The organism is Burkholderia sp. MSMB1826, from assembly GCF_001526325.1.
Lineage (GTDB): Bacteria > Pseudomonadota > Gammaproteobacteria > Burkholderiales > Burkholderiaceae > Burkholderia.
Genome location: NZ_LOYN01000022.1, coordinates 800,862 through 847,453 on the forward strand (window position 1 = coordinate 800,862; position 46,592 = coordinate 847,453).

The window sequence follows — 46,592 nt, forward strand, 5'->3', positions numbered from 1 at the left end:
GAGCCAGATGGTCGGCTCGGTGCCTTCGTTGTCGGTCGCGAGCACGATCGACTTGATCGTGCGCTCGAGCGGGATGCCCAGCAGTTCGGCGACGGCCTCGCACTTCGCCTTGCCGGGCGTCGCGACCTTTTCCATCGCTTCGGCCGGCGCCGCGCGCTCGGCAATCAGCGGCAGCGCTTCGGCCGCCTCGACGTTCGCCGCGAATTCGGACGTCGGGCAGTACGCGATCGCGTCCTCGCCGGTATCGGCGATCACGTGGAATTCGTGCGAGAAGTTGCCGCCGATCGAGCCGCTGTCGGCCGCGACCGCCCGGAACTCGAGGCCGAGACGCGTGAAGATGCGCACGTACGCGTCGTACATCTTGCGGTACGACTCGTTCAGGCCCGCCGCGTCCTTGTCGAACGAATACGCGTCCTTCATGATGAATTCGCGGCCGCGCATCACGCCGAAGCGCGGACGGATCTCGTCGCGGAACTTCGTCTGGATCTGGTAGAAGTTCACCGGCATCTGCCGGTAGCTCTTGATCTGGTTGCGCGCGATGTCGGTGACGACTTCCTCGTGCGTCGGCCCGATCACGAAATCGTTGTCCTTGCGGTCCTTGAAGCGCAGCAGCTCGGGGCCGTACTGCTCCCAGCGGCCCGACTCCTGCCACAGCTCGGCCGGCTGCACGGCCGGCATCAGCAGCTCGATGGCGCCCGCCCGGTTCATTTCCTCGCGCACGATCGCCTCGACCTTGCGAATCGAACGCAGGCCGACCGGCAGGTAGTTGTAGATGCCGCCGGCGACGCGACGGATCATGCCGGCGCGGACCATCAGCTTGTGGCTGACGATCTCTGCGTCGGCCGGTGCCTCTTTCAGGGTGCCGATAAAGAAACGGGAAGCTTTCATGCGGACGGTTCCAAAAACGGCGCCCCCAGGCGGGGCGCCCGAAAAAGTTTCAAGGTGAAAAAGCTGCGCGCCGTGAACAGCGATGGCGCAGATGACGTAGCAGACTAATCAGGGACAATTCAGCCGGTGTGCCCCGCGCGGATTCGCTCCGTCACGGTGCGCAGCGCCCGTTATCTGTTTATAATCAAAGCAATTTTAAAGGATTCGAAGGTGGTTGTATGCTGGATCGTGAAGGCTTTCGCCCGAACGTCGGCATCATCCTCTTGAACGCGCGCAACGAGGTGTTTTGGGGCAAGCGGCTCCGCGAGCATTCCTGGCAGTTTCCTCAAGGTGGGATCAAGTACGGCGAGACCCCCATGCAGGCGATGTACCGGGAACTGCACGAGGAAACGGGCCTGCATCCGGAACACGTCAAGATAATCGGCCGCACCCGCGACTGGTTGCGTTACGAGGTGCCTGACAAGTTCATCAAACGCGAAGTACGCGGTCATTACCGCGGCCAGAAGCAGATCTGGTTCCTGCTGCGGATGGTCGGACGCGATTGCGACATTTGCTTGCGCGCGACCGACCACCCGGAGTTCGATGCGTGGCGCTGGAACGAGTACTGGGTGCCGCTCGATGCGGTGATCGAGTTCAAGCGGGATGTCTATCAGTTGGCGCTGACGGAACTGTCGCGCTTCCTGCGCCGCCCGGCGCAGCGAGCCGAGAAGCCGCGCGGGCCGCGTGTGTCGCGCTATCCGCGCGTCATTGGCGCACCGGCCCAGCCGCTGACGATTGTCGACACATCGGTGGTCTGTTCGGAGATCGAAGTGGAGGCGAGCTCGCTCGACGAGATGCCGCCCCGCGTGATCGTCGGCAAATGACGAGTCGGACTGCATGACCGGGCGCGACCTTGGTGTCGCGCCCTTTTTTTACGAGGAATGCATATTGAAAGCGATTGCTCTCGCGCTCGCATCGATCGCCGCGGTGGCCGCCCTGGCCGGCTGCGCGAACTCGAAAGCGCCGTCCAACAAGGATGACAGCGAGTTCGTGTACCTGCTCGACCGTCAGGGGACCTGGAAGGAAAACGCCGTCGACACGCTGCCGCCGCTGCCGCAAACGGGCGACCTGCTGCCGTTCAACGTGTCGCAGAACACGCCGCTGAAGTTCTTCGTCGATGCGAAATCGCTCGACGTCGGTACCGACGGCGTCGTGCGCTACGCAGTCGTCATCACGAGTCCGGCCGGTGCGCGCAACGTGAACTACGAAGGCATCCGCTGCGACACCTACGAATGGCGCCAGTACGCCGGCCTGAACTCGGACCACGACGGCTGGGATCGCACGGTCGAGAACGACTGGCGGCGCATCGAGAACGGCGAGCTGAACGCCTACCACTCCGCGCTCTACCAGGACTACTTCTGTTCGAACAAGATGCCGCAGGGCTCGACCCGGCAGATTCTCGAAAACATCCGGTTCCACCGCACCGCGATGACGCAATTGCGCTGACGGCACGCGATGCGGGCTACCCGCATCGTCCCGCGCATGAAAAAGCCCGCATCGCGCGGGCTTTTTCATTTGAACGACGGAACCGGCCGGCGATTACACCAGCACGAGGTTGTCGCGATGAATCAGTTCGGGTTCCAGCATATAGCCGAGCACGGTCTCGATCTCGCCGCTCGGCTTGCGGTGAATCAGCTTCGTTTCCGCGCTGCTGTAGTTCGTGAGCCCGCGCGCCACCTCGCGCCCGTCCGGGCCGACACAGGCGATCACCTCGCCGCGCGCGAACGCGCCCTGCACGTCGGTCACGCCGATCGGCAGCAGGCTCTTGCCGCCGGCCGTCAGCTTCTCGACCGCACCCGCGTCGATCACGACATGACCGCGCACCTGCAGATGGTCGGCCATCCATTGCTTGCGCGCCGCCATCCGCGCGGTCCGTGCGATCAGTTGCGTGCCGATCGCCTCGCCGGCCGCCAGACGCACGAGCACGTCGGCCTCCCGGCCGCTCGCGATCACGGTATTCGCGCCGCTGTGCGCCGCACGCTTCGCCGCGAGGATCTTTGTCAGCATCCCGCCGCGACCGAGACTCGAGCCGGCCCCGCCTGCCATCGCCTCGAGCTCCGGCGCGCCCGCATTGGCCTCGCCGACGAGCGTCGCATTCGGGTCCTTGCGCGGATCGGCCGTGAACAGCCCCGACTGATCGGTGAGGATGATCAGCGCATCGCCTTCGATCAGGTTCGCGACGAGCGCGCCGAGCGTGTCGTTGTCGCCGAATTTGATTTCGTCGGTGACGACCGTGTCGTTTTCGTTGATGATCGGCACGACGCCGAGCCGCAGCAGCGTGAGCAACGTCGATCGCGCATTCAGGTAGCGCTCGCGATCCGCCAGATCGGCGTGCGTGAGCAGGATCTGCGCGGTACGGATGCCGTGCTCGGTGAAGCGGCTTTCGTAGACTTGCGCGAGCCCCATCTGGCCGACCGCGGCGGCGGCCTGCAGCTCGTCGATTTCCCGCGGCCGCTTGCTCCAGCCGAGCCGTTGCATGCCTTCGGCAATCGCGCCCGAACTGACGAGCACGACCTCCTTGCCCTGCGCACGCAGCGCAGCGATCTGAGCCGCCCAGCGGCCGATCGCAGCATGATCGAGCCCCTTGCCGTCGTTGGTCACGAGGCTGGAGCCCACCTTCACCACCAATCGCTTCGAATCCGCGATGATCGAACGCATCCTGCACTGTCTCCTGTATCTGATGCCTGCCCGGCCGGGCGCGATTGAACGCCAACGCCGGGCGGCACGCCCGGCGCGTCAGCGAACGTTCAGGCGTCGTCGCCCGGCGTCGCACCGCCCTTCGCCGGCGGCGCATCGCGGAAACGCACGTCGGCCGCGAGATCCTCCGCCTCCGCCGCACGATGCGCGTCCGAGTGTTCGGACAGATAGTCGTAGATCGCGTAACACAGCGCTTCGCAGCCCTGGCCCGTCAGCGCCGAGATCTCGAACACGGGGCCGTCCCAGCCGAAGCGGTCGAGGAAATCCGCGACGCGCGCCTCGCGCTCGTCTTCCGGCACCATGTCCAGCTTGTTGAGCACGAGCCAGCGCGGCTTCTCGTAGAGGGCCTCGTCGTACTTGCGCAGCTCGCCGACGATGGCCTTCGCTTCCGCGACCGGATCGACGCTTTCGTCGAACGGCGCGAGATCGACCAGATGCAGCAGCACGCCGGTACGCTGCAGGTGACGCAGGAATTGATGCCCGAGGCCCGCGCCTTCGGCCGCCCCCTCGATCAGCCCCGGGATATCGGCGATCACGAAGCTCTTGCTCGGGCCGACACGCACCACGCCGAGATTCGGCGCGAGCGTCGTGAACGGGTAATCGGCGATCTTCGGCTTCGCGTTCGACACCGACGAGATGAAGGTCGACTTGCCCGCGTTCGGCATGCCGAGCAGGCCGACGTCGGCGAGCACTTTCAGCTCGAGCCTCAGCATGCGCCGCTCGCCCGGCTTGCCGTCCGTCTTCTGGCGCGGCGCGCGGTTCGTACTCGACTTGAAATGCAGGTTGCCGAGGCCGCCGGCGCCGCCCTGCGCGAGCATTACCTGCTGGCCGTGCTCGGTCAGATCGGCGATCAGTTCGCCCGTATCCATGTCGCTGATGAACGTGCCGACCGGCATGCGCAGCGTGACATCGTCGCCGCCCTTGCCGTAGCAATCCGAGCCGCGACCGTTCTCGCCGTTGCGCGCGAGGTGCTTCTTCGCGTAACGGTAGTCGATCAGCGTGTTGATGTTGCGGTCGGCGATCGCGTAAACGCTGCCGCCCCGGCCACCGTCGCCACCGTCCGGCCCGCCGAACGGGACGAATTTCTCACGGCGCATCGACGCGCTGCCATCGCCTCCGTCGCCGGCGATGACTTCGATTCGTGCTTCGTCAATGAACTTCATTCGTCACTCCGCCCAGTATTTCCGCTATTGTGCCGCGCGCCGGCGCGCTTGAACAATCTGCCGTTCGGCCGATCGCACGCCGGTTGCGCGAGGGTCGCCGGCACGCACATGCGCCCGGCGACCCAATAAAAAAGGCCCCGCGAAGACTGCGGGGCCTTTCGGCTACGAAGCCCGTGGGTGCCTGACTTAGGCAGCCGCCGGGACGACGATGACCAGATGCTTCTTGTCCGCGCCCTTCGTCGCGAACTTGACGTGACCGTCGACCAGCGCGAACAGGGTGTGATCCTTGCCCATGCCGACGTTATCGCCAGCGTGCATGCGCGTACCGCGCTGACGCACGATGATGCCGCCGGCATTGATCGCCTGGCCGCCGTACACTTTCACGCCGAGACGTTTCGACTCGGAGTCGCGGCCGTTCCGGGAAGAGCCGCCTGCCTTTTTGTGTGCCATCTGATTGCTCCTTTACCGAGGCGCTTACGCGTTGATCGCGTCGATGCGCAGCTCGGTGTAGTTCTGGCGGTGGCCGCCGTGCTTTTGGTAGTGCTTCCGGCGACGCATCTTGAAGATGGTGACCTTGGCATGACGACCGTGCGACACAACGGTGGCCTTGACGGAAGCCCCACTGACCAGCGGCGCACCGAACTTAATCGATTCGCCTTCGCCCACTGCGAGAACCTGGTCGAGCGTGATTTCAGCGTCAATGTCAGCCGGTATCTGTTCTACTTTGAGTTTTTCGCCAACGGCAACCTTGTACTGCTTGCCGCCGGTTTTTATGACCGCGTACATTGAGAACCTCACTCTGGATCCAATTTTTCCGCACACCACGCGCGGAAAACACGTGATTATACATGGGGTTAGCACCCAAGTCAAAGCCGATCGACGATTGCCGCGCGCGGGCCTCGGCCGGACGGCCAAAATCGCGCTGCCGGTACGTCTGACAGACCGGCATATCGCGGATTCGACTTATAATCCGCGGCATCACCCAATTCCATCATCATGTCGTCGTCCACCGCCTCCCCCACCCTCAGCGCCGCCCACCTGCTCGCCCCGCTCACCAGCGACATGGAGCAGGTGAATCGCGTTATCCGGCAAAGCCTCGCGTCCGACGTGCTGCTGATCAACCAGATCGCCGAGTACATCATCGGCGCGGGCGGCAAGCGGCTGCGTCCGGCGCTGCTGCTGCTCGTCGCCGGCGCGCTCGGCGAAACGTCGCACCAGCGGCACGTGCTGGCCGCCGTCGTCGAGTTCATCCACACGGCCACGCTGCTGCACGACGACGTCGTCGACGAATCCGAACTGCGCCGCGGCCGCCAGACCGCCAATGCGCTGTTCGGCAACGCGGCGAGCGTGCTGGTGGGCGATTACCTCTACTCGCGCTCGTTCGAGATGATGGTCGGCGTCGGCAAGATGCGCGTGATGGAGATCCTGTCCGAAGCGACGACGATCATTTCGGAAGGCGAGGTGCTGCAACTCCTCAACATGCACGACGCGGACGTCGACGAAGCGCGCTACATGCAGGTGATCCGCTACAAGACGGCGAAGCTGTTCGAGGCGTCGGCCCGTCTGGGCGCCGTGCTCGCGGGCGCCGATGCGCCGACCGAGGCCGCCGCGGCCGAATACGGCCGCCGGATCGGCACCGCGTTCCAGATCATGGACGACTGGCTCGACTATGCAGGCACCGCCGAGGCGATGGGCAAGAATGCCGGCGACGATCTCCGCGAAGGCAAGCCGACGCTGCCGCTCATCTATCTGATCGAGCGCGGCACGCCCGAACAGTCGGCGCTCGCACGCGAGGCGATCGAACAGGGCGGCACCGATCGCTTCGACACGATTTTCGAAGCGATCACGCGCTCGGGCGCGCTCGATCACACGCTCGAATGCGCGCGTCAGGAAGCGCAGGCGGCAGCAGCGGCGATTGCCGCGTTCCCCGATTCGATCTACAAGGAAAGCCTGCTCGGGTTGTGCTCATACTCGACGTCGCGGCAATCGTAAGCACGCCGCGAACGGGGAGCGAGGCCTTGTCCCGAAAAATTTCTTCATCCAAGTATTCCCTTTTAGAAAAAACATCGTTATAGTTACGTTCTTGCTTGAGACGACGCAGCGATCTTCATGAAGACGGCGAAGTCCGAAGAGCAAAAATCGGGGTGTAGCTTAGCCTGGTAGAGCGCTACGTTCGGGACGTAGAGGCCGGAGGTTCGAATCCTCTCACCCCGACCAGATTTAAAAAAACCGTGCACCGTGTGCACGGTTTTTTTTCGTCCGGCGGCCGCGCCCCCCCCCCCCGTGTCGCGCGCGACACATCGCGGTCGCCGGCCTCTGCTATATTTCCCCCATCCCTGTCCTTCACTGCCCTTTCCAACGCGTGGACCAAATTCCCTTATGGGCGCAAATCGGCGCCGTCTTCCTGCTTCTCCTCTGTTCCAGCTTTTTTTCCATTTCCGAGACCGCGATGATGGCGCTCAATCGCCATCGGCTGAAGCATCTCGCCGGCCAGGGCGTACTCGGCGCGAAAACCACGCAGGGGCTGCTCACGCGCACTGACTTGCTGCTCAGCGTGATCCTGATCGGCAACAACCTGTTCAACACGATCATCCCGGTCCTCACGACCTCGCTCGCGCTCCATACGTTCGGCCGCAACAACCTCGCGCTATCGATCGCGACCGGCGTCGTCGCATTCCTGATCATCGTGTTCGCGGAAATCGCGCCGAAGATCGTCGGCGCGACGTTCCCCGAACGCATCGCGCTGCCCGCGAGCCTCGTGATCGCCCCGCTGATGCGCGTGTTCAAGCCGGTCGTCTGGTTCGTCAATGCGCTCGCGAACGGCGTGCTGTGGGCGCTGCGCATCAACACGAAGAAGGGCCGCGACCAGCGGATGTCGGCCGACGAGCTGCGGGCCATCGTGCTCGAATCGAGCAGTTTCATGCCGACCAAGCACCGCAGCATCCTGCTCAACCTGTTCGACCTCGAGAACATCACGGTCGACGACGTGATGGTGCCGCGCCGCCAGATCGAGTCGCTCAACTTCTACGCGCCGCTCGACGACATCCTGCATCAACTCGAAACCTGCTATCACAACCGCCTGGTCGTCTACGAAGGCGACATCGACAAGGTGCTCGGGGTGCTGCACGTGCGCAAGACGCTCACCGCGCTGCACAACCAGGATTTCGACCGCGAGACGCTGCGCGCGCTGCTCACCGAACCGTACTACGTGCCGTCGGGCACGCCGGTGGTCCAGCAGCTCCAGTTCTTCCAGGAAACCCGGCAGCGCACCGCGCTCGTCGTCAACGAGTACGGCGAACTCGAAGGGCTCGTCACGCCCGAGGACATCATCGAGGAACTGATCGGCGAATTCACGACGTCGATGCCGCGCAGCGAACGCGCGGGCGGCTGGGACGAGAACGGCGAATGCATCGTCTCGGCCAGCATGCCGCTGCGCGAACTGAACCGCTGGCTGCACCTGAAACTGCCGACCGACGGGCCGAAGACGCTGAACGGACTGGTACTCGAGATCCTCGAGGAAATTCCGGAAGACGACGTGTGCGTGAAAATCGGCGACGTGATGCTCGAAGTGATGCGCAGCGACGATCAGGCCGTACGCACCGTCAAGCTGTTCAAGCCGCGCGGCACACGCACCGGACGCGCCGCCGCGCGCTAGCCGAACGGCCGACTGCCGGCGCCGCCCGCGACGCGCGATCATCTGCGCATCACGGTCAACAGGCGGCCAGCGTGCCGGCTCACATGCATTTCCCTTCCTCCGGGGCGCCGCTGCACACGCAGTCGTCGCCCGCGCATTCCGGCGCACCGCCGGCCGCCGCGCCCCCTGCACTCGATGCGGCCCAGCTCGACGATGCCCCCGCCGTACGCCTGCTGACGGACACACTGCATGCGGCGCGCGTGCGCGACGCATCGGACATCCACGTCGAGCCGTTCGAAGCCGGCTGGCGCATTCGCCTGCGCGTCGACGGCGTGCTGCATGAACTGGCGCGACCGCCGCTGCACCTGCGCGATGCGCTCGTCACGCGGATCAAGGTGCTCTCGCGCATGGACATCGCCGAGCGGCGGCTTCCTCAGGACGGCCGGCTGCGCATTGCGGTCGACGGCGGCACGCGCGGCGACTACCGCGTCAGCTCGCTGCCCACGCTGTTCGGCGAAAAGCTCGTGCTGCGGCGGCTCGAAACGCTGCCGCCCGATCTCACGCTTGCCAACCTCGGCTTCGACGCGCGGCAGGCGGCCGCGATGGAGGCCGCGATCCGCGCGCCGCATGGCCTCGTGCTCGTCACGGGCCCGACCGGCAGCGGCAAGACGCTGTCGCTCTACTGCGCGCTGCAGATGCTCGATCGCGACGCGCACAACGTCTGCACGGTCGAGGATCCCGCCGAGATCCAGCTCGACGGAATCAATCAGGTCGGGGTCGCCGACAAGGCGGGGCTCACGTTCGCGACGGCGCTGCGCGCGCTGTTGCGGCAGGATCCGGACGTCATCATGGTCGGCGAGATTCGCGATGCGGAGACGGCCGATGTCGCGATCAAGGCCGCGCAGACCGGTCATCTCGTGCTGTCGACGCTGCACACGAACGACGCGCCGGCCGCCGTCGCGCGGCTGCTCGACATCGGCGTCGCGCCGTACAACCTCGCCGCCGCGCTGCACCTCGTCACCGCGCAGCGTCTCGTCCGGCGCCTGTGCGTCGCCTGCCGCGTGCGTTCGGACGCGTCGGCGCGCGCGCTGCGGGAATCCGGGTGCGACCCGGCGGCGCTGGCAGCCGGATGGCGGCCGTTCGTCGCGCGCGGCTGTTCCGCCTGTCACGGGATCGGCTATCGCGGCCGCATCGGCCTGCACCAGACGATGCCGATATCGCCCCGGCTGGCCGAGCGCATCGTCGCGCGGGCGAGCGTCGGCGAACTCGCGCAATGCGTGGCGACCGAGGGCGTGCGCACGCTGCGCGACGCGGCACTCGCGCGCGTCATGGACGGCACGACGAGCATCGCGGAAGCCGTCGCCGCCACACCCGCGGCGTGAACATGCGCACGCCGCCGCGCGAAACCCGCTTTGCATGGCGCGGCCGCCATCGCGACGGCTCGCCGCGCCGCGGGATCGTCATCGCCTTTGACGCCGCGGCCGCGCGCGCCACGCTCGCGCGCGACGGCGTCGCGGTACTGTCGCTCGACGTCCGCGGGCCGGCCCGTCCGCCTGCGGCGGCCGCGCGCGACATCACGCGCTTCACGCGCCAGCTCGCGAGCCTGCTGCAAGCCGGCCTGCCGCTTGCGCCGTCGCTCGAGATGCTCGCGCGCACCCGCACGCGCGACGGCGTGCCGCGCATCGCCGCGGGGCTCGCGCGCGAAATCGTCGGCGGCCGGCGCTTCGCCGATGCGCTCGCACGCTATCCATCGCAGTTCGGCACGCTGTATCGCCAGTTGATCGAAGTCGGTGAAGCGTCCGGTTCGCTCGGCATCGTGCTGACGCGGCTCGCGGAACACCGCGAGCGCGCCGATGCGCAATGGCGCAAGCTGCGCGCGGCGCTCGCGTATCCGGCCGCCGTCATCCTGTTCGCGCTCGCGATCTCGGCAGCATTGATGGTGTGGGTCGTGCCGACCTTCCGTCAGATCTTCGACGGTTTCGGCGCCGCCCTGCCCGCACCGACCCGCGCACTGCTCGCGCTGTCCTCCGCGCTGTCGGCCTGGGGCGGTGTGCTTCTGGCCGGCGCGGCCGCCACGGGGCTCGCCGCGCAGCACGCGCTTCGACGCTCGGCCGCGCTGCGTCATGCGCTCGCGCGACACCTGCTGCGCGCCCCGCTCGCGGGCAGCGCACTGGAGCGGTTCGCGGCCGCACGCTGGTGCCGCTCGCTGGCGACCCTGCTCGGCGCCGGCGTGCCGCTCGCCGATGCATTCGCCACGCTCGAGCGCACGGCCGGCCATCCGGTGTTCGCGCACGCCACCGCGCACATCGCCGCACGCGTGTTGCGCGGCGTGCGTCTGGCCGACGCGATGCATTCGGCCGGCTGCTTTCCGGACGACGTCGTGCAACCGATCGCCGTCGCCGAGGAATCCGGTGCGCTCGATACGATGCTGGCCGACATCGCCGCGTCGTGCGAACGCCAACTCGACGCGCGCCTCGATGCGCTCGCGGCGCTCGGCGAACCGTTGATCGTGATCGTCCTGGGCGCCCTCGTCGGCGGCCTCGTGATCGCGATGTACCTGCCGATCCTTCAACTCGGCAACGTGGTGTAGCATCGCAACCGATTCTGTCGCCTTTTTGTCCGAACCTCGAGCCTCATGACGCCAGCGCCCCTGTCCGCCGTTTCCGATTCGCCCGAGCGCGCGCTGCTCGCGCTGGCGTTGCTGCCGCCCGCGCTGCAGTATGCGTTCGCGGTCGTCATCGGCCTTTGCATCGGCAGCTTCCTGAACGTGGTCGTGCACCGGTTGCCCGTGATGATGCAGCGCGCGTGGCAGGCGGAGATCGCCGAAGCGACGGGCGCCGCGAGCGCCCCGCCCGACGACGGTTATCCGCCGCGCTACGATCTGTGGCGCCCGCGCAGCGCCTGCCCGCACTGCGGCCACGTATTGCGCGCGTGGGAAAACATCCCGCTCGTCAGCTACCTGATGCTGCGCGGGCGCTGCCGCCGCTGCGGCCATGCGATCGGCGTCCGCTATGTGCTCGTCGAACTCGCGTGCGCGCTGCTCGCCGCCGCCTCGCTCGCGGCGTTCGGCCCGACCGTCGCCGCGCTTGCCGCGTTCGCGCTGTGCGCGGCGCTGCTCGCGATGAGCGCGATCGATATCCGGACCGGCTACCTGCCCGACTCGATGACGCTGCCGCTGCTGTGGGCCGGGCTCGTCATGAACCTCGGCGGCACCTTCACGTCGCTGCGCTCGGCCGTGATCGGCGCGATGGCCGGCTACCTGTTCCTGTGGTCGATCTACTGGCTGTTCAAATGGCTGCGCGGCATCGAGGGCATCGGTTTCGGCGACCTGAAGCTGCTTGCCGCGCTCGGCGCGTGGATGGGCTGGGCCGCACTGCCGCAGGTCGTGCTGTTCGCAGCGGTGACCGGTGCGATCGTCGGGCTCGTCGCGACCTGGCACGGCCGCATGCGCTTCGAGGAGCCGATTCCGTTCGGCCCGTTCCTCGCGGCCGGCGGCGTCGCCACGTTGTTTTTCGGCACCCCTTTCTATGCGGCGCTCGGAGGCTGACATGTTTTCCGTAGGACTCACGGGCGGTATCGGCAGCGGCAAGACGACCGTCGCCGACCTGTTCGGCGCCCGTGGCGCATCGCTCGTCGATACCGACCTGATTGCCCATCGCATCACCGCACCGGGCGGCCTCGCGATGCCGGCGATCGAGCAAGCTTTCGGTCGCGACTTCGTGGCCGCCGACGGCTCGCTCGATCGCGCGAAGATGCGCACGCTGATCTTCAGCGACGATGACGCGCGCCGGCGCCTCGAAGCGATCACGCATCCGCTGATCCGCGCGGAAACCGATCGCGAGGCGCACGAAGCACAGGGCCCGTACGTGATGTTCGTCGTGCCGCTGCTGGTCGAATCGGGCACCTGGAAGGCGCGCAGCGATCGCGTGCTCGTCGTCGACTGCCCGGTCGAAACGCAAATTGCGCGCGTGATGCGGCGCAACGGTTTCACGCGCGAACAAGTCGAAGCGATCATCGCGCGGCAGGCGACGCGCGAAGCCCGCCTCGCGGCGGCCGACGACGTGATCGTCAACGACGCGGTCACGCCCGCCGCGCTCGCCGCGCAGGTCGATGCACTGCATCAACGTTATGTCGGATTCGCGGCCGCCGCGCACTGAGCGTCGCGCGCGATCGTGATGGTGTACGAAATTGGTGCGTTGCTAGGGTAGAGAGGGGGCATTAGAATGTCCTTCATTGTTTCAATCCCTACCGACGAGGCGAGCGCGCTTGATTCTTTACGAGTATCCGTTCAACGAGCGAATTCGCACGCTGTTGCGTCTCGAAGATCTGTTCGAGCGCTTCGCGTTCTTTTTGGCTCAGGAGGACCCGCGTGAACACCACGTCGCGTTGACGACGCTGTTCGAAATCGCCGAGGTAACGGGCCGCGCGGACCTGAAATCGGATCTGATGAAGGAGCTCGAACGTCAACGCCAGACGCTCGCCCCCTTTCGCGGCAATCCGGGCATCGAGCAGAACGCGCTCGAGGCCGTGCTCGGCGAAATCGAGCAGACGCTCGCGAATCTCGCGCAGATGCAGGGCAAGACCGGCCAGCACCTCGTCGACAACGAGTGGCTCGCCAGCATCCGCAGCCGCGCGGTGATTCCGGGCGGGACGTGCAAGTTCGACCTGCCGTCGTACTACGCGTGGCAGCAATGGCCCGCCGAGCAGCGGCGCCAGGATATCGCGAAGTGGATCCTGCCGATGCTGCCGTTGCGCGATGCCGCGGCGATCGTGCTGCGGCTCGCGCGCGAATCGGGTCAGGCGTCGAAGGTCATGGCGATGCAGGGCAGCTACCAGCAGATGCTGTCCGGCCGCACCTACCAGTTGATGCAGGTCCGGGTGCCGCCGGAGCTGCGCGTGATTCCCGAAGCGAGCGCCAACAAATACATGTTGTGGGTGCGGTTCACCATGCAGGACGGCGATGTGCGGCCGCGCGCGGTGGACATCGACGTGCCGTTCCATCTGACACTGTGCAATCTGTAACGGCCGCGTGCCGGATCGATGCTTTCGTATGACTACCGTCGTGAAATGTCCGTCGTGCGGCGCCGAAGTGCGCTGGACGCCTGAAAATCAGTTCCGCCCGTTCTGTTCGGCCCGCTGCAAGCAGCTCGACCTCGGCGCATGGGCCGCGGAAAAGTACCGGATCGGGGGCGCCGCCGACGAGGGCCCGTCGTCGGAAGAGGACGGCGCCGACGGCCGTCGCGACAGCTGACCGGCACGACGCCGGCCGCCGGCGATATGGCCCGCCTTTCCGGCAGGCCGCGTCGGCGTCAACGCGACGCCGCTTCCTTCTCGAGCAGTTCCAGCACCGGCAGCGCCGCCGGCAGCAGCGGCGCGACTTCGACCGGCAGTTGCTGCCACACGAACGCCTGCCCTTCCTTGCTGTGCGGCTCGCCCGTCCAGCCCGTCACCTTGCAGAAATAGAGCCGCACGTACGCGTGCGGATAATCGTGCTCGAGCGTGTGCCAGCGGTGGCTGGCCGTGACTTCGATGCCGAGTTCCTCATGCAGCTCGCGCGCAAGCGCGTCCTCGACGCTTTCGCCGGCCTCCAGCTTGCCGCCCGGAAACTCCCAGTAACCTTCATACGGCTTGCCCTGCAGGCGTTGCGCGAGCAGATAACGGCAGCGGCCGACCGGGCCGTCCGGCTGCACCATCACGCCGACCGCGACTTCCGTCACCTTGCGGCCGTCCGGCGCCCGCACGGCGCCCTGTGCCAGGTCCTCGCTCATGCCTGCTCCTTGCGGCCCGACCAGTCGCGCGCGAACTGCCATGCGACGCGGCCCGAGCGCGAACCGCGCTCGAGCGCCCATACCAGCGCGTCGCCGCGCGCCGTCTCGATCTCCGCATCCGGGCAGCCGAAGTGACGCAGCCAGTGCGCGACGATGTCGAGGTAGTCGTCCTGCTTGAACGGATAGAAGCTGACCCACAGACCGAAGCGCTCCGACAGCGAGATCTTCTCCTCGACGACTTCGCCGGGGTGAATCTCGCCGTCCGGCAGATGCTTGTACGACTCGTTGTCGCTCATGTACTCGGGCAGCAGATGGCGGCGGTTCGACGTCGCGTAGATCAGCACGTTGTCCGACTGCGCGGCGATCGACCCGTCGAGCGCGACCTTCAGCGCCTTGTAGCCCGATTCGCCGTCCTCGAACGACAGGTCGTCGCAAAACACGATGAACCGCTCCGGACGCTGCGAAATCAGGTCGACGATGTCGCCGAGATCGTGCAGGTCGTCCTTGTCGACTTCGATCAGGCGCAGCCCGTCGTTCGCGTACGCGTTCAGGCATGCCTTGATCAGCGACGACTTGCCGGTACCGCGTGCGCCGGTCAGCAGCACGTTGTTGGCCGGCTTGCGCTGCACGAACTGCCGCGTGTTCTGGTCGATCAGCGCTTTCTGGCGATCGATGTTGTGCAGATCGTCGAGCGTGATCGACGACACGGCCGGCACCGGCTGCAGGTAACCGCGCCCCTGGCGCTTGCGCCAGCGGAACGCGTGGGCCGCGTTCCAGTCGATGGCCGCCGGTGCGGGCGGCAGCATCCCTTCGAGACGGCCGAGCAGCGCTTCCGCGCGCGTCAGAAACTGTTCAAGCTTGTCCATGTCGTTGAGCGCTCCCGATCAGGAGCGGTAATCCGCGTTGATGCTCACGTAATCGTGCGACAGGTCGCACGTCCAGACGGTGGCCTGTGCGTCGCCACGGCCGAGCAGCACGCGGATCGTGATCTCGCTCTGCTTCATCACGCGCTGGCCGTCCTCTTCCTGGTAGGCCGGGTTGCGGCCGCCCGCCTTCGCGACGAGCACGTCGTCGAGGTAGAGATCGATCTTGCCGACGTCGAGATCCGCGACGCCCGCATAGCCGATCGCCGCGAGAATCCGGCCGAGGTTGGGGTCGGATGCATAGAAGGCCGTCTTCACGAGCGGCGAATGGCCGATCGCGTACGCGATCTGGCGGCATTCGGCGACGCTCTTGCCGCCTTCGACCTGCACCGTCATGAATTTCGTCGCGCCTTCGCCGTCGCGCACGATCAGTTGCGACAGCACCTGTGCAACTTCCGTCACCGCGTCGCGCAGCGCCGCATAGGCGGGCGAATCGGTCGACGTGATCGCGGGCAGCGTGCTCTTGCCCGACGCGATCAGGATGAACGAGTCGTTCGTCGACGTGTCGCCGTCGATCGTGATGCAGTTGAACGAGCGGTCGGCCACTTCCTTCACGAGCGTGTCGAGCACCGGCTGCGCGACGTTCGCATCGAACGCGAGGAAGCCGAGCATCGTCGCCATGTTCGGCTTGATCATGCCCGCGCCCTTGCTGATGCCCGTCAGCGTGACCGTGTGGCCGTCGATCGCCACCTGGCGCGACGTCGCCTTCGGCAGCGTGTCGGTCGTCATGATCGCCTGCGCGGCGTCGAACCAGTTCGCGGCCTTGCGGTTCGCGAGCGCGGCCGGCAGGCCGGCCTTCAGCCGGTCGATCGGCAGCGGCTCGAGGATCACGCCGGTCGAGAACGGCAGCACCTGCGCCGGCTCGATGCCCGCGAGACGCGCGAGTTCCGTGCAGGTCTCGCGTGCGTTCACGAGGCCCGGCTCGCCGGTGCCCGCGTTCGCATTGCCCGTATTCACGACCAGCGCGCGGATGCCCGCGCCGCCGGCCCGTACTTTCGCCAGATGCTCGCGGCAGACGGTGACCGGCGCCGCGCAGAAACGGTTTTCGGTGAACACGCCCGCGACCGTCGCGCCTTCGTCGACGGAGATGACCAGCACGTCCTTGCGATTCGGCTTGCGGATGTTCGCTTCCGCCCAGCCGAGCGTGACGCCGGCGACGGGATGCAGTTGGGCGGGATCGATCGACGGAAAATTGACAGCCATGGGGCACACCTGCCGGATGGAAAATGCCGGCACATGCCGGCATCGATTGGAAGAACCGGCGGCCGCACGCGCGGGCCGCCGCAACTCACATCACTGACTCGAAGCGACGAACGACGCGGCACGCGTGACGCGTGCCGCCGCCGATCATGACAGCTTCCCGTGACATTGCTTGTACTTCTTGCCGCTGCCGCACGGGCACGGGTCGTTGCGGCCGACCTTCGGCATTTCGCCGCCGGGGCCGCTGTGCGTCATCGCGCTGCCGACCATGTCGGCCGTCGCCGTGGCGGCCGCCGCAGCCGTGACGTTCGCCACCGGCGCGCCGGCGTCCGCGTAGTCGGCGTGCTGGTATTCGACGTTCTCGAGATGACCGCCGCGCTCCTCGATCTGCTCGGCGGCCTCCTCGAGCTGCTCCGGCGACTGGATCTGCACGTTCATCACGATGCGCGTGACTTCCTGCTTGATCGCGTCGAGCATCGCGGCGAACAGCTCGAACGCCTCGCGCTTGTATTCCTGCTTCGGATTCTTCTGCGCATAGCCGCGCAGATGGATGCCCTGGCGCAGGTGGTCGAGCGCCGCGAGGTGTTCGCGCCACAGGCGGTCGACCGTCTGCAGCATCACCGAACGCTCGAATGCGCTGAACGATTCGCGGCCGACCATCGCGACCTTCGCCTCGTACTGCTCGTCGGCGGCCGTCATCACCGCGTCGAGAATCTCCTCGGCCGTGATCGACGACGACTCGTTCACCATTTCCTGGATCGCGAGGTCGAGCTGCCAGTCGTTGCGCAACGCTTCCTCGAGCTCGGGCACGTCCCACTGCTCTTCGATGCTGCCTTCCGGCACGAACTGGCGGACGACTTCGGTAATCACGCCGTGACGCATCGCGGTGATCGTCTCGGTGATGTCGTGCGCCTCGAGCAATTCGTTGCGCTGCTGGTAGATCACCTTGCGCTGGTCGTTCGACACGTCGTCGTATTCGAGCAGCTGCTTGCGGATGTCGAAGTTGCGCGCTTCGACCTTGCGCTGCGCCGATTCGATCGACCGCGTGACGATGCCCGCTTCGATCGCCTCGCCTTCCGGCATCTTCAGGCGATCCATGATCGAGCGCACGCGGTCGCCCGCGAAGATGCGCAGCAGCGGATCGTCGAGCGACAGGTAGAAGCGCGACGAGCCCGGATCGCCCTGGCGGCCCGCACGGCCGCGCAACTGGTTGTCGATCCGGCGCGATTCGTGGCGCTCGGTGCCGATGATGTGCAGGCCGCCCGCGGCCTTCACCTGCTCGTGCAGCGTTTCCCACTCGTCGTGCAGCTTCTGGATGCGGCGCGCCTTTTCGTCGGCCGGGATCGTGTCGTCGGCCTCGATGAACGCGGCCTGCTTCTCGACGTTGCCGCCGAGCACGATGTCGGTGCCGCGGCCGGCCATGTTGGTCGCGATCGTCACGCGGTTCGGACGACCGGCTTCCGCGACGATCGCCGCTTCGCGCTCGTGCTGCTTCGCGTTCAGCACTTCGTGCGGCAGCCCGGCCTGCTTCAGCAGGTGCGACAGCAGTTCGGAGTTCTCGATCGACGTCGTGCCGACCAGCACCGGCTGGCCGCGCTCGTAGCAGTCGCGGATGTCGCGGATCACCGCGTCGTAGCGCTCCTTGGCCGTCTTGTAGATCTGGTCCTGCTTGTCGATCCGCTTCGGCGGGCGGTTGGTCGGGATCACGACCGTCTCGAGGCCGTAGATCTCGTTGAATTCGTATGCCTCGGTATCCGCGGTACCGGTCATGCCGGCCAGCTTCGCGTACATCCGGAAGTAGTTCTGGAACGTGATCGATGCGAGCGTCTGGTTCTCGCTCTGGATCTTCACGTGCTCCTTCGCCTCGACGGCCTGATGCAGGCCGTCGGACCAGCGGCGGCCCGCCATCAGGCGGCCCGTGAATTCGTCGACGATGACCACTTCGCCGTTCTGCACGACGTAATGCTGATCCTTGTGGAACAGCGTGTGGGCGCGCAGCGCCGCGTACACGTGGTGCATCAGCGTGATGTTCTGCGGCGCGTACAGGCTTTCGCCCTCGCCGATCAGGCCCCATTCGGCGAGCAGGCGTTCGGCCTTCTCGTGGCCCGATTCCGTCAGGAACACCTGGCGCGCCTTCTCGTCGAGCGTGTAGTCGCCCGGCTTCTCGACGCCCGTGCCGTCGGCCTTCTCTTCGCCGATCTGGCGCTCGAGCAGCGGCGGCAGTGCGTTCATCCGCACGTACAGCTCGGTGTGATCCTCGGCCTGACCCGAAATGATCAGCGGCGTCCGCGCTTCGTCGATCAGGATCGAGTCCACTTCGTCGACGACCGCGAAGTTCAGCGCCCGCTGCACGCGCGCGTCGGTCTCGTAGACCATGTTGTCGCGCAGGTAGTCGAAGCCGAATTCGTTGTTCGTGCCGTACGTGATGTCCGCCGCGTAGGCCTGCTGCTTCTGGTCGTGCTCCATGCCGGACAGGTTGATGCCGACCGACAGACCGAGGAAATTGTAGAGGCGCGCCATCCATTCGGCGTCGCGCTGCGCGAGGTAATCGTTGACGGTCACGACGTGCACGCCGCGGCCCGCCAGCGCATTCAGGTACACGGGCAGCGTCGCGACGAGCGTCTTGCCTTCGCCCGTGCGCATTTCCGCGATCTTGCCGTAGTGAAGCACCATGCCACCGATCATCTGCACGTCGAAGTGCCGCATCTTCAGCACGCGGCGGCTCGCCTCGCGACAGACCGCGAAGGCCTCGGGCAACAGCTTGTCGAGCGACTCGCCGGCCGCGACCCGCTGGCGGAATTCATCCGTCTTGCCGCGCAACTGGTCGTCCGTCAGCTTCTCGATCTGCGTTTCGAGCGCATTGATCGTCGCGACGGTCTTTTGGTATTGCTTGACGAGCCGCTGGTTGCGGCTGCCAAAAATTTTCTGAAGAAAACCGGTTGTCATCGGATCGGATCCTGCGTCGCAGCACCGGCGCCCGGCGCGTGTTGCGCGCCCCGGCGCCCGAGCCTCGGCGGCTTAGCGAATTAGTGGACTCAAACGTCGAATTTTAGCACGCGGGGACGCATGCGCCTGCGTCCCGGCCGGACGGGCATTGCGCGCCCAAGCCGGGCGGACACGGGCGAAAGCTGCCCGTGCGCGGGCCGGCGCGGGTACAATCGGCTGCAACGTCCGCGCGCGTACGCGCTCGAAGAATGCCTCGATGAACCGATTTTCCAAGCGTTTCGGCCCGCTCGCCGCCTATCGCCCGCAACCCGTGTCGGAAGTGCTCGGTCGGACCGACGCATTCGCGGCGCTGCGCGCCGGCGTCGAGCAGATCGCCTCGCTGCAGCGCGACTTGGGTGCGTGCCTGCCCGACTATCTCGCGAATCACGTCGAACCGGGCTTCATCAAGGACGGCACCCTGACCCTCTTTGCCGCGCACAATGCGCTGGCCGCACGGCTGCGGCAGGTCGAAATGCGGCTGCTCGGCGATCTCCAGAGGCGCGGCTGGCCGGTGACGACGCTGCGCGTGCGCGTGCGGCCGAAGGACGCGCCGCCGCCGCCGCCCGTGAAGCAGGCGCGGATGACGTCGACCGGCGCCGCCGCGCTGCGCGATCTCGCCGACCACCTCGAACCGTCGCCGCTGCAGGCCGCGCTCGCGCGGATGGCGGCACGGCACGGCGCGAAGCCGCGTTGACCGCACCGGCCGCAGGCAGCCGCCAGCCAAAAAAAAGCGACCCGATGGGTCGCTTTTTTATCGCTTGCACCGAACGCCGGTCACGCGAAAGCCGTCTGCGCGTCGAATGCAAACCCCTTCGGCGCGGCCTGCGGATCGTCGAACGTCACGATCTCGTACGCGTCTTCGTGTGCGAGCAACTCGCGCAGCAGCGCGTTGTTCAGGCCGTGGCCCGACTTGTACGCGGTGTACGAAGCCAGCAGCGGGTGGCCGATCACGTACAGGTCGCCGATCGCGTCGAGCATCTTGTGCTTCACGAACTCGTCGTCGTAGCGCAGCCCGTCGTTGTTCAGGATCCGGTACTCGTCGAGCACGATCGCGTTGTCCATGCTGCCGCCGCGCGCCAGGCCGATCTCGCGCAGCATCTCGGCCTCGTGCGCGAAACCGAACGTGCGCGCACGCGCGATCTCGCGCACGTACGACGTGGTCGCGAAATCGACTTCGAGCTCCTGACCCGTCTTGTCGACGGCCGGGTGGCGGAAGTCGATCGAGAACTTCAGCTTGAAGCCGAAATACGGATCGAGACGCGCGAATTTGTCGCCATCGCGGATTTCGACGGGCTTCTTCACCTTGATGAAGCGCTTCGGCGCGTTCTGCTCCTCGATGCCGGCGGACTGGATCAGGAACACGAACGTGGCCGCGCTACCGTCCATGATCGGGATTTCCTCGGCCGTCACGTCGACATACAGGTTGTCGATGCCGAGACCCGCACACGCGGACATCAGGTGCTCGACCGTCGACACGCGCACGCCATCCTTCTGCAACACCGACGCGAGCCGCGTGTCGCCGATCGACATCGCCGATGCGGGAATGTCGACCGGCGTCGGCAGGTCGACGCGTGAAAAGACGATGCCCGTGCCGGGCGCGGCGGGACGGAGCGTCAACTCGATCTTGCGGCCCGAGTGGACACCGATACCCACGGTCTTCACGATGGATTTGATGGTGCGCTGCTTCAACATGGTCTTCTTCGTCTTGATTGAAGATATCAATCAGGAGTTATATTCGATAGGCGGGATTATAGCGTAATTCCCTATTCGACGCTGTCCGAAACTGCGTATCAATCTGTTTCGACAGTTTACCCGCGCCGATACGGGACGGGCCGATGCCCGGAACGGAGGCGTTTCCGGTCATCAGCCCGTGTTACAACTGCCCTGAGGCCGGCGAGCAGCGTTGCCGGAAGGCAACGGCGCACCGCACGATCAGGACGTCAACGTCGCGAGAACACTCGCCGCATCGCTCACTTCGAATTTGCCCGGCGCCTCGACGGCCAGCGTCTTGACCACACCGCCGTCAACCACCATCGCGTAGCGCAGGGAACGAATTCCCATGCCACGCGCGGACAAATCCTGCGTCAGCCCCAGCGCATGAGTGAAAGCCGCGCTGCCGTCCGCCATCATGCGCACCTTGCCCGCGGTGTGCAGATCACGTCCCCATGCGCCCATCACGAATGCGTCGTTGACGGACACGCACCAGATCTCGTCGATCCCCGCCGCGCGCAATTGCTCGGCGTGCTCGACGTAGCCCGGCACATGCTGCGCCGAACAGGTCGGCGTGAACGCGCCCGGCAATCCAAAGATCACCACCCGCTTTCCCGCAACCTGGTCGCGCACGCTGTAGGCGTTCGGCCCCAGCGTGCACCCTTCGCGCGCGTCGTCGACGAAACCGAACAATTGCGCGTCGGGCAGCGCGTCGCCCACTTGAATCATGGCTGGTCCCTCATAGCGATACGGTTTTTCAGCGTGTTGCGGACAGCACGGCCCGTCCCGCCTCGCTCGAGCGAAGAGGGCACCTTTCCCGGCCCGGCGTCGCATCCGACGCGGCCTGTCGTGGTCCGTAGCATCCGTCACGCTGGCGATACCGCGGCGGTGTCGCCGCGGCTTCGCCTGTGTTTGCGTCAGTCAGCCTGCTTGCGCAGGAAAGCCGGAATGTCGTACGTGTCGACACCCTTCTCCTGCAGCGCCTGCACGTGCGATGCCGCGGTTTCGCGCGAATTGCGCCACACCGCCGGCGTGTCGAGCGCGCCGTAGTCGGCCGTGCTGACGTGATGCGGCTGCGCATAGCCGTGCGACACCGCGCTGACCGGCTGGTTGTCCGTACCCGTGCGCAGCAGCGTCATCGGAGCCGACTGCTGCTTCTTCGCCGCACGGCCCAGACCCGTTGCCACGACCGTCACGCGCAGTGCATCGCCCATCGCGTCGTCGTACACCGCACCGAAGATCACCGTCGCATCTTCCGCCGCGTAGCTCTTGATCGTGTTCATCACTTCGCGCGTTTCCGACAGGCGCAGCGAACGGCTCGACGTGATGTTGACCAGCACGCCGCGCGCGCCCGACAGATCGACGCCTTCGAGCAGCGGGCTCGCCACGGCCTGTTCCGCCGCGAGGCGTGCGCGATCGACGCCGGCGACCGTCGCCGTGCCCATCATCGCCTTGCCCTGCTCGCCCATCACCGTCTTCACGTCTTCGAAGTCGACGTTCACGAGGCCGTCGACGTTGATGATTTCCGCGATACCCGCCACCGCGTTGTTCAACACGTCGTCCGCGCACTGGAAGCACTTGTCCATCTCGGCGTCGTCGCCCATCACGTCGAACAGCTTGTCGTTCAGGACGACGATCAGCGAGTCGACGTGATCCTCCAGTTGCTGCGAGCCTGCTTCGGCGACGCGCATGCGCTTGCCGCCCTCGAACTCGAACGGCTTGCTGACGACACCGACCGTCAGAATGCCCATCTCCTTCGCGATCTGCGCGACCACCGGTGCCGCGCCCGTGCCCGTGCCGCCGCCCATGCCGGCCGTGATGAACACCATGTGCGCGCCGCGCAGTGCGTCGGCGATGCGCTCACGCGCCTCTTCGGCTGCCGCACGGCCCATTTCCGGCTTCGCGCCGGCGCCAAGACCCGTGTTGCCAAGCTGGATCACCGACGATGCGCGCGAACGCGACAGCGCCTGGGCGTCCGTGTTCATCACGATGAAGTCGACGCCCTGCACGCCGCGGTTGATCATGTGCTGGACGGCATTGCCGCCAGCGCCGCCAACGCCGACCACCTTGATGATGGTGCCGTTGGTTTCGGTTTCCAGCATTTCGAATTCCATTGTTGCCTCCGTCAAGAGAATGACTGCTACTCGGCCGTTATTCGGCAGGAGATCGGGCAACCCCCTGTCGCGCGCCAGCCGCCGGCACCAGCGCGAATTTCGATTCGGTGTGTCAGAAGTTGCTCAGGAACCATTCCTTCATCCGCGAGAACACTTGCCCCGCGTTGCCGGACTGCACGGCGACCTTGCGGCCGCGCATGCGCTGCGCACTGCCTTCGACGAGCAGCCCCATCGCCGTCGAGTAGCGCGGATTGCGCACGACGTCGGAAAGGCCGCCTGCATATTCCGGCGCGCCGATGCGCACCGGTTTCAGGAAAATGTCCTCGCCGAGCTCGACCATGCCCGGCATCATCGACGCGCCGCCGGTAATGACCACGCCGGAACTCAGGAGTTCTTCGTAACCCGATTCGCGCACGACCTGCTGCACGAGCGAGAACAGTTCCTCGACGCGCGGCTCGATCACGGCCGCGAGCGCCTGACGCGACAGCGTGCGCGGGCCGCGTTCGCCGAGGCCCGGCACTTCCACCATTTCGTCCGGATCGGCGAGCGCCTGCTTCGCGATCCCGTAGCCGACCTTGATGTCTTCCGCATCCGGCGTCGGCGTGCGCAGCGCCATCGCGATGTCGCTCGTGATCTGGTCGCCCGCGATCGGGATCACCGCCGTGTGGCGGATCGCGCCTTCGGCGAAGATCGCGATGTCCGTCGTGCCGCCGCCGATGTCGACCAGCACCACGCCGAGATCCTTCTCGTCTTCGGTCAGCACCGCGAGCGACGACGCGAGCGGCTGCAGGATCAGGTCGTTCACTTCCAGCCCGCAGCGGCGCACGCACTTGACGATGTTCTGCGCGGCGCTCACCGCGCCCGTCACGATGTGCACCTTCACTTCCAGCCGGATGCCGCTCATCCCGATCGGCTCGCGCACGTCTTCCTGGCCGTCGATGATGAATTCCTGCGTGAGGATGTGCAGCACCTGCTGGTCGGTCGGGATGTTGATCGCCTTCGCGGTCTCGATCACGCGCGCGACGTCCGTCTGCGTGACTTCCTTGTCCTTGATCGCGACCATCCCGCTCGAGTTGAAGCTGCGGATGTGGCTGCCCGCGATCCCCGTGAACACGTTGGTGATCTTGCAGTCGGCCATCAGCTCGGCTTCCTCGAGCGCGCGCTGGATCGACTGCACGGTGGCCTCGATGTTCACCACCACGCCTTTCTTCAGACCCTTCGACTCGCTCTGGCCGAGACCGATCACCTCGTAGTGGCCCTCGCCCTTCAGCTCGGCGACGATGGCCACCACCTTCGACGTGCCGATGTCGAGGGAAACCAGCAGATCCTTGTAGTCTTTGCTCATAAAGTGCTCTTGCGTGTGATCTCTCGTTACTTCTTGCGCTTGTCGGTATCGGTCAGGAACCGCATGCCCGCCGCGCGAATCGCGAATCCGTTCGGATAACGCAGATCCGCGTACTCGATGTCGTTGCCCCAACGCTCCGTAACGGCCGGCCACGCGGCCACCAGGCGCTGGCTCCGGTCATGCAGCGTGTCGCTGTTGCGCTCCTTGCCCAGCTCGACCTGCATGCCGTTCGACAGCTTCACCGTCCACGCGTACCGCGCCGACAGCGTCACTTCTTCCGGCGCCGCCTTCAGCGGCGCAAACCATTTCCCGAAGTCGCGATACCGCGCGACGACTTCCTTCGCGCTGCCTTCCGGCCCGTCGAACGCCGGCAGCGCCTGCTCCAGCTCGCCCTGGTTCGCGGTGAACAGCTCGCCGTCCACGCTCACGAGCTGATCGCTGCCCCAGGTCCCGAGCGGTTTGTACTCCTCGAGCGTGACAGCCAGCGCATTCGGCCACACCCGACGCACGCTCGCGTGACGCACCCACGGCATCTGCTCGAACGCGGCGCGCGCCGTATCGAGATCGACCGTGAAGAAATTGCCCTTCAGCCGGCCGACCACGCCCGCGCGCACCGTCGGCGAATTGATGTGCTCGGTGTCGCCGTCGATCCGGATTTCCCGCAGCGCGAACGTCGGGCGCTGGATCAGCCAGTAGCAGCCGGCCGCCGCCAACACGAGCAGCAGCAGCGCGTACAGCGCGCTGGCGGCAAGGTTGAGTTGGCGAACGTTGTTCCACATACGTCGTTCCGTTCCTGCGTCAGTCGTTGAGCGTGAGCGACAGCACCTTCACGACCAGCTCCGAATAGCCGATGCCGACCGCGCGCGCGGCCTTCGGCGGCAGCGAGTGGTCGGTCATCCCGGGGGCCGTGTTCACTTCCAGGAAATACGCATTGCCGGCCGCGTCGAGCATGAAATCCGCGCGGCCCCAGTCGGTGCAGCCGAGCACGTCGAACGCGCGCCGCGCGATGCGCTTCAGTTCCGCTTCCTGCTGCGCCGGCAGGCCGCACGGGATCAGGTACTGCGTATCGTCGGCGACGTACTTCGCGTGGTAGTCGTAGAACTCGCCGGCCGGCACGATCTTGATCAGCGGCAGGTCGAGATCGCCGGCGATGCACGCGGTGTATTCGCCGCCGCCTTCGATGCTCTTCTCGACGATCACGATCTTGTCGTGCGTCGCGGCTTCCGCGAGCGCGGCCGGCAGCGCGTCCGCCGTCTTCACCTTCAGCACCGCGACGCTCGAGCCTTCGCTCGCCGGCTTCACGAACAGCGGCAGGCCGAGCTTCGCGACGATGTCGGTCGCGCGCGCGGCAAGGTCGTCGCCGCGCATCACCGTCTCGAACGGCGGCGTCGGCACGCCCGTCTGCTGCCACACGAGCTTCGTGCGGAACTTGTCGAGGCCGAGCGCCGAGCCGAGCACGCCGCTGCCCGTGTAGCGGATACCGTAGAAATCGAGCGCGCCCTGAATCTGGCCGTTCTCGCCGTAGCCGCCGTGCAGCGCATTGAACGCGCGCACGAAGCCTTCGTCCTTCAGGGCCGACAGCGGCCGCTCGGCCGGGTCGAACGGATGCGCGTCGACGCCCGCGTCGCGCAGGCCCTGCAGCACGAGGCGGCCCGAGGTGAGCGACACCTCGCGCTCGGCGGATTCGCCGCCGAACAACACCGCCACCTTGCCGAAACGTTTCGGATCGATCCCGCTCATGTCAGCCTCCGCCGGGCCGCCCCAAGGAGGCTGACCGCCCCCGCGGGGGGCAGCGAACGAAGTGAGCGTGGAGGTAGTTTCATGTCATGCCTTCTGTTGAGTGTGTCGCGCGAGCTTCGCCGGCACGCCGCCGATCGAGCCCGCACCCATCGTGATCACCACGTCGCCGTTCTGCGCGACCTTCGTCAATGCGTCCGGCACGTCGTCGATTGACGCGACGAATACCGGTTCAACCTTCCCCGCCGCGCGCAGCGCACGCGACAACGCATCGCCGCTGGCCGTCGGGATCGCGGCCTCGCCGGCCGCATAGACTTCCGTCAGCACCAGCGCATCGACCGTCGACAGCACGTTGACGAAGTCGTCGAAACAGTCGCGCGTGCGCGTGTAGCGGTGCGGCTGAAACGCCAGCACGAGGCGACGGCCCGGAAACGCGCCGCGCGCGGCCGCGATCGTCGCCGCCATCTCGACCGGGTGGTGACCGTAATCGTCGATCAGCGTGTACTGGCCGCCGTCCGCGCGCGGCACTTCGCCGTAACGCTGGAAGCGTCGGCCGACGCCGTTGAATTCCGCCAGCGCCCGCTGGATCGCGTCGTCCGCCACGCCGAGGTCGGTCGCGATCGCGATCGCCGCGAGCGCGTTCTGCACGTTGTGCAGGCCCGGCATGTTCAGCACGACCGCGAGCGGCGCGCGACCTTCGCGGATCACCGTGAAATGCATCCGGCCATCGCGCGCGTCGATGTCTTCCGCGCGCACCTGCGCGTCCGGCGACAGGCCGTAGCGCACCACCGGCTTCGAGATGAACGGGATGATCTGCCGCACGTTCGGATCGTCGACGCACACGACCGCGCTGCCGTAGAACGGCAGGCGCTGCGTGAATTCGATGAACGCCTGCTTGAGCCGCGCGAAATCGTGGCCGTAGGTGTCCATGTGGTCGGCGTCGATGTTCGTGATGACCTCGATCACCGGATACAGGTTCAGGAACGACGCGTCCGACTCGTCGGCCTCGGCGACGATGAAGTCGCCCGTGCCGAGCCGCGCGTTCGCGCCGGCGCTGATCAGCCGGCCGCCGATCACGAAGGTCGGGTCCAGCCCGCCCGCCGCGAGCACGCTCGCGACGAGGCTCGTCGTCGTGGTCTTGCCGTGCGTGCCGGCGATCGCGATGCCCTGCTTCAGGCGCATCAGCTCCGCGAGCATCACCGCGCGCTGCACGATCGGCACGCGCTTCGCGCGCGCGGCCAGCACTTCCGGGTTGTCCGATCGCACGGCCGTCGACACGACGACCGCGTTCGCACCCTCGATGTTCGCCGCATCGTGGCCGATCGCGATCCGCGCGCCCAGCGCCTCGAGACGATCGGTCACCGCATTGCGCGACAGGTCCGAGCCGCTGACCGCATAGCCGAGGTTGACGAGCACTTCGGCGATGCCGCTCATGCCCGCGCCGCCGATCCCGACGAAATGAATGTGTTTGACGATGTGTTTCATTGCAGTTGTTCCAGATTCGCGCCGGCCGCCTTCGCGCAGACGCGCGCGACTTCGTCGGTAGCCTCGGGCTTCGCGAGCGCGCGCGAACGTTCCGCCATCGCCGCGAGCGATGCCCGCGACTGGCCGCGCAGCCAGTCGGCGAGCAGTTCCGCTGACAGGTCGCGTTGTTGCACCAGCACGGCCGCGCCCGCATCGGCGAGGAACGCGGCGTTGGTCGTCTGGTGATCGTCGACCGCGTACGGGAACGGCACGAACAGCGCCGCCACGCCCACCGCCGCGATCTCCGACACCGTCATCGCGCCCGACCGGCAGATCACCAGATCCGCTGCCGCATACGCGGCTGCCATGTCGTCGATGAACGGCACGAGCCGCACGTCTTCGCCGGCCGCGAAACCGGCCGCTTCGTAATTCGCCTTCAATGCGTCGATATGCTTCACGCCGGCCTGGTGCACGACGCGCGGGCGCTCGCCCGGCGTCAGCAGCGCCAGCGCGCGCGGCACGACTTCGTTCAGCGCGGCTGCCCCGAGGCTGCCGCCGACGACCAGCACGTTCAGCGCTCCGCTGCGCGACGCATAGCGTGCCTGGGGCGGCTCGGTGTGCGCAAGTTCCGCGCGAATCGGGTTACCGGTCCATTCCGCGTGCGGCAGCGCGCCGGGGAACGCGACGAGCACGCGCTTCGCGAGTTTCGCGAGCACCTTGTTGGTCAGGCCCGCGATCGAATTCTGTTCATGCAGCACGAGCGGACGCCCCGACAACGCGGTCATCACGCCCGCCGGGAACGTGATGTAGCCGCCCATTCCGAGCACGACGTCCGGTCGCACGCGGCGCAGCGCGCCGAGGCTCTGCCAGCATGCGCGCAGCAGGTTGACCGGCAGCGTCAGCTTGGTCTTCAGACCCTTGCCGCGCAGCCCGCCGAACCGCACGTACTCCATCGGAATGCCGTGCTTCGGCACGAGCGTCGCTTCCATCCCGGCCGGATTGCCGAGCCATACGACGCGCCAGCCCGCCGCTTCCATCCGGTGCGCGACCGCGAGCCCGGGGAACACGTGGCCCCCGGTCCCGCCTGCCATCACCATCAGCGTGCGTTGCGACGCGGTCATACCTTCCCTCCGCGCATCAGCACCCGGTTTTCGTAATCGACCCGCAGCAGCACCGCGAGCGCGACGCAGTTCAGCAGGATGCCCGAACCGCCGTAGCTCACGAGCGGCAGCGTCAAGCCCTTGGTGGGCAGCAGCCCGAGGTTCACGCCCATGTTGATGAACGTCTGCGCGCCGAACCAGATGCCGATGCCCTTCGCCATCAGGCCCGCGAACGTGCGATCGAGCGCGAGCGCCTGGCGGCCGATCTCGAACGCGCGGCGCACGATCCAGTAGAACAGCAGGATCACGACCAGCACGCCGACGAAGCCGAGCTCCTCGCCGATCACCGCGAGGATGAAGTCGGTATGGGCTTCCGGCAGGTAATTCAGCTTCTCGACGCTGCCGCCGAGGCCGACGCCGAACCACTCGCCGCGGCCGAACGCGATCAGCGAGTGCGTGAGCTGGTAAGCCTTGCCCTGCGCGTAGCGCTCGTCCCACGGATCGAGATACGCGAAGATCCGCTCGCGACGCCACGGCGACAGCCACACGAGCATCGTGAACGTGCCGACCGCCGTCGCGACCAGGCCGCCGAACAGCTTGCCGTTCACGCCGCCGAGGAACAGCACGCCCATCGCGATCGCGGCGACCACCATGAACGCGCCCATGTCGGGCTCGAGCAGCAGCAGCGCGCCGACCAGGCCGACCGCGAACGCCATCGGCAGGAAGCCCTTCGCGAAGCTCTGCATGTATTCCTGCTTGCGCACCGTGTAGTTCGCCGCGTAGATCGTCACGGCGAGCTTCATGATTTCCGACGGCTGCATGTTGGTGATGCCGAGCGGAATCCAGCGGCGCGCACCGTTCACGCCCTTGCCGACGTGCGGGATCAGCACGATCACGAGGCCGACGAGCGCGATCAGGAAAAGATGCGGCGCGTACTTGTCCCAGGTCGACACCGGCACGCGGAACGCGATCACCGCCGCGACGAACGCGACGGCGAGCGACACGCAGTGACGCATCAGGAACGCGTAATCGTGATACGACGCGTATTTCGGCGAATCGGGCATCGCGATCGACGCCGAATACACCATCACGACGCCGAGCCCGAGCAGCGCGATCGCGACCCACAGCAGCGAATAGTCGAAATCGAGCATCCGCGAGCGGCTCGGGCGCACGCCGTTGACGACGCTCGCGAGGCCGCCCGTCGCGGCGCGCGTGGCCGATGCGACGCGGCCGCCCGCGGCATTGCCGCCGGCGTCGCGCCGGTCGTTGAAACGGGAGACGAGGCGATCGGACCAGCTCATGGCGTCGCTCCTTTGTCGATGGCGATTGCGTCGACCGCCGCGCGGAACACTTCCGCGCGATGGGCGTAGTTCCGGAACATGTCGAGGCTCGCGCACGCGGGCGACAGCAGCACCGCATCGCCCGGCTCGGCCAGATCGGCCGCCGCGCGCACCGCGCCTTCGAGCGTCGCGTGGTCGGCGAGCGGCACGCCGGTTTCGGCGAGCGTGTCGCGGATCGCCGGCGCGTCGCGGCCGATCAGCATCACCGCGCGGCACCAGCGCGCGACCGGCGCGACCAGCGGCGCGAAATCCTGCCCCTTGCCGTCGCCGCCCGCGATCAGCACGATCTTCTGCGCGAGCCCGTCGAGCGCGGCCACCGTCGCGCCGACGTTCGTGCCCTTGCTGTCGTCGACGTAATCCACGTCGTCGATCGTCGCGATCACTTCGACGCGATGCGCTTCGCCGCGGTATTCGCGCAGCGCGTGCAGCAGCGGCGCGGCCGGCAGGTCGATCGCACGCGCGAGCGCGAACGCGGCCAGCGCGTTCGCCGCGTTGTGCAGCCCGCGGATGCGCAGCGCGTCGGCCGGCATCAGGCGCTTCTGCGCGATGTCGGGCGTATGTGCGGCGTCGCGCTTGCGCCGGCGCGTCGTCGCCGCTTCATCCGGCGCGTCGCGATCGACGGCTTCCACCAGCCATGCGATACCGTTGTCGCGCGACAGCCCGTAGTCGCCGTCCTGCGTCGGTTCGTTCAGGCCGAACGTGACCGTGCGCGGCGCGTCGGCCGCGCCGGCTGCCGGCGCGAACTTCATCACGGCCGCGTCGTCGCGGTTCAGCACGCGCGTCGTCGTCGCGCCGAAGATCCGGCCCTTTGCCTGTGCGTACGCGTCGAAGCTGCCGTGCCAGTCGAGGTGGTCCTGCGTGATGTTGAGGATCGCGGCGGCATCGGGCGCAAACGTGCGCGCGGTCTCGAGCTGGAAGCTCGACAGTTCGAGCACCCATACGTCGGGCAGCGCGGTGTCGTCGATCGCGCTCGCGAGCCGGTCGAGCATCGCCGGGCTGATGTTGCCCGCGACGGCGACCTTCTTGCCCGAGCGCTGGCACAGCAGGCCCGTGAGGCTCGTCGTCGTGGTCTTGCCGTTGGTGCCGGTAATCGCGAGCACCTTCGGCTGGTAGCCGCTCGTGCCGAGCGCGCGCAGCGCCTGCGCGAAGAACTCCAGCTCGCCCCACACCGCGATACCGCGCTCGTTCGCGGCCGCGACCAGCGCCGCGAGCGCCGGCTCCAGCGGCGACAGCCCGGGGCTCAGCCCGACGAGCTCGATGCCGCCGTCGAGCAGCGCGGGCGTGAACGCGCCGCCGACGAATTCCGCATCGATGCCTTCGGCCTGCAGCGCGGCAAGGTTCGGCGGCGCCTCGCGGGTATCGGCAATACGCAGCCGGCACCCGTGCCTCGCGCACCATCGCGCGATCGCGAGACCCGATTCCCCGAGCCCCAGTACGAGCACCATCGGCCGTTGCCGATCTCCAAACATCTCGCCAGACATCCTTGTTACCTTTCCTTTACCGCAGCTTGAGGGTGGTCAGACCGAACAGGCACAGCATCAGCGTGATGATCCAGAAACGCACGACCACCTGCGTTTCCTTCCAGCCGGACAATTCGAAGTGGTGATGCAGCGGCGCCATCTTGAGCAGCCGCCGCCCTTCGCCGTAACGCTTCTTCGTGTACTTGAACCACGACACCTGCAGCATCACCGACAGCGTTTCCGCGACGAAGATGCCGCCCATGATGAACAGCACGATTTCCTGGCGCACGATCACCGCGACCGTGCCGAGCGCGCCGCCCAGCGCCAGCGCGCCGACGTCGCCCATGAACACCTGCGCGGGGTGCGTGTTGTACCAGAGGAACGCGAGCCCGGCCCCACCCATCGCGGAACAGAAGATCAGCAGCTCGCCCGCGCCCGGAATGTGCGGGAACAGCAGATATTTTGAATAGACCGCGCTGCCCATCACGTACGCGAACACACCGAGCGACGCGCCGACCAGCACGACCGGCATGATCACGAGGCCGTCGAGCCCGTCGGTCAGATTCACCGCGTTGCTCGCGCCGACGATCACGAAGTAGGTCAGCACGATGAAGCCCCAGACGCCGAGCGGGTAGCTGATCGACTTCAGGAACGGCAGCATCAGGTCGGCACGCGCCGGCAGCCCCATCGACAGGCCGCTCCTCACCCACGCCATGAACAGGTCGAACACGCGCACGTTGTTCGCCTCGGACACGCTGAACGCGAGATAGACGGCCGCGAACAGCCCGATCACCGATTGCCAGAAATACTTCTCGCGCGACGACATCCCGCGCGGGTCCTTGTGGACGACCTTGCGGTAATCGTCGACCCAGCCGATCACGCCGAAACCGAACGTGACGAGCATCACGATCCAGATGAAACGATTCGTCAGGTCGCCCCACAGCAGCGTCGCGACCGCGATGCCGATCAGGATCAGCACGCCGCCCATCGTCGGCGTGCCGGACTTGACGAGGTGGGTCTGCGGGCCGTCCTTGCGCACGGCCTGACCGACCTTCATTTGCGTCAGCTTGCGGATCACCCAAGGTCCGCACACGAGCCCGATCCCGAGCGCGGTGATGGTGGCCATCACCGCACGGAACGTGAGGTACGTGAACAAGCGCAAAAAGCTTGCGTCTCCTTGCAGCCATTGCGCCAGCGCCAGCAGCATGCTTCCTTCCTTCTACTCAGTGTGCGGCGGGCACGGTGCCCGCCGCGGGTTGGTTCGTCAGCGCGTCGACCACGCGCTCCATCTTCATGTACCGCGAGCCCTTCACGAGCACCGTCGCCTGCGCACCGTAACCGGCCGCGAGCAACGCCGCCACGAGCGCGTCGACCTTGCCGAAATGGCGCGCCGTGTCGCCGTATGCGGTGCACGCGTCGCGCGATGCGTCGCCGAGCGCGAACAGCGCATCGATCCCGCGTTCGCGCGCGTACGCACCGATTTCGCGGTGAAATGCCGGCCCTTCGTCGCCGACTTCGCCCATGTCGCCGATCACCAGCACGCGCGGCGCGGGATGCGCGGCGAGCACGTCGATCGCGGCACGCATCGAATCGGGGTTCGCGTTGTACGTATCGTCGACGACGGTTGCGCCCGCGAGGCTGCCGACGCTCGCCTGCTTCACCTGCAGCCGGCCCTTGACCGGTTCGAACGATTCGAGGCCCTGGCGGATCGCCGACAGCGCGACACCGGCGCCGAGCGCCGCAGCCGTCGCGGCCAGCGCGTTACGCGCGTTGTGCTCGCCGAGCGCACGCAGCCGCACCGAGACGGTGCCGACCGGCGTGTCGATCGCAAGTTCGCCGCCGTGCACGCGCCCGACGACCTGCGCGTCGTTCTGACGTTCGGCGTCGTGCAGCGCGAAATCGAGGATCCGGTTGCCGGTCGCCGCGACGCGCCAGATGCCCGCGTACGCATCGTCGGCCGGGAACACCGCGACGCCGTCCGGCGGCAGCGCGTGGATCACGGCCGCGTGTTCGAGCGCGACGGCCTCGACCGTCGCCATGAACTCCTGGTGCTCGCGCTGCGCGTTGTTGACGAGCGCGACCGTCGGCGCGGTGAGGCGCGCGAGGACTTCCGTTTCGCCCGGATGGTTCATGCCGATCTCGATCACCGCCAGACGGTGCGCGGCCGACAGGCGCAGCAGCGTCAGCGGCAGGCCGACATCGTTGTTCAGGTTGCCGGCCGTCGCGAGCCGCGCGTCGGCGCCGACCGCCGCCGCGAAGATCGACGCGATCATTTCCTTGACGGTCGTCTTGCCGTTGCTGCCCGTCACCGCAACGAGCGGCAGCGAAAATCGCGTCCGCCAGCCGTGCGCGAGCGCGCCGAGCGCTGCGCGCGTTTCGCCGCCTTCGATCAGCGGCATCGCGATGCCCGCCGGCGCATGCGCGACGAGCGCCGCGGCGGCCCCGCGCGCGGCGACGTCGCCGAGGAAGTCGTGCGCGTCGAAACGCTCGCCCTTCAGCGCGACGAACAGGTCGCCCGGGCCGACCGTGCGGCTGTCAGTCGACACGCGGTCGAACGTGACGCCCGCGTCGCCGCGGACGGTGGCGCCGGGAATCAGGCGGGCGGCTTCGCCGAGACTGAGCATCGTCATTCGGCGCCTCCCTTGCCGTGCGTCGCGCGCGCTGCGAGCGCGAGCCGCGCGTGATCCTGATCGGAGAACGCGCGCTTCTTGCCCATGATTTCCTGCGTGGCCTCGTGGCCCTTGCCGGCCAGCACGACGACATCCTCGCGTGCGGCGCCGCGCACCGCCTGCAGGATCGCGCTCGCGCGATCCTCGATCCGGCGGACGCGATCGGGCGCGGTCATGCCCGCGACGACCTGGTCGATGATGTGCTGCGGATCTTCGCTGCGCGGGTTGTCGCTCGTGACGACGACTTCATCGGCGAGCCGCTCCGCGATCGCGCCCATCAGCGGCCGCTTGGTCGCATCGCGATCGCCGCCGCAGCCGAACATGCAGACGAGCCGGCCGCCGCGCGCCGCGGCGATCGGGCGCAGCGCGTCGAGCGTCTTTTCGAGCGCGTCGGGCGTATGCGCATAGTCGATCACGACGAGCGGTTCGTCGTTCTGCAGCCGGCCGCCGAGCCGCTGCATCCGGCCATTGACCGACTCGAGCCGCTCGATCTCGGCGAGGGCCGCCGCAAACGGCACGTCGGCCGCGAGCAGCGAGCCGAGCACGGCGAGCAGGTTGCTGACGTTGAACGCGCCGAGCGTGCCGACCTCGACGTCCGCGTCGCCCCACGACGAACGCAGGCGGAATGCGGTGCCCGTCGCGGTCGCGCGCACGTCTAGCGCGACCAGCTCGCGATCGGCGTCGGGCGCTTGCGCATCGCCGATCCCGTACGCGATCGTGCGCACGCGGCCGGCCAGCTTCTCGAGCAGGCGGCGGCCCGCTGCGTCGTCGCGGTTGATCACCGCCGCGCGCAGGCCGCGCCACGCGAACAGCTTCGCCTTCGCGGCCTCGTACGCATCGAACGTGCCGTGATAGTCGAGGTGATCCTGCGTGAGGTTCGTAAACACCGCGATGTCGAACGCCGTTCCGTTCACGCGCCCCTGGTGCAGCGCATGCGACGACACTTCCATCGCCACGGCCTGTGCGCCCGCGTCGCGCAATTGCGCGAGGCTGCGCTGCAGTTGCGGCGCGTCGGGCGTCGTGAAGCCGGTCGGCACGAGCTGGCCGGGCATTCCGGTGCCGAGCGTGCCGATCACCGCGCACGGCTGGTGCAGCGCCGTCAGCGCGGTGGCGATCCATTGCGTGCACGACGTCTTGCCGTTCGTGCCCGTGACACCGACCGCGAGCAGGCTGTCGCTCGGATCGCCGTACCAGCCGCTGGCGATCTCGCCGGCGAGCTGGTCGAGCGCCGGCACCGCGAGCGCGACGGGTACGGTCGGCGCGTCGGTCAGCCCTTCCGGCTGATACAGCACGGCAGCCGCCCCGCGGGCGACGGCATCGGCCATGAAAGCGCGGTTATCTGCCCCGTCGACCGCATACGCGACGAACACGTCGCCAGCCTCGAGGCTGCGCGTGTCGGCATGCAGTTGCGCCGCGGGGGCCACATGCTGACGCAGCCACGCGAGCGCGGCTGCGATCTGCTGATGCGCCGGATGGGAACTGCGGGCGGCGCTCATCGAACGACTCCTGGTGAATTACGCGTCGTGCTGGACACGATCATATGCTTTGCACCGCTCCCCGCGGCCAGCTTTTGCGGGCCCTTCGCGGCAGCGGATTCCGGCGTATCGTCGGACACGACGAGCTGCTTGATCGGCATGTTCGGCGGGACGTTCAGCGCACGCATCGTGTCGCCGGCGATCGCCGAGAATACGGGGCCGGACACCTGGCCGCCGAAGTGGCTGCCGGCGGTCGGCTCGTCGACCGACACCGCGATCACGACGCGCGGATTCGGCATCGGCGCCATCCCGACGAACGACGCGCGGTACTTGCGCGTGTAGCCGTGACCTTCGTGCTTGTACGCGGTGCCGCTCTTCCCGCCGACGCGGTAGCCCGGCACGGCCGCATCCGGCGACGTGCCGCCCGGCGCGACCACGGTCTCGAGCATCGCACGCACTTCGCGCGCGGTGGTCGGATTGAACACCTGCGTGCCCGCGATCGGTTGATTGGGGTCGGTCTTGAAAATGGTCACGGGCATCAGCTCGCCGTCGTGCGCGATCGCCGTGTACGCCCGTGCGAGCTGGAACAGCGACACCGACAGGCCGTAGCCGTACGACATCGTCGCCTGCTCGATGCGGCGCCAGCTCTTCCACGGACGCAGACGGCCGGCCACCGCGCCCGGGAAGCCGACCTTCGGCGCCTGGCCGAGGCCGATGCTCGTATACATATTCCACATTTCCTCGGGCCGCATCGTCATCGCGATCTTCGTCGCGCCGATGTTGCTCGACTTCTGGATCACGCCGCCGACCGTCAGCGTGCCGAAACCCGCGTCATCGGTGATCGGCGCGCCGTCGAGCACGAAATGCCCGTTGCCCGTCTCGACGAGCGTGTTCGGCGTCACGCGGTGCAGGTCGAGCGCGAGCGACACGGTGAACGGCTTCATGATCGAGCCCGGCTCGAACACGTCGGTCATGATCCGGTTGCGCAACTGCTCGCCCGTCATGCGCGAGCGGTCGTTCGGGTTGTACGTCGGGTAGTTGACGAGCGCGAGCACTTCGCCGGTACGCACGTCGACGACCATCGCCGCGCCGGCCTTCGCCTTGAACTTCTCGACGGCGGCCTTCAGGTTCGCGTACGCGATGTACTGGATCTTGCTGTCGATCGACAGATCGACGTCGGTGCCGTTGTGCGGCGGGATCTGCTCGGCGACGTCCTCGACGATGTGCCCCATCCGGTCCTTGATCACGCGACGCATGCCCGACGTGCCGGACAGCATCTTCTGGTCGCCCAGTTCGACGCCTTCCTGCCCTTCGTCCTCGACGTTCGTGAAGCCGATCAGGTGAGCGGTGATCTCGCCTTCCGGATAGAAGCGCTTGTATTCGTTGCGCTGATAGATGCCGGGAATGTCGAGTGCGGCGACCTTGTCGGCGACGTCGATCGGCACCTGGCGCTTCACGTAGACGAAACCCTTGTCTTCCGACAGCTTCACGCGCAGTTCCTTCGACGTCATGCCGAGGAGCTTGCCGAGCTGGTTGACCTTGTCCGCGTCGAGATCGTCCGGCACCGCGTCGGGAATCGCCCAGATCGCGCGCACCGGCAAGCTCGTCGCGAGCACGAGCCCGTTACGGTCGAGAATCTTGCCGCGCGTCGCCGGCAGTTCGATCGTGCGCTGATAGCGGCTTTCGCCCTGCTTCTGATAGAAAGCGTTGCCGGGCCCCTGGATCCAGAACGCCCGAGCGGCCAGCGCGACGAACGCCATGAACAGCAGGAACACGACGAGCTTCGAGCGCCACATCGGCAAATGGACGCCCAGCACGGGGCTCGACGAGAACTTCACGTTCTGGCGCTTCGGGGACGGCTTCATCGCGCGCCCCCCTTGCCCTTGCCGGTCGTGTCGGCCGATGCCGCGATCGGCGCGTCGATCGCCTTCGCGGCGCCAGGCGGCAGCGTCAGATATTGCGTGCGGCCGGTCGAGATCGGCTGCATTTTCAGCGAATCGTTCGCGAGCTGCTCGATGCGCGACGTCTTCGAGAGCGCGCTCTGCTGATATTGAAGCTGCGCGTAGTCCTGCTGGAGCTGACGCTCCTGCGACTGCGCGCGCTGCAGCTGGATGAAGATCTGGCGTTGCTGGTTCGTCGAGTTGACGACCGACAGCGCGCAACCCATCACGATGATCAGCAGGAAGATGTTGAGGCGGCTCATGGCGTGACGCGCTCCGCGATGCGCATCACGGCCGAGCGGGCGCGCGGATTCGCGGTGACTTCCGCTTCGCTCGGAAACTGGCGGCTGATGATCTTGAGCGGCGGACTCGGGAGGTCGACGGCGCGAATCGGCAGACGACGATCGACTGCAGGCGCACTCGCGTGCGCCTGCATGAATCGCTTGACGATCCGGTCCTCGAGTGAATGAAAGCTGATGACCACCAGCCGCCCCCCTTGCTCCAGCAACGACAATGCCGCGTCTAGTACGACTTGCAGGTCCGCAAGCTCTTGATTGACGTGAATCCGTATAGCCTGAAAGGTGCGGGTTGCCGGATCCTTGCCCTTCTCACGGGTTTTGACGACGTGACCCACGATTTGGGCAAGCTCGCCCGTGGTGTCGAGAGGCCCAAGACGGTCGGACTCTGCCCGGCGAGCAACAAGCGCCTTTGCAATCTGAAAAGCAAACCGTTCTTCCCCATAATCCCGTATCACCTCCGTCAATTCCTGCACCGAAGCCCGCGCGAGCCATTCGGCCGCCGACTCGCCACGCGTCGGATCCATTCGCATGTCCAGCGGACCATCGGCGCGGAAGCTGAAGCCGCGCGCCGGATCGTCCACCTGCGGCGAGGACACGCCCAGGTCCAGCAACACCCCTGACACCTTCTCGACGCCGCGCGCCGCAAGCGCGTCGCGCATCGATGCAAAGCTGTCGTGCACGATCGAGAAGCGCGCATCCTCGATGCCCTGCGCCGTCTCGATCGCCCTCGGATCCTTGTCGAACGCGATCAGCCGCCCGGCCGGCGCCAGCCGCGCGAGCACCGCGCGACTGTGACCGCCGCGCCCGAACGTGCCGTCGACATACACGCCGTCCGGCCGCGTCACGAGCGACTCGACCGCCTCATCCAACAGCACCGTCCGATGCCGCAATTCATTTCCCATCGCGGGCGTCTCCGTCACCGCAATCAGAACGTGAAATTCTTCAGCGCGTCGGGCATGCCCTGCGCCATCGCTGCCTGCTCCTTCGCGTTGTAGGTCTGCGAATCCCACAGCTCGAAGTGACTACCCATTCCCAACAACATGACTTCCTTTTCCAGTCCGGCTGCCATGCGCAGCTCGGGCGATACAAGAATCCGGCCCGCGCTGTCGAGATCGACGTCCATCGCATTGCCGAGAAAAATTCGCCGCCACCAGTGGGCGTCCATCGGCAGCGCGGCGATCTTGGCGCGGAACACTTCCCATTCGGGGCGCGGAAACAGCAACAGGCAGCCGTCCGGGTGCTTGGTCACAGTCACCCGTCCTTCTGCCTGTCCTTGCAGCGCTTCGCGATAGCGAGCCGGCACCGACATCCGCCCTTTCGCATCGAGCGTCAGCGCCGACGCCCCTTGGAACACTTTCCGCTCTCCCGTTCAGGGCACCGAAGCACCCGCTCAATGCTGAGAATTTAGCCGGAATAGCCTGCTAAATCACACAAAAATACACTTTCTCACACTGTCTCCCACTTTAGAGGAAGGGTGTGGCACGGTCAAGGGAGCGGCTCGCTTTTTTGACGAATTTTGTTAGTTAGAACAAGGACTTACGCGCACATGCTCATGCGGCCCGTCATTCCAAAAACCGTTATAAATGAATGAGCTAGTGCAACTTGTGAAGGTGATACGTGAGAAAGGCGGGCCAGACGGGCGTGTGGACGGGGCTTTCGGGAGCGGGAAAACGAGGAGTGAGCGGACGGTATCGGGGGCGGCGAACCGGGGCGGCGTCCCACGCCACCCCGGCGCAAATCTCAGAGATAGTACGCAGTGCTCGTCATGACTTTCGACGCGGCGCGCATCAGCATCCGCGCCGGCAGCGGCAGCTCGATGCCGCCGGCATCGGTCGCGGCCTTGCCGTGCTTGACCTCGTCGATCCGCATCTGGTCGACGATCGCGCGCGACGCGGTGTCGGCCGCCGGCAGCTCGGACATGTGGCCTTCGAGGTGGCTCTCGACCTGCCGCTCCGTCTCGGCCATGAAACCGAGGCTGACCTTGTCGCCGAGCGTGCCGGCCGCCACGCCGATCGCGAGCGCGCCGGCATACCAAAGCGGGTTCAGCAGGCTCGGGCGCGAATCGAGTTCCTTCAGGCGGTGCGCGGTCCATGCGAGGTGGTCCTCCTCCTCGCGCGCGGCCTCCTCGAACATCGCCTTCGCCGACGCCGTGCGCGCGGTGAGCTTCTGCGCCTGGTAGAGCGCCTGCGCGCAGACCTCCCCGACGTGATTCACGCGCATCAGCCCGGCCGCGCGCGTGCGTTCGGCGGGCGTCAGTTCGACGTCGGGCGCATCGGCCGGCACGGGCACGGGCCGGCTCATCCGGCTAATGCCGGTCAGCGACCGCAGGCCGCGATCGAATTCGCTGATCAGTTCATCCAACACCATCCTGTTCTCCTGGCTGCAGGCGCCGCTGCGCGCGGCAAGGGCACGAGTCCGCCGCGTAACCGACTTGATTATTCAGCGGAAATTGCGGTTAACCCGTGATTTTAACCATTGTTGCATAAAGGAAACATAGCGGCGTTGAGCTGCAGCATTTCGCTTTGTGGCAAAAAACGGCTTTGCTACATTACGTGCGACTTCTTGCGAAGTTGATGGGGCCCGTCAACAGAACATAACTATCCGCCCCGCCAAAAAAATTCAGTGATTCTTGGAGATCCGTTAATGAAAAAGTCGCTTCTCGCGCTCGTCGCGCTGGGTGCGTTCGCTGGCGCTGCCCATGCGCAAAGCAGCGTGACGCTTTACGGCATCATCGATGAAGGCCTGCTCTTCAACAACAACGCAGGCGGCAAGCACCTGTACAGCATGGCCAGCGGCGTGATGCAAGGCAGCCGCTTCGGCCTGCGCGGCACCGAAGACCTCGGTGGCGGCCTGAAGGCGATCTTCACCCTCGAAAACGGTTTCGACGTGAACAGCGGCAAGCTCGGTCAGGGCGGCCTGATGTTCGGTCGTCAGGCTTACGTCGGCCTGTCGAGCCCGTACGGTACGGTCACGCTGGGTCGTCAGTACGACTCCGTCGTCGACTTCGTCGGCCCGCTCGAGGCAGGCGACCAGTGGGGCGGCTACATCGCCGCTCACCCGGGCGACCTCGACAACTTCAACAACGCGTATCGCGTGAACAACGCGGTCAAGTTCACGAGCCAGAGCTACGGCGGCCTCACGTTCGGCGGCCTGTACAGCTTCGGCGGCCAGGCTGGCCAGTTCTCGAAGAACCAGGTCTGGTCGCTCGGCGCAGGCTACAACAACGGCCCGCTGGTCCTCGGCGTCGGTTACTTGAACGCACGTACGCCGAACCAGTTCGGCGGCATGTTCAACAACGGGTCGACGTCGTCGTCGGTCTCGTCGCCGATCTACGGCGCGTACGCGAACAACGCGAACACGTATCAGGTCATCGGTGCAGGCGGCGCGTACACGTTCGGCGCAGCGACGATCGGCGCGACGTACTCGAACACGAAGTTCAAGGGCTTCTCGGCAGGCCCGTTCGTGAACCAGACCGCGACGTTCAACAACGGCGAAATCAACTTCAAGTACCAGTTGACGCCGGCGTTGATCCTCGGCGCAGCGTACGACTACACGCAAGGCAGCAAGATCGACGGCAATTCGGCAGCCAAGTACCACCAGGGCTCGCTGGGCGTCGACTACTTCCTGTCGAAGCGCACCGACGTCTACGTGATCGGCGTGTACCAGCACGCATCGGGCAACGTGCTCGATTCGAACGGCAACGTCCTGAAGGCAACGGCAGCGATCAACGGTCTGGCCGGGTCGAGCACCAGCAACCAGGTCGCAGCACGCGTCGGTATCCGTCACAAGTTCTAATCAGCTTGTCTGACAAGCCGCAGCATATTGAAGGCGCCTTCGGGCGCCTTTTTCTTTTGTGGTTGGGCGGGGATGTTGGCGGGTCGCGGGTCGCGATAGACCACGCCGCGTGCGCCGTCCCGAGCCGTCAACTCGGAGCAAGGGTTGCCGCCACCTCCGCACGAAACAGGCACTTCCCCGCAGCCGCAAACAAAAAACCCGGCAACAGGGCGGGCTTTTCGTTCAACCGTATCGCTGCGCGCGTTACGCTCGTCCGTCGCGCAGCTCGCGCCGCAGGATCTTGCCGACGTTCGTCTTCGGCAGCTCCGTGCGGAATTCGACCAGCTTCGGCCGCTTGTACCCGGTGAGCCGCTCCTTGCAGTAAGCAAGGATGTCCTTGTCGGTCAGCGCCGGATCCTTTTTCACGACGAACAGTTTCACGGCTTCGCCGGAATGCTCGTCCGGCACGCCGACTGCCGCGACCTCGAACACACCCGGATGCGACGCCACCACGTCCTCCACTTCGTTCGGATACACGTTGAAGCCCGACACGAGAATCATGTCCTTCTTGCGATCGACGATCTTCACGTAGCCGCGCGCATCCATCACGCCGACGTCGCCCGTCTTGAAGAATCCGTCCGCGAACATGACCTTCGCGGTCTCGTCCGGCCGGTTCCAGTAGCCGGCCATCACCTGCGGCCCGCGAATGCAGATCTCGCCGGGCTCGCCGAGCGCGACGTCATTGCCGGCATCGTCGCGAATCGCGACTTCGGTCGACGGCAGCGGCAAGCCGATCGTCCCGCTGTATTCGGTGGCCGTCACGGGGTTGCAGGTCGCCACCGGCGACGTTTCGGACAGCCCGTATCCTTCGATGATCGCAGTACGGGTCTTTTCATACCACCGCTTCGCGACGCCTTCCTGGATCGCCATGCCACCGCCGTTGGCGATCACGAGCTTCGACAGGTCGAGCTGGTCGAAGTCGGGATGGTTTAGCAGCGCGTTGTACAGCGTGTTGACGGCCGGAATCGTCGAGATCCGGTAACCCTTCAGTTCCTTGATCATGCCGGCGATGTCGCGCGGGTTCGGGATCAGGACGCCCATGCCGCCCGTGCGCATCGTCAGGAAACCGCAGACGGTCAGTGCGAACACGTGATACAGCGGCAGCGCGACAACCGTCACGAATTGTTCCACGTCGGGGTACTTGTCGTGGGCCGGCTGATGCCAGGCGCCGGCCTGCAGCACGTTCGACACGATGTTCCGGTGCAGCAGCGTCGCGCCCTTCGCAACGCCGGTCGTACCGCCCGTGTACTGCAGGAACGCGACGTCGTCGGGGCCGATCTTCTGCGGCTTGAACGCCTGTCGTGCGCCCTCCGCGAGCGCGGCCTTGAAGCGCGTGAACGACGGCAGTTGCCACGCAGGCACCATCTTCTTCACGTTGCGCACGACGTAATTGACGATCCATCCCTTGATGCCCAGCAGGTCGCCCATCGATGCGACGACCACGTGCTTGACGGCCGTATTGGCGATGACGGCCTGCAACGTCGACGCGAAATTCTCGAGGATGACGATCGCCTCCGCACCGCTGTCCTTCAACTGATGCTCGAGCTCGCGCGGCGTATAGAGCGGATTGACGTTGACCACGGTATAGCCGGCGCGCAGGACCGCAGCGATCGTCAGCGGGTACTGCAGCACGTTCGGCATCATGATCGCGACGCGCGCCCCGCGAGCCAGGCCGCGGGACTGCAGCCAGGCGCCGAACTGACGCGACAGCTTGTCGAGTTCGCCGTACGTGATCCGCTTGCCCATGCAAACGAACGCGGTACGGTCGCGATACTGCCGGAAGCTTTCGTCGAGCAGGTCCGGGACGGACGGATAAGGAGAGGAGTCGATTTCGGCTGGAACGCCGGGTGGGTACGATTTCAGCCAAATTTTGTCCATACCGCGCGTCTCCTCACAGATTTTCGAATGGTCGTGCTAAAACGCATCGTAACGGCTCCCCCGCCCCGAGACAACAGGGTTAGATGTCCACTTCGAACTTGCGTGTCAATTTCGTCTGATCATACGGCGATATTCGATCAAATCCGCTCAACTTCCACAAGACAATCGTAAAACGTCGCCGAATTGCCCAGATCGGTCAGCGCCTGGCTCGTCACCTCGTTCGCATTCTTGCCGTCCGGCGACAGTTTCTTCCACCAGATCGACAACCCGACGACGAGCCCGGCCCGCGCGCGATCGGTGATTCGCGCGCGGGCCTGCATCGAGCCGCGGTCGTTGAAGATGCGGACGATGTCGCCCTCTGCGATGCCGCGAGCGCTGGCGTCGGACGGATGCATGTCGAGGTGCGGCTCGCCTTCCGTCGAACGCAGGCTGTCGACGTTCACGAACGTGCTGTTCAGGAAGTGGCGGGCCGGCGGCGAAATCATCGCCAATGGATAGCGTGCGGCGAGCTCGGGCGCGGCTTCGGTGGATTCGAACGGCGGCAGGTAGTCGGGGACGGGGTCCATGCCCATCTGCTCGAGCCGCGGGCTGTAGAACTCGCACTTGCCGGAGGGCGTGCGGAAACCGCCATTCGCGAACGGCGCCTCCGGCAGCTTGAGCTTCAGCCAGCCGACCCGCTTCAGCGTGTCCCAGTCGCTGTCGAGCGCCGGATCGTCCCAGCGAAGCGCCGCGCGCGCGACCTCTTCGTCGCCGTGATAGAGCGCGGGCTCGTCGAGGCCCATGCTGCGCGCGATCCCGCGAAAGATCTCCGTGTTCGGCCGCGCGTCTCCCACCGGCGAGATCGCTGGCAGGTTCGCCATCACGTAGGTATGGCCATACGATTTATGGACATCCAGATGTTCGAGCTGCGTGGTCGCCGGCAATACAATGTCGGCGAAATCGGCCGTATCTGTCTTGAAGTGCTCGAGAACGACCGTGAACAAATCGTCGCGTGCAAAGCCCGCGGCGACTTTCGACGAGTCCGGTGCAACCGCCACCGGATTCGAGTTGTACACGATCACTGCTTCGACTTTCGGCCCGAACGTCGCGTCCCCCGGATGCAGCAGCGCGTCGCCGATCGCGTTCATGTTGATGATGCGAGGCAGCTTGTGCGGCCAACCTGGCATCAGGTCCGGACGCAGCAGCGCCGCCTGATTGACGGGCGCCGATTCCGACGACGAGAGCAGCAGGCCGCCTGCCCGATCGCGCCACGCTCCCGTCAGCGCCGGCAGGCTGGCAATCGCGCGCACGGCATTGCCGCCGCCGCGAACACGCTGCATGCCGTAGTTGAGGCGGATCGATGCCTTCCGGGTAGCGCCGTAGCGACGCGCAAGATCGATCAGCACCGACGCATCGATGCCGCAGATCTCCGCCACGCGTTCCGGCGGATAGGACAGTGCGCGCGCCTTGAGCGCGTAGAAGCCGAGCGTATGGTCGGCGATGTAATCGTGATCGAGCAGGTTTTCGGTAATCAGCACATGCATCATGCCGAGCGCAAATGCACCATCGGTACCAGGCTTCAGTGCGATGTGCTGATGGCATTTCTCCGCGGTCAGCGAACGATATGGATCGATCGCGACAAGACGCGCGCCACGGCGCTTCGCTTCCTGCGCGCGGGTCCAGAAGTGCAGGCTCGATGCAATCGGATTCGCGCCCCATATCAGAATCAGCTCGCTTTCCTCGAAGTATTCAAGGTGCATGCCGACACTGCCGCCGTAGGTATATCGCAGCCCCGCTGCGCCGGCTGCCGCGCAGATCGTCCGCTCCAGCCGCGAGGCGCCGAGCTTGTGGAAGAAGCGCTGGGCGATGCCTTCGCCTTGCACGAGCCCCATCGTTCCCGCATAGCTGTACGGCACGATCGCCTCCGGCGCGCGTGCGGCGATTTCACCGAGGCGACGTCCTATCTCGTCGAACGCTTCGCTCCAGCTGATCGGCACAAAGCGCCCCTCTCCCTTCGGGCCGACCCGCTTGAGCGGGACAGTGAGGCGATCGGGATGATGAACGCGATCCGCGTATCGGCTGACCTTCGTACACAACACGCCCTGCGTCGGCGGATGGTCGGGATCGCCCGTGACCTTGATTGCCTTGCCGTTCTCGACGGTCACCCGCATGGCGCACGTGTCCGGACAATCATGCGGGCAAACAGCCCGGGCTACCTGGGTGGCGGCGTTCATCGTTTTGAATGCAAAGAGGGAGATTCGCAAATTTTACGTGGACCCGCCGAATAAAGCGCCGGTTTCGCGCCGATTTTGGATTAGCCGGACGAAAACGGGATAACGTGGCCGGCTCCAGGAAGCGGAAAGTTGGTCGCACAAGCGCGCCTGACGATACGCTGCGGCGCGCAAGTTGCGATCTTGATCGAGGATACGATCAATAATCGATTGAATCGCGAAAGATAGGAGCGGTTGATGGGATTTGATGTTGCAATTGATGCGGTGTCGGAGTGCTAACGCCGATAGGCTGGGTGACGCTTTCCGCCTGCACCGCGTATTTCCGCCTCGCCAATGCAAAAACCCCCGCCTTTCGGGCGGGGGTTTCTGGCTTAGGGAGCCTGACGATTACCTACTTTCACACGGGAATCCGCACTATCATCGGCGTAGAGTCGTTTCACGGTCCTGTTCGGGATGGGAAGGGGTGGGACCGACTCGCTATGGTCATCAGGCAAAGAGGGTTGTTGCGTTGCTTCGCAGCGCAACCAATCTTGGAAGAAGCAGTAATTTTGGGTTGTGTGTATCGCACACGAGAATCAACAAGTCCTGTAAGACAGACTTGTTATAGGATCAAGCCTTACGGGCAATTAGTATCGGTTAGCTGAACGCATTACTGCGCTTACACACCCGACCTATCAACGTCCTGGTCTCGAACGACCCTTCAAGGGGATCTAGTCCCCA

At 66.2% G+C, this 46,592-nt stretch carries 41 protein-coding genes, 1 tRNA gene and 2 rRNA genes (1 of these 44 only partly in view); 13 read left to right on the plus strand and 31 right to left on the minus strand.

Annotated elements, in window-relative coordinates; genetic code table 11:
- Positions 1-888 carry the 5' portion of a proline--tRNA ligase gene (locus tag WS95_RS15890; RefSeq protein ID WP_059824563.1) on the minus strand. It extends 849 nt beyond the left edge of the window, so 888 of the gene's 1,737 nt are visible here — the first part of the coding sequence; it begins with the start codon at positions 886-888; its stop codon lies off the left edge, out of view.
- A gap of 218 nt (positions 889-1,106) precedes the next feature.
- Here WS95_RS15890 and WS95_RS15895 point away from each other — a divergent pair, with 218 nt between their 5' ends.
- Entirely contained in the window at positions 1,107-1,751 is a 645-nt protein-coding gene (locus WS95_RS15895; protein ID WP_034206345.1) for an RNA pyrophosphohydrolase, read from the plus strand.
- A 13-nt stretch (positions 1,752-1,764) separates the two neighbouring features.
- Complete coding sequence (locus tag WS95_RS15900) at positions 1,765-2,373, plus strand: CNP1-like family protein (RefSeq protein ID WP_059779121.1); 609 nt, start codon at positions 1,765-1,767, stop codon at positions 2,371-2,373.
- Positions 2,374-2,466: 93 nt separating this feature from the next.
- Here WS95_RS15900 and proB read toward each other — a convergent pair whose 3' ends face one another.
- The 4 genes from proB to rplU all read right to left on the minus strand — a co-directional run bounded on the left by proB (position 2,467) and on the right by rplU (position 5,573).
- Positions 2,467-3,585 (minus strand): glutamate 5-kinase, encoded by a 1,119-nt coding sequence (proB, locus tag WS95_RS15905; RefSeq protein WP_034206343.1) that lies wholly within the window; start codon positions 3,583-3,585, stop codon positions 2,467-2,469.
- An 89-nt stretch (positions 3,586-3,674) separates the two neighbouring features.
- On the minus strand, positions 3,675-4,787 hold the full coding sequence (obgE, locus tag WS95_RS15910; RefSeq protein ID WP_059824565.1) for an Obg family GTPase CgtA: 1,113 nt from the start codon (positions 4,785-4,787) through the stop codon (positions 3,675-3,677).
- A 186-nt stretch (positions 4,788-4,973) separates the two neighbouring features.
- Positions 4,974-5,237 carry a 50S ribosomal protein L27 gene (gene rpmA, locus WS95_RS15915; protein WP_034206341.1) on the minus strand — a complete coding sequence of 88 codons (264 nt, stop codon included), beginning with the start codon at positions 5,235-5,237 and terminating at the stop codon, positions 4,974-4,976.
- A 24-nt stretch (positions 5,238-5,261) separates the two neighbouring features.
- Complete coding sequence (gene rplU, locus WS95_RS15920; RefSeq protein ID WP_027783472.1) at positions 5,262-5,573, minus strand: 50S ribosomal protein L21; 312 nt, start codon at positions 5,571-5,573, stop codon at positions 5,262-5,264.
- Between the two features lie 210 nt (positions 5,574-5,783).
- On the opposite strand from rplU, the gene WS95_RS15930 reads away from it, so the two are divergent.
- The 9 genes from WS95_RS15930 (at position 5,784) to WS95_RS15970 (ending at position 13,672) form a co-directional block, all read left to right on the plus strand.
- Positions 5,784-6,779 carry a polyprenyl synthetase family protein gene (locus tag WS95_RS15930; protein WP_059824566.1) on the plus strand — a complete coding sequence of 332 codons (996 nt, stop codon included), beginning with the start codon at positions 5,784-5,786 and terminating at the stop codon, positions 6,777-6,779.
- A 148-nt stretch (positions 6,780-6,927) separates the two neighbouring features.
- Positions 6,928-7,004 (plus strand) — tRNA-Pro (locus WS95_RS15935).
- A gap of 145 nt (positions 7,005-7,149) precedes the next feature.
- Positions 7,150-8,442 carry an HlyC/CorC family transporter gene (locus WS95_RS15940; protein WP_059824568.1) on the plus strand — a complete coding sequence of 431 codons (1,293 nt, stop codon included), beginning with the start codon at positions 7,150-7,152 and terminating at the stop codon, positions 8,440-8,442.
- An 83-nt stretch (positions 8,443-8,525) separates the two neighbouring features.
- Positions 8,526-9,803, plus strand: coding sequence for a GspE/PulE family protein (locus tag WS95_RS15945; protein WP_059824570.1), 1,278 nt, complete (start codon positions 8,526-8,528; stop codon positions 9,801-9,803).
- Between the two features lie 2 nt (positions 9,804-9,805).
- Positions 9,806-11,011: a type II secretion system F family protein gene (locus WS95_RS15950; RefSeq protein ID WP_059824572.1), complete on the plus strand. Its 1,206-nt coding sequence runs from the start codon at positions 9,806-9,808 to the stop codon at positions 11,009-11,011.
- A 45-nt stretch (positions 11,012-11,056) separates the two neighbouring features.
- Positions 11,057-11,968 carry a prepilin peptidase gene (locus WS95_RS15955; protein WP_059824573.1) on the plus strand — a complete coding sequence of 304 codons (912 nt, stop codon included), beginning with the start codon at positions 11,057-11,059 and terminating at the stop codon, positions 11,966-11,968.
- A gap of 1 nt (position 11,969) precedes the next feature.
- On the plus strand, positions 11,970-12,578 hold the full coding sequence (gene coaE / locus WS95_RS15960) for a dephospho-CoA kinase (RefSeq protein WP_059779110.1): 609 nt from the start codon (positions 11,970-11,972) through the stop codon (positions 12,576-12,578).
- 109 nt (positions 12,579-12,687) lie between these two features.
- Positions 12,688-13,443: a cell division protein ZapD gene (zapD, locus tag WS95_RS15965; protein WP_027783465.1), complete on the plus strand. Its 756-nt coding sequence runs from the start codon at positions 12,688-12,690 to the stop codon at positions 13,441-13,443.
- A gap of 28 nt (positions 13,444-13,471) precedes the next feature.
- Positions 13,472-13,672, plus strand: a complete 201-nt coding sequence (locus WS95_RS15970) for a DNA gyrase inhibitor YacG (RefSeq protein ID WP_034206334.1) — start codon at positions 13,472-13,474, stop codon at positions 13,670-13,672.
- Positions 13,673-13,730: 58 nt separating this feature from the next.
- On the opposite strand, the gene WS95_RS15975 is transcribed toward WS95_RS15970, so the two are convergent.
- From WS95_RS15975 to secA, 4 genes are all read right to left on the minus strand, one after another.
- Positions 13,731-14,189 (minus strand): NUDIX domain-containing protein, encoded by a 459-nt coding sequence (locus WS95_RS15975; protein ID WP_059779106.1) that lies wholly within the window; start codon positions 14,187-14,189, stop codon positions 13,731-13,733.
- Positions 14,186-15,055: an ATP-binding protein gene (locus tag WS95_RS15980; RefSeq protein WP_034206332.1), complete on the minus strand. Its 870-nt coding sequence runs from the start codon at positions 15,053-15,055 to the stop codon at positions 14,186-14,188. Before WS95_RS15980 ends, WS95_RS15975 begins: the two co-directional genes overlap by 4 nt.
- Before the next feature lie 18 nt (positions 15,056-15,073).
- Positions 15,074-16,315 (minus strand): bifunctional glutamate N-acetyltransferase/amino-acid acetyltransferase ArgJ, encoded by a 1,242-nt coding sequence (gene argJ / locus WS95_RS15985; RefSeq protein ID WP_059779104.1) that lies wholly within the window; start codon positions 16,313-16,315, stop codon positions 15,074-15,076.
- 144 nt (positions 16,316-16,459) lie between these two features.
- The gene (secA, locus tag WS95_RS15990) at positions 16,460-19,258 is read right to left on the minus strand and encodes a preprotein translocase subunit SecA (RefSeq protein ID WP_034206330.1); all 2,799 of its coding nucleotides are present in this window, start codon (positions 19,256-19,258) and stop codon (positions 16,460-16,462) included.
- 256 nt (positions 19,259-19,514) lie between these two features.
- Here secA and WS95_RS15995 point away from each other — a divergent pair, with 256 nt between their 5' ends.
- Entirely contained in the window at positions 19,515-19,991 is a 477-nt protein-coding gene (locus tag WS95_RS15995) for a DUF721 domain-containing protein (protein WP_059824575.1), read from the plus strand.
- Between the two features lie 80 nt (positions 19,992-20,071).
- Here WS95_RS15995 and lpxC read toward each other — a convergent pair whose 3' ends face one another.
- The 18 genes from lpxC to coq7 form a co-directional block, all read right to left on the minus strand.
- Positions 20,072-20,989, minus strand: coding sequence for a UDP-3-O-acyl-N-acetylglucosamine deacetylase (gene lpxC / locus WS95_RS16000; RefSeq protein ID WP_006487145.1), 918 nt, complete (start codon positions 20,987-20,989; stop codon positions 20,072-20,074).
- A 240-nt stretch (positions 20,990-21,229) separates the two neighbouring features.
- Positions 21,230-21,736, minus strand: coding sequence for a peroxiredoxin (locus WS95_RS16005; protein WP_059824576.1), 507 nt, complete (start codon positions 21,734-21,736; stop codon positions 21,230-21,232).
- A 188-nt stretch (positions 21,737-21,924) separates the two neighbouring features.
- The gene (gene ftsZ, locus WS95_RS16010) at positions 21,925-23,121 is read right to left on the minus strand and encodes a cell division protein FtsZ (protein ID WP_006477012.1); all 1,197 of its coding nucleotides are present in this window, start codon (positions 23,119-23,121) and stop codon (positions 21,925-21,927) included.
- 112 nt (positions 23,122-23,233) lie between these two features.
- Positions 23,234-24,466 carry a cell division protein FtsA gene (gene ftsA, locus WS95_RS16015; protein WP_006487138.1) on the minus strand — a complete coding sequence of 411 codons (1,233 nt, stop codon included), beginning with the start codon at positions 24,464-24,466 and terminating at the stop codon, positions 23,234-23,236.
- Positions 24,467-24,492: 26 nt separating this feature from the next.
- Positions 24,493-25,245 (minus strand): cell division protein FtsQ/DivIB, encoded by a 753-nt coding sequence (locus tag WS95_RS16020; RefSeq protein WP_034206327.1) that lies wholly within the window; start codon positions 25,243-25,245, stop codon positions 24,493-24,495.
- A gap of 19 nt (positions 25,246-25,264) precedes the next feature.
- On the minus strand, positions 25,265-26,206 hold the full coding sequence (locus WS95_RS16025) for a D-alanine--D-alanine ligase (RefSeq protein ID WP_034206326.1): 942 nt from the start codon (positions 26,204-26,206) through the stop codon (positions 25,265-25,267).
- An 84-nt stretch (positions 26,207-26,290) separates the two neighbouring features.
- Positions 26,291-27,688 (minus strand): UDP-N-acetylmuramate--L-alanine ligase, encoded by a 1,398-nt coding sequence (gene murC / locus WS95_RS16030; protein ID WP_059824578.1) that lies wholly within the window; start codon positions 27,686-27,688, stop codon positions 26,291-26,293.
- Positions 27,685-28,788: an undecaprenyldiphospho-muramoylpentapeptide beta-N-acetylglucosaminyltransferase gene (murG, locus tag WS95_RS16035; RefSeq protein ID WP_059824580.1), complete on the minus strand. Its 1,104-nt coding sequence runs from the start codon at positions 28,786-28,788 to the stop codon at positions 27,685-27,687. The genes murC and murG overlap by 4 nt, the downstream gene beginning before the upstream one ends.
- Entirely contained in the window at positions 28,785-30,068 is a 1,284-nt protein-coding gene (ftsW, locus tag WS95_RS16040; RefSeq protein ID WP_027783454.1) for a putative lipid II flippase FtsW, read from the minus strand. Before ftsW ends, murG begins: the two co-directional genes overlap by 4 nt.
- On the minus strand, positions 30,065-31,576 hold the full coding sequence (murD, locus tag WS95_RS16045) for a UDP-N-acetylmuramoyl-L-alanine--D-glutamate ligase (protein ID WP_059824582.1): 1,512 nt from the start codon (positions 31,574-31,576) through the stop codon (positions 30,065-30,067). The genes ftsW and murD overlap by 4 nt, the downstream gene beginning before the upstream one ends.
- 28 nt (positions 31,577-31,604) lie before the next feature.
- On the minus strand, positions 31,605-32,774 hold the full coding sequence (gene mraY, locus WS95_RS16050) for a phospho-N-acetylmuramoyl-pentapeptide-transferase (protein WP_006477019.1): 1,170 nt from the start codon (positions 32,772-32,774) through the stop codon (positions 31,605-31,607).
- A 16-nt stretch (positions 32,775-32,790) separates the two neighbouring features.
- The gene (locus WS95_RS16055) at positions 32,791-34,197 is read right to left on the minus strand and encodes a UDP-N-acetylmuramoyl-tripeptide--D-alanyl-D-alanine ligase (RefSeq protein ID WP_059824583.1); all 1,407 of its coding nucleotides are present in this window, start codon (positions 34,195-34,197) and stop codon (positions 32,791-32,793) included.
- A complete protein-coding gene (locus tag WS95_RS16060) occupies positions 34,194-35,732 on the minus strand; it encodes a UDP-N-acetylmuramoyl-L-alanyl-D-glutamate--2,6-diaminopimelate ligase (RefSeq protein ID WP_059824585.1) in 1,539 nt (512 codons plus the stop codon). Before WS95_RS16060 ends, WS95_RS16055 begins: the two co-directional genes overlap by 4 nt.
- Positions 35,729-37,576, minus strand: a complete 1,848-nt coding sequence (locus tag WS95_RS16065; RefSeq protein WP_059824586.1) for a peptidoglycan D,D-transpeptidase FtsI family protein — start codon at positions 37,574-37,576, stop codon at positions 35,729-35,731. The genes WS95_RS16060 and WS95_RS16065 overlap by 4 nt, the downstream gene beginning before the upstream one ends.
- On the minus strand, positions 37,573-37,914 hold the full coding sequence (gene ftsL / locus WS95_RS16070; protein WP_034206321.1) for a cell division protein FtsL: 342 nt from the start codon (positions 37,912-37,914) through the stop codon (positions 37,573-37,575). Before ftsL ends, WS95_RS16065 begins: the two co-directional genes overlap by 4 nt.
- Positions 37,911-38,852: a 16S rRNA (cytosine(1402)-N(4))-methyltransferase RsmH gene (gene rsmH / locus WS95_RS16075; RefSeq protein ID WP_059824632.1), complete on the minus strand. Its 942-nt coding sequence runs from the start codon at positions 38,850-38,852 to the stop codon at positions 37,911-37,913. Before rsmH ends, ftsL begins: the two co-directional genes overlap by 4 nt.
- A gap of 23 nt (positions 38,853-38,875) precedes the next feature.
- Positions 38,876-39,304, minus strand: a complete 429-nt coding sequence (gene mraZ, locus WS95_RS16080) for a division/cell wall cluster transcriptional repressor MraZ (protein WP_006487094.1) — start codon at positions 39,302-39,304, stop codon at positions 38,876-38,878.
- Positions 39,305-39,690: 386 nt separating this feature from the next.
- Positions 39,691-40,317 carry a 2-polyprenyl-3-methyl-6-methoxy-1,4-benzoquinone monooxygenase gene (gene coq7 / locus WS95_RS16085; protein WP_059779078.1) on the minus strand — a complete coding sequence of 209 codons (627 nt, stop codon included), beginning with the start codon at positions 40,315-40,317 and terminating at the stop codon, positions 39,691-39,693.
- Between the two features lie 276 nt (positions 40,318-40,593).
- Between coq7 and WS95_RS16090 the strand changes: the two genes are divergently transcribed.
- A complete protein-coding gene (locus WS95_RS16090; RefSeq protein ID WP_034206318.1) occupies positions 40,594-41,745 on the plus strand; it encodes a porin in 1,152 nt (383 codons plus the stop codon).
- Positions 41,746-41,988: 243 nt separating this feature from the next.
- On the opposite strand, the gene WS95_RS16095 is transcribed toward WS95_RS16090, so the two are convergent.
- The 4 genes from WS95_RS16095 to WS95_RS16110 all read right to left on the minus strand — a co-directional run.
- Positions 41,989-43,662 carry a long-chain fatty acid--CoA ligase gene (locus WS95_RS16095; RefSeq protein ID WP_059824588.1) on the minus strand — a complete coding sequence of 558 codons (1,674 nt, stop codon included), beginning with the start codon at positions 43,660-43,662 and terminating at the stop codon, positions 41,989-41,991.
- Between the two features lie 137 nt (positions 43,663-43,799).
- A complete protein-coding gene (locus WS95_RS16100) occupies positions 43,800-45,875 on the minus strand; it encodes a molybdopterin-containing oxidoreductase family protein (protein ID WP_059824591.1) in 2,076 nt (691 codons plus the stop codon).
- Positions 45,876-46,250: 375 nt separating this feature from the next.
- Positions 46,251-46,363: ribosomal RNA gene (gene rrf, locus WS95_RS16105) — 5S ribosomal RNA — on the minus strand.
- A 114-nt stretch (positions 46,364-46,477) separates the two neighbouring features.
- Positions 46,478-46,592, minus strand: a 23S ribosomal RNA gene (locus WS95_RS16110); the annotation flags it as partial.

Excerpts from the sequence above, each read along its gene's own strand:
- WS95_RS15895 (WP_034206345.1), top strand. The coding sequence starts at position 1,107 with ATGCTGGATCGTGAAGGCTTTCGCCCGAACGTCGGCATCATCCTCTTG.
- WS95_RS15900 (WP_059779121.1), top strand. The coding sequence starts at position 1,765 with ATGACCGGGCGCGACCTTGGTGTCGCGCCCTTTTTTTACGAGGAATGC.
- proB (WP_034206343.1), bottom strand. The coding sequence starts at position 3,585 with ATGCGTTCGATCATCGCGGATTCGAAGCGATTGGTGGTGAAGGTGGGC.
- obgE (WP_059824565.1), bottom strand. The coding sequence starts at position 4,787 with ATGAAGTTCATTGACGAAGCACGAATCGAAGTCATCGCCGGCGACGGA.
- rpmA (WP_034206341.1), bottom strand. The coding sequence starts at position 5,237 with ATGGCACACAAAAAGGCAGGCGGCTCTTCCCGGAACGGCCGCGACTCC.
- rplU (WP_027783472.1), bottom strand. The coding sequence starts at position 5,573 with ATGTACGCGGTCATAAAAACCGGCGGCAAGCAGTACAAGGTTGCCGTT.
- WS95_RS15930 (WP_059824566.1), top strand. The coding sequence starts at position 5,784 with ATGTCGTCGTCCACCGCCTCCCCCACCCTCAGCGCCGCCCACCTGCTC.
- WS95_RS15945 (WP_059824570.1), top strand. The coding sequence starts at position 8,526 with ATGCATTTCCCTTCCTCCGGGGCGCCGCTGCACACGCAGTCGTCGCCC.
- WS95_RS15950 (WP_059824572.1), top strand. The coding sequence starts at position 9,806 with ATGCGCACGCCGCCGCGCGAAACCCGCTTTGCATGGCGCGGCCGCCAT.
- WS95_RS15955 (WP_059824573.1), top strand. The coding sequence starts at position 11,057 with ATGACGCCAGCGCCCCTGTCCGCCGTTTCCGATTCGCCCGAGCGCGCG.
- coaE (WP_059779110.1), top strand. The coding sequence starts at position 11,970 with ATGTTTTCCGTAGGACTCACGGGCGGTATCGGCAGCGGCAAGACGACC.
- WS95_RS15970 (WP_034206334.1), top strand. The coding sequence starts at position 13,472 with ATGACTACCGTCGTGAAATGTCCGTCGTGCGGCGCCGAAGTGCGCTGG.
- WS95_RS15975 (WP_059779106.1), bottom strand. The coding sequence starts at position 14,189 with ATGAGCGAGGACCTGGCACAGGGCGCCGTGCGGGCGCCGGACGGCCGC.
- WS95_RS15980 (WP_034206332.1), bottom strand. The coding sequence starts at position 15,055 with ATGGACAAGCTTGAACAGTTTCTGACGCGCGCGGAAGCGCTGCTCGGC.
- argJ (WP_059779104.1), bottom strand. The coding sequence starts at position 16,315 with ATGGCTGTCAATTTTCCGTCGATCGATCCCGCCCAACTGCATCCCGTC.
- secA (WP_034206330.1), bottom strand. The coding sequence starts at position 19,258 with ATGACAACCGGTTTTCTTCAGAAAATTTTTGGCAGCCGCAACCAGCGG.
- WS95_RS15995 (WP_059824575.1), top strand. The coding sequence starts at position 19,515 with ATGAACCGATTTTCCAAGCGTTTCGGCCCGCTCGCCGCCTATCGCCCG.
- lpxC (WP_006487145.1), bottom strand. The coding sequence starts at position 20,989 with ATGTTGAAGCAGCGCACCATCAAATCCATCGTGAAGACCGTGGGTATC.
- WS95_RS16005 (WP_059824576.1), bottom strand. The coding sequence starts at position 21,736 with ATGATTCAAGTGGGCGACGCGCTGCCCGACGCGCAATTGTTCGGTTTC.
- ftsZ (WP_006477012.1), bottom strand. The coding sequence starts at position 23,121 with ATGGAATTCGAAATGCTGGAAACCGAAACCAACGGCACCATCATCAAG.
- ftsA (WP_006487138.1), bottom strand. The coding sequence starts at position 24,466 with ATGAGCAAAGACTACAAGGATCTGCTGGTTTCCCTCGACATCGGCACG.
- WS95_RS16020 (WP_034206327.1), bottom strand. The coding sequence starts at position 25,245 with ATGTGGAACAACGTTCGCCAACTCAACCTTGCCGCCAGCGCGCTGTAC.
- WS95_RS16025 (WP_034206326.1), bottom strand. The coding sequence starts at position 26,206 with ATGAGCGGGATCGATCCGAAACGTTTCGGCAAGGTGGCGGTGTTGTTC.
- murC (WP_059824578.1), bottom strand. The coding sequence starts at position 27,688 with ATGAAACACATCGTCAAACACATTCATTTCGTCGGGATCGGCGGCGCG.
- murG (WP_059824580.1), bottom strand. The coding sequence starts at position 28,788 with ATGACCGCGTCGCAACGCACGCTGATGGTGATGGCAGGCGGGACCGGG.
- ftsW (WP_027783454.1), bottom strand. The coding sequence starts at position 30,068 with ATGAGCTGGTCCGATCGCCTCGTCTCCCGTTTCAACGACCGGCGCGAC.
- murD (WP_059824582.1), bottom strand. The coding sequence starts at position 31,576 with ATGTTTGGAGATCGGCAACGGCCGATGGTGCTCGTACTGGGGCTCGGG.
- mraY (WP_006477019.1), bottom strand. The coding sequence starts at position 32,774 with ATGCTGCTGGCGCTGGCGCAATGGCTGCAAGGAGACGCAAGCTTTTTG.
- WS95_RS16055 (WP_059824583.1), bottom strand. The coding sequence starts at position 34,197 with ATGACGATGCTCAGTCTCGGCGAAGCCGCCCGCCTGATTCCCGGCGCC.
- WS95_RS16060 (WP_059824585.1), bottom strand. The coding sequence starts at position 35,732 with ATGAGCGCCGCCCGCAGTTCCCATCCGGCGCATCAGCAGATCGCAGCC.
- WS95_RS16065 (WP_059824586.1), bottom strand. The coding sequence starts at position 37,576 with ATGAAGCCGTCCCCGAAGCGCCAGAACGTGAAGTTCTCGTCGAGCCCC.
- ftsL (WP_034206321.1), bottom strand. The coding sequence starts at position 37,914 with ATGAGCCGCCTCAACATCTTCCTGCTGATCATCGTGATGGGTTGCGCG.
- rsmH (WP_059824632.1), bottom strand. The coding sequence starts at position 38,852 with ATGGGAAATGAATTGCGGCATCGGACGGTGCTGTTGGATGAGGCGGTC.
- coq7 (WP_059779078.1), bottom strand. The coding sequence starts at position 40,317 with ATGGTGTTGGATGAACTGATCAGCGAATTCGATCGCGGCCTGCGGTCG.
- WS95_RS16090 (WP_034206318.1), top strand. The coding sequence starts at position 40,594 with ATGAAAAAGTCGCTTCTCGCGCTCGTCGCGCTGGGTGCGTTCGCTGGC.
- WS95_RS16095 (WP_059824588.1), bottom strand. The coding sequence starts at position 43,662 with ATGGACAAAATTTGGCTGAAATCGTACCCACCCGGCGTTCCAGCCGAA.
- WS95_RS16100 (WP_059824591.1), bottom strand. The coding sequence starts at position 45,875 with ATGAACGCCGCCACCCAGGTAGCCCGGGCTGTTTGCCCGCATGATTGT.